General features: G+C 54.7%; 49 protein-coding genes, 1 tRNA gene and 3 rRNA genes (1 of these 53 running past the window's edge). 19 read left to right on the top strand and 34 right to left on the bottom strand.

The annotated features are described in order from the left end of the window. From GQR96_RS00265 to fdhD, 8 genes are all read right to left on the bottom strand, one after another. Nucleotides 1–236, bottom strand: the 5' portion of a protein-coding gene (locus tag GQR96_RS00265) for a PTS sugar transporter subunit IIA (RefSeq protein ID WP_004203645.1). The gene continues 202 nt to the left of window position 1, outside the view; the window shows 236 of its 438 coding nt (coding positions 1–236); the start codon lies at nucleotides 234–236; its stop codon lies off the left edge, out of view. 9 nt (nucleotides 237–245) lie between these two features. Continuing rightward, nucleotides 246–515: a hypothetical protein gene (locus GQR96_RS00260; RefSeq protein WP_064183871.1), complete on the bottom strand. Its 270-nt coding sequence runs from the start codon at nucleotides 513–515 to the stop codon at nucleotides 246–248. A gap of 59 nt (nucleotides 516–574) precedes the next feature. Continuing rightward, complete coding sequence (locus tag GQR96_RS00255) at nucleotides 575–1,417, bottom strand: class II fructose-bisphosphate aldolase (protein ID WP_049115286.1); 843 nt, start codon at nucleotides 1,415–1,417, stop codon at nucleotides 575–577. Further along, nucleotides 1,404–2,771, bottom strand: coding sequence for a PTS sugar transporter subunit IIC (locus GQR96_RS00250; RefSeq protein ID WP_004203642.1), 1,368 nt, complete (start codon nucleotides 2,769–2,771; stop codon nucleotides 1,404–1,406). Before GQR96_RS00250 ends, GQR96_RS00255 begins: the two co-directional genes overlap by 14 nt. After that, a complete protein-coding gene (locus GQR96_RS00245; RefSeq protein ID WP_004203640.1) occupies nucleotides 2,764–3,078 on the bottom strand; it encodes a PTS sugar transporter subunit IIB in 315 nt (104 codons plus the stop codon). Before GQR96_RS00245 ends, GQR96_RS00250 begins: the two co-directional genes overlap by 8 nt. 11 nt (nucleotides 3,079–3,089) lie before the next feature. Then, nucleotides 3,090–4,070: a 6-phosphofructokinase gene (locus GQR96_RS00240; protein ID WP_004203638.1), complete on the bottom strand. Its 981-nt coding sequence runs from the start codon at nucleotides 4,068–4,070 to the stop codon at nucleotides 3,090–3,092. A 389-nt stretch (nucleotides 4,071–4,459) separates the two neighbouring features. Beyond that, a complete protein-coding gene (locus GQR96_RS00235; RefSeq protein ID WP_004203637.1) occupies nucleotides 4,460–4,672 on the bottom strand; it encodes a YdgH/BhsA/McbA-like domain containing protein in 213 nt (70 codons plus the stop codon). A 128-nt stretch (nucleotides 4,673–4,800) separates the two neighbouring features. Further along, a complete protein-coding gene (gene fdhD / locus GQR96_RS00230; RefSeq protein WP_017899836.1) occupies nucleotides 4,801–5,637 on the bottom strand; it encodes a formate dehydrogenase accessory sulfurtransferase FdhD in 837 nt (278 codons plus the stop codon). Nucleotides 5,638–5,793: 156 nt separating this feature from the next. Here fdhD and fdnG point away from each other — a divergent pair, with 156 nt between their 5' ends. From fdnG to GQR96_RS00205, 5 genes are all read left to right on the top strand, one after another. Further along, on the top strand, nucleotides 5,794–8,844 hold the full coding sequence (gene fdnG / locus GQR96_RS00225) for a formate dehydrogenase-N subunit alpha (protein WP_085956538.1): 3,051 nt from the start codon (nucleotides 5,794–5,796) through the stop codon (nucleotides 8,842–8,844). 12 nt (nucleotides 8,845–8,856) lie between these two features. Further along, nucleotides 8,857–9,759: a formate dehydrogenase subunit beta gene (gene fdxH / locus GQR96_RS00220; RefSeq protein ID WP_002882822.1), complete on the top strand. Its 903-nt coding sequence runs from the start codon at nucleotides 8,857–8,859 to the stop codon at nucleotides 9,757–9,759. Next, nucleotides 9,756–10,391, top strand: coding sequence for a formate dehydrogenase cytochrome b556 subunit (gene fdoI / locus GQR96_RS00215; RefSeq protein WP_004203632.1), 636 nt, complete (start codon nucleotides 9,756–9,758; stop codon nucleotides 10,389–10,391). Before fdxH ends, fdoI begins: the two co-directional genes overlap by 4 nt. Beyond that, entirely contained in the window at nucleotides 10,388–11,317 is a 930-nt protein-coding gene (fdhE, locus tag GQR96_RS00210) for a formate dehydrogenase accessory protein FdhE (protein WP_004203631.1), read from the top strand. Before fdoI ends, fdhE begins: the two co-directional genes overlap by 4 nt. A gap of 324 nt (nucleotides 11,318–11,641) precedes the next feature. Next, nucleotides 11,642–12,559 carry an alpha/beta hydrolase gene (locus GQR96_RS00205; protein ID WP_004203629.1) on the top strand — a complete coding sequence of 306 codons (918 nt, stop codon included), beginning with the start codon at nucleotides 11,642–11,644 and terminating at the stop codon, nucleotides 12,557–12,559. An 11-nt stretch (nucleotides 12,560–12,570) separates the two neighbouring features. On the opposite strand, the gene fabY is transcribed toward GQR96_RS00205, so the two are convergent. From fabY to typA, 8 genes are all read right to left on the bottom strand, one after another. After that, on the bottom strand, nucleotides 12,571–13,512 hold the full coding sequence (fabY, locus tag GQR96_RS00200) for a fatty acid biosynthesis protein FabY (RefSeq protein WP_025999202.1): 942 nt from the start codon (nucleotides 13,510–13,512) through the stop codon (nucleotides 12,571–12,573). A 44-nt stretch (nucleotides 13,513–13,556) separates the two neighbouring features. Beyond that, the gene (gene dtd / locus GQR96_RS00195) at nucleotides 13,557–13,994 is read right to left on the bottom strand and encodes a D-aminoacyl-tRNA deacylase (protein WP_004203627.1); all 438 of its coding nucleotides are present in this window, start codon (nucleotides 13,992–13,994) and stop codon (nucleotides 13,557–13,559) included. Beyond that, nucleotides 13,991–14,851: a virulence factor BrkB family protein gene (locus GQR96_RS00190; RefSeq protein WP_004203625.1), complete on the bottom strand. Its 861-nt coding sequence runs from the start codon at nucleotides 14,849–14,851 to the stop codon at nucleotides 13,991–13,993. Before GQR96_RS00190 ends, dtd begins: the two co-directional genes overlap by 4 nt. Further along, entirely contained in the window at nucleotides 14,845–15,444 is a 600-nt protein-coding gene (gene yihX, locus GQR96_RS00185; protein WP_004203624.1) for a glucose-1-phosphatase, read from the bottom strand. Before yihX ends, GQR96_RS00190 begins: the two co-directional genes overlap by 7 nt. A gap of 138 nt (nucleotides 15,445–15,582) precedes the next feature. After that, nucleotides 15,583–16,845, bottom strand: coding sequence for an MFS transporter (locus GQR96_RS00180; protein WP_065904282.1), 1,263 nt, complete (start codon nucleotides 16,843–16,845; stop codon nucleotides 15,583–15,585). A 100-nt stretch (nucleotides 16,846–16,945) separates the two neighbouring features. Then, nucleotides 16,946–17,926, bottom strand: coding sequence for a sugar phosphate isomerase/epimerase family protein (locus GQR96_RS00175; RefSeq protein ID WP_049093857.1), 981 nt, complete (start codon nucleotides 17,924–17,926; stop codon nucleotides 16,946–16,948). A gap of 7 nt (nucleotides 17,927–17,933) precedes the next feature. Continuing rightward, nucleotides 17,934–18,644, bottom strand: coding sequence for a GntR family transcriptional regulator (locus GQR96_RS00170; RefSeq protein WP_017899841.1), 711 nt, complete (start codon nucleotides 18,642–18,644; stop codon nucleotides 17,934–17,936). A gap of 199 nt (nucleotides 18,645–18,843) precedes the next feature. Further along, nucleotides 18,844–20,667, bottom strand: a complete 1,824-nt coding sequence (gene typA, locus GQR96_RS00165; RefSeq protein ID WP_002882755.1) for a ribosome-dependent GTPase TypA — start codon at nucleotides 20,665–20,667, stop codon at nucleotides 18,844–18,846. A gap of 378 nt (nucleotides 20,668–21,045) precedes the next feature. Here typA and glnA point away from each other — a divergent pair, with 378 nt between their 5' ends. The 4 genes from glnA to GQR96_RS00145 all read left to right on the top strand — a co-directional run bounded on the left by glnA (nucleotide 21,046) and on the right by GQR96_RS00145 (nucleotide 25,332). After that, nucleotides 21,046–22,455: a glutamate--ammonia ligase gene (gene glnA, locus GQR96_RS00160; protein WP_004203622.1), complete on the top strand. Its 1,410-nt coding sequence runs from the start codon at nucleotides 21,046–21,048 to the stop codon at nucleotides 22,453–22,455. A 188-nt stretch (nucleotides 22,456–22,643) separates the two neighbouring features. Further along, a complete protein-coding gene (gene glnL / locus GQR96_RS00155; protein WP_004203621.1) occupies nucleotides 22,644–23,693 on the top strand; it encodes a nitrogen regulation protein NR(II) in 1,050 nt (349 codons plus the stop codon). An 8-nt stretch (nucleotides 23,694–23,701) separates the two neighbouring features. Then, on the top strand, nucleotides 23,702–25,111 hold the full coding sequence (gene glnG, locus GQR96_RS00150) for a nitrogen regulation protein NR(I) (RefSeq protein ID WP_002882749.1): 1,410 nt from the start codon (nucleotides 23,702–23,704) through the stop codon (nucleotides 25,109–25,111). 110 nt (nucleotides 25,112–25,221) lie between these two features. After that, nucleotides 25,222–25,332, top strand: a complete 111-nt coding sequence (locus tag GQR96_RS00145) for a YshB family small membrane protein (RefSeq protein WP_004152951.1) — start codon at nucleotides 25,222–25,224, stop codon at nucleotides 25,330–25,332. 35 nt (nucleotides 25,333–25,367) lie between these two features. On the opposite strand, the gene hemN is transcribed toward GQR96_RS00145, so the two are convergent. Beyond that, nucleotides 25,368–26,741 carry an oxygen-independent coproporphyrinogen III oxidase gene (gene hemN / locus GQR96_RS00140; protein WP_004203620.1) on the bottom strand — a complete coding sequence of 458 codons (1,374 nt, stop codon included), beginning with the start codon at nucleotides 26,739–26,741 and terminating at the stop codon, nucleotides 25,368–25,370. 188 nt (nucleotides 26,742–26,929) lie between these two features. Further along, nucleotides 26,930–27,436 (bottom strand): Der GTPase-activating protein YihI, encoded by a 507-nt coding sequence (yihI, locus tag GQR96_RS00135; RefSeq protein ID WP_002882743.1) that lies wholly within the window; start codon nucleotides 27,434–27,436, stop codon nucleotides 26,930–26,932. Between the two features lie 585 nt (nucleotides 27,437–28,021). On the opposite strand from yihI, the gene yihA reads away from it, so the two are divergent. Beyond that, on the top strand, nucleotides 28,022–28,657 hold the full coding sequence (gene yihA, locus GQR96_RS00130; protein WP_004203619.1) for a ribosome biogenesis GTP-binding protein YihA/YsxC: 636 nt from the start codon (nucleotides 28,022–28,024) through the stop codon (nucleotides 28,655–28,657). Nucleotides 28,658–29,016: 359 nt separating this feature from the next. On the opposite strand, the gene polA is transcribed toward yihA, so the two are convergent. Then, nucleotides 29,017–31,809 (bottom strand): DNA polymerase I, encoded by a 2,793-nt coding sequence (gene polA / locus GQR96_RS00125; protein ID WP_004203617.1) that lies wholly within the window; start codon nucleotides 31,807–31,809, stop codon nucleotides 29,017–29,019. A 396-nt stretch (nucleotides 31,810–32,205) separates the two neighbouring features. On the opposite strand from polA, the gene GQR96_RS00120 reads away from it, so the two are divergent. After that, nucleotides 32,206–33,123: an acyltransferase gene (locus tag GQR96_RS00120; RefSeq protein WP_032425949.1), complete on the top strand. Its 918-nt coding sequence runs from the start codon at nucleotides 32,206–32,208 to the stop codon at nucleotides 33,121–33,123. A gap of 30 nt (nucleotides 33,124–33,153) precedes the next feature. On the opposite strand, the gene dsbA is transcribed toward GQR96_RS00120, so the two are convergent. The 3 genes from dsbA to GQR96_RS00105 form a co-directional block, all read right to left on the bottom strand. Further along, entirely contained in the window at nucleotides 33,154–33,777 is a 624-nt protein-coding gene (dsbA, locus tag GQR96_RS00115) for a thiol:disulfide interchange protein DsbA (RefSeq protein WP_004203613.1), read from the bottom strand. Between the two features lie 27 nt (nucleotides 33,778–33,804). Further along, a complete protein-coding gene (locus GQR96_RS00110; RefSeq protein ID WP_032455447.1) occupies nucleotides 33,805–34,791 on the bottom strand; it encodes a serine/threonine protein kinase in 987 nt (328 codons plus the stop codon). Between the two features lie 75 nt (nucleotides 34,792–34,866). Then, nucleotides 34,867–35,136 (bottom strand): YihD family protein, encoded by a 270-nt coding sequence (locus tag GQR96_RS00105; RefSeq protein WP_002882612.1) that lies wholly within the window; start codon nucleotides 35,134–35,136, stop codon nucleotides 34,867–34,869. Nucleotides 35,137–35,207: 71 nt separating this feature from the next. Between GQR96_RS00105 and mobA the strand changes: the two genes are divergently transcribed. After that, nucleotides 35,208–35,789: a molybdenum cofactor guanylyltransferase MobA gene (mobA, locus tag GQR96_RS00100; protein WP_032455445.1), complete on the top strand. Its 582-nt coding sequence runs from the start codon at nucleotides 35,208–35,210 to the stop codon at nucleotides 35,787–35,789. Next, the gene (gene mobB, locus GQR96_RS00095; RefSeq protein WP_004203609.1) at nucleotides 35,786–36,292 is read left to right on the top strand and encodes a molybdopterin-guanine dinucleotide biosynthesis protein MobB; all 507 of its coding nucleotides are present in this window, start codon (nucleotides 35,786–35,788) and stop codon (nucleotides 36,290–36,292) included. The genes mobA and mobB overlap by 4 nt, the downstream gene beginning before the upstream one ends. Nucleotides 36,293–36,483: 191 nt before the next feature. On the opposite strand, the gene rrf is transcribed toward mobB, so the two are convergent. From rrf to GQR96_RS00075, 4 genes are all read right to left on the bottom strand, one after another. Beyond that, nucleotides 36,484–36,599, bottom strand: a 5S ribosomal RNA gene (rrf, locus tag GQR96_RS00090). A gap of 94 nt (nucleotides 36,600–36,693) precedes the next feature. Beyond that, nucleotides 36,694–39,596, bottom strand: a 23S ribosomal RNA gene (locus tag GQR96_RS00085). A 193-nt stretch (nucleotides 39,597–39,789) separates the two neighbouring features. After that, nucleotides 39,790–39,865, bottom strand: a tRNA-Glu gene (locus GQR96_RS00080). A gap of 85 nt (nucleotides 39,866–39,950) precedes the next feature. Then, a 16S ribosomal RNA gene (locus GQR96_RS00075) occupies nucleotides 39,951–41,490 on the bottom strand. The 16S, 23S and 5S rRNA genes sit together here with 1 tRNA gene alongside, the layout of an rRNA operon. A 477-nt stretch (nucleotides 41,491–41,967) precedes the next feature. Here GQR96_RS00075 and GQR96_RS00070 point away from each other — a divergent pair. Next, nucleotides 41,968–42,669: a FadR/GntR family transcriptional regulator gene (locus GQR96_RS00070; protein WP_004202329.1), complete on the top strand. Its 702-nt coding sequence runs from the start codon at nucleotides 41,968–41,970 to the stop codon at nucleotides 42,667–42,669. A 12-nt stretch (nucleotides 42,670–42,681) separates the two neighbouring features. Continuing rightward, nucleotides 42,682–44,079: a multidrug transporter subunit MdtD gene (gene mdtD, locus GQR96_RS00065; protein ID WP_004202328.1), complete on the top strand. Its 1,398-nt coding sequence runs from the start codon at nucleotides 42,682–42,684 to the stop codon at nucleotides 44,077–44,079. On the opposite strand, the gene rbsR is transcribed toward mdtD, so the two are convergent. The 7 genes from rbsR to kup form a co-directional block, all read right to left on the bottom strand. Continuing rightward, the gene (gene rbsR / locus GQR96_RS00060) at nucleotides 44,076–45,068 is read right to left on the bottom strand and encodes a ribose operon transcriptional repressor RbsR (RefSeq protein WP_004202326.1); all 993 of its coding nucleotides are present in this window, start codon (nucleotides 45,066–45,068) and stop codon (nucleotides 44,076–44,078) included. The genes mdtD and rbsR overlap by 4 nt on opposite strands. A 3-nt stretch (nucleotides 45,069–45,071) precedes the next feature. Then, nucleotides 45,072–46,001, bottom strand: a complete 930-nt coding sequence (gene rbsK, locus GQR96_RS00055; protein ID WP_032456777.1) for a ribokinase — start codon at nucleotides 45,999–46,001, stop codon at nucleotides 45,072–45,074. A 102-nt stretch (nucleotides 46,002–46,103) separates the two neighbouring features. Further along, nucleotides 46,104–46,994, bottom strand: coding sequence for a ribose ABC transporter substrate-binding protein RbsB (gene rbsB, locus GQR96_RS00050; RefSeq protein WP_004202323.1), 891 nt, complete (start codon nucleotides 46,992–46,994; stop codon nucleotides 46,104–46,106). 27 nt (nucleotides 46,995–47,021) lie between these two features. Next, complete coding sequence (gene rbsC, locus GQR96_RS00045; protein ID WP_004202322.1) at nucleotides 47,022–47,987, bottom strand: ribose ABC transporter permease; 966 nt, start codon at nucleotides 47,985–47,987, stop codon at nucleotides 47,022–47,024. A gap of 5 nt (nucleotides 47,988–47,992) precedes the next feature. Then, nucleotides 47,993–49,498, bottom strand: a complete 1,506-nt coding sequence (gene rbsA, locus GQR96_RS00040; RefSeq protein ID WP_004202321.1) for a ribose ABC transporter ATP-binding protein RbsA — start codon at nucleotides 49,496–49,498, stop codon at nucleotides 47,993–47,995. Nucleotides 49,499–49,508: 10 nt separating this feature from the next. Further along, a complete protein-coding gene (rbsD, locus tag GQR96_RS00035) occupies nucleotides 49,509–49,928 on the bottom strand; it encodes a D-ribose pyranase (RefSeq protein ID WP_004202320.1) in 420 nt (139 codons plus the stop codon). A 185-nt stretch (nucleotides 49,929–50,113) separates the two neighbouring features. After that, nucleotides 50,114–51,982, bottom strand: a complete 1,869-nt coding sequence (gene kup, locus GQR96_RS00030) for a low affinity potassium transporter Kup (RefSeq protein ID WP_004202319.1) — start codon at nucleotides 51,980–51,982, stop codon at nucleotides 50,114–50,116. Between the two features lie 217 nt (nucleotides 51,983–52,199). Between kup and ravA the strand changes: the two genes are divergently transcribed. Then, nucleotides 52,200–53,699 carry an ATPase RavA gene (ravA, locus tag GQR96_RS00025; protein WP_004202318.1) on the top strand — a complete coding sequence of 500 codons (1,500 nt, stop codon included), beginning with the start codon at nucleotides 52,200–52,202 and terminating at the stop codon, nucleotides 53,697–53,699. Then, complete coding sequence (gene viaA, locus GQR96_RS00020; protein WP_004202317.1) at nucleotides 53,696–55,144, top strand: ATPase RavA stimulator ViaA; 1,449 nt, start codon at nucleotides 53,696–53,698, stop codon at nucleotides 55,142–55,144. Before ravA ends, viaA begins: the two co-directional genes overlap by 4 nt. Before the next feature lie 3 nt (nucleotides 55,145–55,147). On the opposite strand, the gene asnA is transcribed toward viaA, so the two are convergent. Then, nucleotides 55,148–56,140 carry an aspartate--ammonia ligase gene (gene asnA, locus GQR96_RS00015; RefSeq protein WP_065904178.1) on the bottom strand — a complete coding sequence of 331 codons (993 nt, stop codon included), beginning with the start codon at nucleotides 56,138–56,140 and terminating at the stop codon, nucleotides 55,148–55,150. Between the two features lie 151 nt (nucleotides 56,141–56,291). Between asnA and asnC the strand changes: the two genes are divergently transcribed. Then, nucleotides 56,292–56,750 (top strand): transcriptional regulator AsnC, encoded by a 459-nt coding sequence (gene asnC / locus GQR96_RS00010; protein WP_002882510.1) that lies wholly within the window; start codon nucleotides 56,292–56,294, stop codon nucleotides 56,748–56,750. Between the two features lie 99 nt (nucleotides 56,751–56,849). Beyond that, complete coding sequence (gene mioC, locus GQR96_RS00005) at nucleotides 56,850–57,290, top strand: FMN-binding protein MioC (RefSeq protein WP_017899651.1); 441 nt, start codon at nucleotides 56,850–56,852, stop codon at nucleotides 57,288–57,290. Nucleotides 57,291–57,671: the final 381 nt, after the last annotated feature.

The following is a 57,671-nucleotide window of genomic DNA, read 5'->3' as shown; positions in this document are numbered from 1 at the left end:
CAGTTGCGTCTGACGCCGCACTCGGGTCGGGCATGGGGGATAGCAATACCTTCATCGAAGACGTAATAGGCGCCATGGTTCAGGGTATTGTCGATCACCGCCTGGCTATATTCCGTCGAAATAAAGCCTTTTGCCTCCAGCGGGCGGGCAGCCAGCTTTATTACCCGCTGCCAGTCGGACTCCACAACGCCAACCTGAATGGCATCGGCCTCAATAAGCAGTTCTTTTATGGTCATTCTGTATTCCTAAATATTGCGGCGAATAATATTGCGTAAATTATCAATCTGCAGAAACAGCGTATCAATATTCTGCCGGTGGGTGGTGCTTTTGGCATATATGGATAGCGCCCGGTTGTAAGTCAGCATCAATGTTTTTTGCACCTCGCTATTGCCAGGCTGGCGCTGTAGTTCGCCTTCCAGCCTGGCAATCTCCTCCGCCAACTGACGGGACTGTTGATCATAATCCTGCAGCGGGGTTTGCTCTTTTTTCCACAACGTTTTCAATGATTCAAACATAGCAAGTTCCCTCCCTGGCGGAAGACAGGGCAACGAAATAGAGAGTGACGGAGAAAACGTTATTTAAATAACGCCATTTTTTCCATTAAGACTTCAGTGACCGCCTGGTTGGCGGGAATTAAGAATTTCCGTACGCTGTCATTCACTTTCCCTTTCTCAAACGTCGTTTTACAGCGGTCAACCCACTGCACGTTCATTTCCGTCCCGACGTTCACTTTATTAATCCCTTCGGTGACGGCCAGCCGCATATCCTCATCGCTGACGCCGGTACCGCCGTGCAGCACCAGCGGCACGCCGGTCGCCGCGCTAATCTGTTTCAGCCGCTGGTGCTGTATCTGCGCTTTACCGGTGTAGAGGCCATGCACAGTGCCCACCGAGACGGCCAGCATATCGACCTGGGTCTCCTCCACAAAGCGTTTCGCATCTTCGACGGTGGTAAAACAGATATCTTCCGCCGCCACCGCTTTTCCATCCTCTGACCCACCGATCGCCCCCAGTTCGCCTTCTACCGTAATATTGCGCGGGCGGGCCATCTCCACCACTATTCGCGTATTACCGATATTTTCCTCAAGGCTTAAATGTGAGCCGTCGTACATCACCGACGAAAAGCCCGCGTTCATTGCCGTCTCGATGGCCTTAATATCTGAGCAGTGGTCAAGATGCAGACAGGCTGGAATATTTTCACTGTCCGCTAATGAACGCACGGCGTCGACCAGCAAACGATAGCCGAGGTACTCCGCGGTCCCGGTTGAAATTTGGATCATTAACGGGCTGTTGCTGTTTTGCGCGGCTTTGAAAAACGCCGGCAGCATCTCAATACAGTGCAAGTTAAACGAGCCAATCGCTTTAAAATTTCTCGCTTGGGCAATTTTTAAAATCTCATTGAAATTATACAGACTCATGAACATTTTCCCCTTTCGGCTTAGCGGATTTCCCGTTGACAAACCATGCCAGTGCGGCGACAAACACAATAAATAAGGCGACAAAGAGCCAGTTATTCTGGAAGGCGTGGCCTAATACCAGACCCGAGCTGATGACGTCAGAGTCGCTGAAGGTGACGCCCGTAAAGCCATAGCTCTCCAGCATGGGCACCAGAATGGCCGGCAGAAACGTGATAAACAGGCCGTGAATAACCCCGCCGATCATCGCCCCGCGGCGTCCGCCCAGCGCGTTGCCAAAAACCCCTGCCGTGCCGCCGGCGAAAAAGTTGGTTAACAGCCCGGGGAGGATCATCGCCAGACCGAACATCGGGAAAACCAGCATGCCGATAATCGAGCCGACGGTCGTCGCCAGAAATCCGACAATCACCGCATTCGGCGCATAAGGAAACAGTACCGGGCAATCAAGAGCCGGCTTCGCATCCGGGACAATACGCATCGCGATACCGCGAAAGGCCGGCACCAGCTCATTGAGCAATAAACGCACGCCGCTATAGAGGACAAAGACCCCGGCGACAAACTGAATGGACTGCATAAAGGCATACATCAGGTAGTTAATCCCGCCGGAGAACTGCGCGATGTACTGGGGGCCCGCCGCGATAGCCGGGATGAGATACATCGGCACCATCACCACCGCCATGGCCAGATAGGTATCCTGCAGAAACTTAAAGTTATCAGGCAGCTCGAGATCTTCCGTGGAGCGGGAGCCTTTGCCGACGACCTTTGCGACGGCGGCCTGCACCAGATAACCGATGGTACAGAAGTGCCCCAGGGCCACGTCGTCAGATCCGGTAATGCGCCTGACCACCGGCTGCGCCAGGGCCGGCATTAACACCGCCATCACGCCGCCGAAGATGCCCCCGGTTAAAATCAGCGGTACGCCGGTGAGCCCGGACTTATAGCCAATCACGGCGCCGATCGTCGCCATCCACAGCAGCGCCTGGCCGGTCAGGAAAATATATTTAAGCGGCGTCAGACGGGCGATAATAATATTGACGGCAAAGATCACCAGCAGCGTCAGCGCCACTTCCGAACCTAATTCCCGATTCGCTAACCCGGCGATGGCGGCCACATCGGTAATATAGCCTTTCATGCCAAATCCCTGGGTGAAGATATCGTTCAGAAAGGTTAGCGTGGCGACAATGATGTTGATCCCCGCCATCATAATTAAGAAGCCAAGCAGCGTTTTAAACGTCCCTTCCGCGGTTTTGCCCGGCGATTTCTTTTGCAGGATCAGGCCAAGCATGGCAATAAAAGCAATAAGAATGGATGCCTGGCCAAGTAAATCCTTAACGATAAACGCAACGAAGCTATTCATAATCAGCCACCTTCAGATGACGTTCTTTTAAGAATGCGACGATCTTGGTTTCAATTTCCTCTTTATCCGTAAGCTTATTGAGCACCACGACGCGTTTAATTTCCTCTTCAGTGGCATCGGCGGTTAAGATGTCGGCAAAGGTTTTTTGCGTCAAAATCATATCCGATTTAAAGGCTCCGGCTTCGGATACGGTGGTGTGTTCAATATGAGCGGGAATTTCCAGCTTTTTTAAAACTGCCTTCGCCGTCATTTCAATGGCAAAGCTTGAACCGAGGCCGCAGCCACATACGCATAAAATTTTCAGCATGGAGGGTCTCCTCAAATAATATTGAGTTGCTTGGCAAGTTTATAATGATGTCCTTCAGTATCGACCAGACGTTTTTTCATACTGACTAAATCAATCGGAATAGGTTTGTTACTGGAATTAATTATTATGGCTTTATTTTTCATACCTGACTGAATACAGCGAACCACTTCACTGGCCATAATGGTGCCCTGATAAATCTCTTCACAGGTCGGGTCACCGCTGCGTAGGCCATAACCGACAATCGTTTTACGGATTCGGACGCCGATTTGCGGTTCCAGCTGTTTGATCATGGTATCAATCGCTCCCTGAAAGCCGGGAGAGTATTCTTTGGTGTAGCCTTCTGAGCAGAGGATAACGACGCTGTTCTGCGTGCTCAGCTTCCGGGTAATCCGCTCCGCAAGCATGGCCAGCGGCATCTGCGCCTCCGGGATCAGGGCAATATCCGCATTGCATTTAATGGCGGACTGTAACGTTAATTCTCCACAATAACCTCCTAATATCTCAACCATAAAAACCCGCCCCGGCAGCGCTCTTCCGGTATTTCTTAAACGGGAGACTTCTTTAATAATCTGCTCGCAGGCCGTGGAAAAACCAATCGTATAATCACTGCCATACACGTCATTATCGATAGTCATTCCCACGCCAAAGCAATTAATATCAAATTCACTTAGGGTATTGAGAAACTGCAGGCTGCCGTCCCCCCCGGCCATAATAAGCACGTCAATACGCAGCGATTTCAGTTTTTTAGCAATCATTTCATATTCGCTGCGCTGTAGTTTGCGACTGGTTCGTCCGGAGGTAATGATCGGCACCGCGGTAATGGAGAAATCAACCAGATCGCGCCACGCGATATCCTGATGATTTTTCTCCAGCAGGCCAGGAATACCGCCATTAAACAGCGTGATGTCGGCATCAGCCTGCCTGGCAATCTGGAATATAAAATTATTCATTCCCGAAACATCCCCGCCGCTAATAACGATGCCAATTTTCATGACGCCTCCTCGCTCATTTGCCTGACGACATTTTTCCCTGACTGCAAGACTTGTATTTGCAATGGAGATCACATAATGCTTATTAAATTACGTACATGAATAGTTGACAGTCACAACGGCGGGCTTATTTTTGTGACAAAGATCGCACATACAGAGCGTGTTCTTCATCGCTTTTCCTTTTTAATATCTTTATATTTCATAGCGTTAAAATATCGAGATATTCAACAGTGAAGATGTTTCATTGGCGGTAATAATGGGGAGTTAAGAAAAGAACGGAAACGTGAGTACTGCCACATTTTTTTCGCGGCGGTGGGGAATAGTGGCTGTTTTTTGCCGAAACGGAAACAAAAAAAGCGCCCTGAGGCGCTCTTTCGACAGTAGCGTTACGCTTATTTGTTCAGTTCCGCAGTCATATGCACGCGGTTGCCGGTAAACGCTTCGGTAATTTTGTAAGACGACGCGCCTGCTGCCTGGGCCTGTGCGGCGATTTTCGCTTCCGCGCCGTCCATCGTTGCAGCGGTAGCGGTGACGGTTTCAGCGGCGAAGGAAGCAAAAGAGGCGGCCATAGCGATTACTGCGACAAAAGTTTTGATGCTTTTCATGATATAAACCCTTTCATTTAGTTGTTTAGATAAGGCGTTGTGCCTTGATGTGTTAAATAGTAGCCCGCACATCACCAAACAAAAAGCGGAAGGATTTGCTGTCATTATTCAAATTTACTGATTAACTTTTAACCCGCGATCAAACGCTGCGGGTGGGTGTAGATCGTCGCCCTGCCCGGCTTGCAAAAGCCCACCAGCGTCAGGTTGCAGCGCTCGGCGACCTCCACCGCTAAGGTGGTGGCTGCTGATACCGCGAACAGGATCTCGACCCCGCACATCGCGGCTTTCTGCACCATTTCATAGCTGGCGCGGCTGGAGACCAGCGCGGCGCCCTGCTGCCAGCCCTCACCGATTTCCGCCCGCCGGCCCAGCAGTTTATCCAGCGCCACATGCCGGCCGACGTCTTCAAAACCTCCCGCCAGTTCGCCCGTCGACCGGACCCAGGCGGCCGCGTGGGTACAGCCGGTGAGTCGGCCGACCGGTTGAAAGTCGTTAAGATGCGCCAGGGCCTGGTCGAGATTGGCGATATCGAACGTCTGAGTGAACGGCAGCGGTTGAACCGGCTTACCAATATCATTGAGCTGCTCGACGCCGCAGACCCCGCAGCCGGTGCGCCCGGCCAGCGCGCGACGCCGGGCTTTGAGCCCCATAAAACGCCGGCTGGAGAGTTCAATCTGCACCTCAAGGCCGTTGCATACCGACACCACGTCCATGCCGAAAATCTCCCGCCGATGCTCAATAATCCCTTCGGATAAGGAGAAGCCGACGGCGAACTGCTCCAGGTCTTTCGGCGTGGCCATCATCACCACGTGGGAGATACCGTTGTAGACCAGCGCGACCGGTACCTCTTCCGCTAACTCATCTGGCTGAGGATGTTGCAGATCCTCGCGCTTCCAGAGGGAGACCTGGCGATATCCTGTGACATTCGTCACATTTTCGATTTGTTCGAGAGGCTTCTTGTTCACTTTGCTTTAACCGTATTGGAACAGGCATACACACAATGTGGTATTCTGTTTTTATCCCTTCAGGAATGAGGGAAATATGCCCTAATTCTGAACCTTTGCGGCTCTCACCGCAAAGCAAATAACTACATGTGACAATGTCGAAACAAGGAGCGAACCATGCAGGTCAGCAGAAGGCAGTTCTTTAAGATCTGCGCTGGCGGTATGGCGGGAACCACGGCAGCAGCGCTGGGCTTTGCCCCGGCGACTGCGCTCGCGGAGACACGGCAGTACAAATTGCTGCGCACGCGCGAAACCCGTAACACCTGCACATACTGTTCTGTCGGCTGTGGGCTGTTGATGTATAGCCTCGGCGACGGCGCGAAAAACGCCAAAGCATCCATTTTCCATATCGAAGGCGATCCGGATCATCCGGTCAACCGTGGTGCGCTCTGTCCGAAAGGGGCTGGTCTGGTGGACTTTATCCATTCTGAAAGCCGCCTGAAATTCCCGGAATATCGCGCGCCAGGCTCCGATAAATGGCAGCAAATCAGCTGGGACGAAGCGTTCGATCGCATCGCCAAGCTGATGAAAGAGGACCGCGACGCCAACTTTATCGCGCAAAACGACGCTGGCACCACCGTCAACCGCTGGTTGACCACCGGGATGCTGTGCGCCTCCGCCTCCAGTAACGAAACCGGCTATTTAACGCAAAAATTCACCCGCGCCCTCGGGATGCTGGCGGTGGATAACCAGGCGCGTGTCTGACACGGACCAACGGTAGCAAGTCTTGCTCCAACATTTGGTCGCGGTGCGATGACCAACCACTGGGTGGATATTAAGAACGCCAACCTGATCGTGGTGATGGGCGGTAACGCCGCTGAAGCGCATCCGGTGGGATTCCGCTGGGCGATGGAAGCCAAAATCCATAACGGTGCCAAACTCATCGTTATCGATCCGCGCTTCACGCGTACAGCGTCGGTGGCTGATTTCTATACCCCGATTCGTTCCGGTACCGACATTACCTTCCTGTCGGGCGTGATCCTGTATCTGCTGAATAACGAAAAATTCAACCGCGAATACACCGAAGCCTACACCAACGCCAGCCTGATCGTGCGTGAGGACTACAGCTTCGACGACGGGCTATTCAGCGGCTATAACGCAGAAAAACGCCAGTACGACAAAACCAGCTGGAACTATGAGCTGGACGAAAACGGCTTCGCCAAACGCGATACTACGCTGCAGCATCCGCGCTGCGTCTGGAACCTGCTGAAGCAGCACGTTTCCCGTTATACCCCGGATGTGGTCGAAAACATCTGTGGTACGCCGAAGGCCGACTTCCTCAAAGTCTGTGAATACATTGCTGAAACCAGCGCGCCGGATAAGACCGCGTCGTTCCTGTACGCTCTCGGCTGGACCCAGCACTCCATCGGCGCGCAGAACATCCGCACCATGGCGATGATCCAGCTGCTGCTGGGCAACATGGGGATGGCGGGCGGCGGCGTCAACGCCCTGCGCGGCCACTCCAATATCCAGGGTCTGACCGACCTCGGCCTGCTCTCCACCAGCCTGCCGGGCTACATGTCGCTGCCTAACGAAAAACAGGCCGACCTGCAGACCTACCTGACGGCTAACACGCCGAAGCCGCTGCTGAAAGACCAGGTCAACTACTGGGGCAACTATCCGAAGTTCTTCGTCTCCATGATGAAAGCCTTCTTCGGCGATAAAGCGACAGCAGAAAACAGCTGGGGCTTTGACTGGCTGCCGAAGTGGGATAAGAGCTACGACGTTCTGCAGTACTTCGAGATGATGAATCAGGGCAAAGTGAATGGCTATATTTGCCAGGGCTTTAACCCGGTCGCCTCGTTCCCGAACAAAAACAAGGTCGTCGCTTCCCTGTCGAAGCTGAAGTTCCTCGTGACCATCGACCCGCTCAATACCGAAACGTCCACCTTCTGGCAAAACCACGGTGAGTCGAACGATGTTGACCCGTCGAAAATCCAGACCGAAGTGTTCCGTCTGCCGTCCACCTGCTTCGCCGAAGAGAACGGGTCTATCGTCAACTCCGGCCGCTGGCTGCAGTGGCACTGGAAAGGCGCGGACGCCCCGGGGATCGCTGTCACCGATGGCGAAATCCTCGCCGGTATCTTTACGCGCCTGCGTAAGATGTATGCCGAAGAGGGTGGCCCGGCGCCAGAGCCAGTGCTCAACATGACGTGGAATTACTCCACGCCACACGAGCCGGCGTCGGAAGAAGTGGCGATGGAAAGCAACGGTAAAGCGCTGGCGGATATTACCGACCCGGCGACCGGCGCGGTGATCGTCAAGAAAGGGCAGCAGCTGAGCTCCTTCGCACAGCTACGCGACGACGGCACGACCTCCAGCGGCTGCTGGATCTTCGCCGGAAGCTGGACACCGGAAGGCAACCAGATGGCGCGCCGCGATAACGCCGATCCGTCCGGTCTGGGCAATACGCTGGGCTGGGCCTGGGCATGGCCGCTCAACCGCCGCATCCTGTATAACCGCGCCTCCGCGGACCCACAGGGTAAACCGTGGGATCCTAAACGTCAGTTGCTGAAGTGGGACGGCGCGAAATGGGGCGGCGTGGATATTCCGGACTACAGCGCCGCCGCGCCTGGCAGCGACGTCGGTCCGTTTATCATGCAGCCGGAAGGGATGGGCCGTCTGTTCGCTATCGATAAGATGGCGGAAGGACCGTTCCCGGAACACTACGAGCCGTTTGAAACGCCGCTCGGGACTAACCCGCTGCACCCGAACGTGGTCTCTAACCCGGCCGCTCGCGTCTTCAAAGGCGATCTCGAGCAGATGGGCAAAGCGGAGAAATTCCCGTACGTCGGCACCACTTACCGCCTGACCGAACACTTCCACTACTGGACCAAGCACGCGCTGCTTAACGCCATCGCGCAGCCGGAGCAGTTTGTGGAGATCGGTGAAAAACTGGCGAATAAGCTTGGCATCAGCCATGGCGATACCGTCAAGGTCTCCTCCAACCGCGGCTACATCAAGGCCAAGGCGGTGGTGACCAAACGTATTCGCACGCTAAAAGTTGACGGTAAGGATATCGATACCATCGGCATTCCTATTCACTGGGGCTATGAGGGCGTGGCGAAAAAAGGCTTTATAGCCAATACCCTGACGCCGTTCGTCGGTGATGCGAACACGCAGACGCCGGAGTTCAAAGCTTTCCTCGTGAACGTGGAAAAGGTGTAACGGAGACGACTTATGGCTTATCAATCGCAAGATATTATTCGTCGTTCCGCGACTAACGGTTTCACCCCCGCGCCTCAGGCGCGGGACCACCAGCAGGAGGTGGCGAAGCTTATCGACGTCACCACCTGTATCGGCTGCAAAGCCTGTCAGGTGGCCTGCTCCGAATGGAACGATATTCGTGATGAAGTCGGTCACAACGTTGGGGTGTATGACAACCCGGCGGACCTGACCGCCAAGTCATGGACGGTGATGCGCTTCTCGGAAGTGGAGCAAAACGACAAGCTTGAATGGCTCATCCGCAAGGATGGCTGCATGCATTGCGCCGATCCGGGCTGCCTGAAGGCCTGCCCGTCAGAAGGCGCGATCATTCAGTACGCCAACGGCATCGTCGATTTCCAGTCCGAGCAGTGCATCGGCTGCGGTTACTGTATCGCCGGCTGTCCGTTCGATGTGCCGCGTCTGAACCCGGAAGACAACCGCGTCTACAAATGTACCCTGTGCGTAGACCGCGTCACCGTCGGCCAGGAACCGGCCTGCGTGAAAACCTGCCCGACCGGCGCCATCCACTTTGGCTCCAAAGAGGATATGAAAACGCTGGCCGGCGAGCGCGTAGCTGAACTGAAAACCCGCGGTTACGACAATGCGGGCCTGTACGATCCGGCCGGCGTCGGCGGTACCCACGTCATGTACGTGCTGCACCATGCCGATAAGCCGAATCTGTACCACGGCCTGCCGGAAAACCCGGAGATCAGCCAGACCGTCAAGTTCTGGAAAGGCATCTGGAAACCGCTGGCGGCCGTCGGCTTCGCCGCGACCTTCGCAGCCAGTATCTTCCACTACGTCGGCGTCGGTCCGAACCGCGCGGAAGAGGAAGAGGACAACCTGCATGAAGAGAAAGACGAGGTGCGCAAATGAAAAGACGTGACACCATCGTGCGCTACACGGCGCCGGAACGCATCAACCACTGGGTCACCGCCTTCTGCTTCATCCTGGCGGCGGTAAGCGGGTTAGGTTTTTTCTTCCCGTCCTTTAACTGGCTGATGCATATCCTCGGCACGCCGCAGCTGGCGCGAATTCTCCACCCGTTCGTCGGGGTGGTGATGTTCGCGTCGTTCATCATCATGTTTTTCCGTTACTGGCACCACAACCTAATCAATCGGGATGATATCTTTTGGGCGAAGAATATTCGTAAGATCGTCGTCAACGAGGAGGTGGGCGATACCGGACGCTATAACTTCGGCCAGAAATGCGTATTCTGGGCGGCGATTATCTTCCTGGTACTGCTGCTGGTGAGCGGTGTGATCATCTGGCGTCCGTATTTTGCGCCGGCTTTCTCAATCCCGGTGATCCGATTTGCGCTGATGCTGCATTCATTTGCCGCAGTGGCGTTAATTGTGGTTATCATGGTGCATATCTACGCCGCCCTCTGGGTGAAAGGCACCATTACCGCGATGGTGGAAGGCTGGGTCACCAGTACGTGGGCGAAGAAACATCACCCGCGCTGGTACCGAGAGGTCCGCCAGAAACAGGAAAAGTCATCTGAATGAGTATTCGCATAATCCCGCAAGACGAGCTGGGTTCGAGCGAGAAACGCACGGCGGAAGCAATTCCGCCGCTACTGTTCCCCAGGCTGAAAAATCTGTATAACCGCCGCGCTGAACGTTTGCGCGAGCTGGCCGCCAATAACCCGCTGGGCGATTACCTGCGCTTTGCCGCGCTGATCGCCCATGCCCAGGAAGTGGTGCTGTACGACCATCCGCTGCAGATGGATCTCACCGCCCGTATTAAAGCGGCCAGCGAACAGGGCAAGCCGCCGCTGGATATCCACGTCCTGCCGCGCGACAAACACTGGCACAAGCTGCTGCACTCGCTGATTGCCGAGCTGAAGCCGGAGATGAGCGGCCCAGCGCTGGCGGTCATTGAAAATCTGGAAAAAGCCTCTGAGCAGGAGCTGGAGCAGATGGCCAGCGCGCTGTTTGCTTCCGACTTCGCCTCGGTCAGCAGCGATAAAGCGCCGTTCATCTGGGCCGCGCTGTCGCTCTACTGGGCGCAGATGGCCAGCCTGATCCCGGGGAAAGCGCGCGCTGAATACGGCGAACAGCGCCAGTTCTGCCCGGTGTGCGGCTCGATGCCGGTCTCCAGCATCGTGCAGATCGGCACCACCCAGGGGCTACGCTATCTGCACTGCAATCTGTGCGAAACCGAGTGGCACGTGGTACGCGTCAAATGTAGCAACTGCGAACAGAGCCGCGATCTGCACTACTGGTCGCTGGACAACGAGCAGGCTGCGGTGAAAGCCGAAAGCTGTGGCGACTGCGGAACTTACCTGAAGATTATGTATCAGGAGAAGGATCCGAAAGTCGAAGCCGTCGCCGACGATTTGGCATCCCTGGTGCTCGACGCCCGCATGGAGCAGGAAGGCTTCGCCAGAAGCTCAATTAACCCGTTCATGTTCCCCGGCGAAGGGGAATAAGTTCTGCGCTCCTATAACGGGCGACTCAGGTCGCTCGTTATCATTCATACGGTGTGAACACGCCGGAAATGCTCTCCTTAGCCCGTTTCTGCTTCTCCAGATATTGTTCAACTTTTAGGGTGCTGTTCAGAAGGACAAGGTTTTACGGCGCACCTGATAACGAGCAAATTACACCTGATAAAAACGAAGAAAAAGCAGATCTTTGCTGAGAAATACGCTTCTGCGAGCCGCTTTCCACAATGCGATCGCGGCTTTATTCGGTATATCTTTTTCGCAATAACCAGGCTATAACACTGGATATTAACCCAGTAAAAGGGACTTGCCATGACGTTGGAAAAAGGGATTGCTTCGCTGGTTGAGGAGTTTATTGCTGCGGGGCGGCCATCATCGCGAGAACAGAGTATTGATGACCGGAGAAACGGCTATCTCGCCAGCGCCGTTCTCGCAGGGGAAACAGAAACGCGGGTGCAGGTTGAAGACATCGCGCTCGATGGCATGACCTTGCGCGTCGTCTCGCCGCCAAAAAGCAACGGCTTACTACCCACCATTGTGTATTATCACGGCGGCTGTTTTGTCAGCGGCGGCTTTGCCACCCACGACAATCAGCTCCGCCAGCTAGCCTGGTTCAGCGGTTGCCGGGTGATCGCCGTGCAGTACCGCCTGGCGCCGGAGCATACCTTTCCGGCGGCGCACGATGACGCAGAACAAGGTGTCATGATCATCCACCGGCACGCGGAGCAGCTTGGCGTTGACGCCTCACGCATCACACTGGCTGGCGACAGCGCCGGCGGGCACCTCGCTCTGGTAACGGCCCTGCGCCTGAAAGCGAATGCGGCGTGGCAACCCGCGCAACTGATTCTGATTTATCCCATGCTCGACCCCACCGCCAGCATGGCGAGCTACGTCAGCAACGGCGCTGACTATGTGATTACCCGGGACACGTTGTTGAGCGGCTATGAAATGTACCTCGCCTCGACGCCAGCGAACCATCCGGATGCCAGTCCACTCTGGCGCGACGATTTTCACGGTCTGCCGCCGGTGCATATTCTGACGGCGGAGTTCGATCCTTTACGCGACGAGGGCGAAGCGCTGCATCGAAGGCTGATGGCGCAAGGGGTGGAGAGTTCCTGTCAGCGCTATCTGGGGGTGATCCACGGCTTCTTTCAGCTGGGTGGGATCAGCCGCGCCGCGCGAGATGCCATGCGGGATATCGCCTGGCGCTTAGCATCGCCAGGACGATAACCGCCCGCGGCTTACTCTTCCTCGTTGCCGCCCTCTTCGTAAGAGCCAAAGGGCTTCGCCGGCAGCACGATGTAGATCCCCTCGAAAACGGCGCCCTGTTTATCGTCGCCAAAAAGCTCCACCTGCATTTGCACGCGGGCTTTACGCCCACGCGCCAGACGGTCGAGATCGCCGCTCAGCGAACCGAGGTCGGCGATGGCGCTGGGGCGGCCGCTAATGGGCTGACTGTAGCGGATATGCGCATCCGCCAGAATGATGGTGCCCCCCAGGTGCCGCTCGCGCAGCATCAGCCAGATAAGCCCCCATCCGGTTAAGGTAGCGAGCGAGAACAAACTGCCGGCAAACAGCGTGTGGTGCGGATTCTGATTTCCCGCTTCCGGCATGGTGGTAATAAATTTCTGCCCGGTGTACTGCTGGATGCGCACGCCCATTTTTTCACTCAGCGGGATATGCTGATACCACGCCTGCTGTAGTTGCGCGCACCAGTCGCCACGGTGGAGAATGTCGTCCAGCGATGCGACCGGCTTAATCATCAGGAAATGACGGATCGGCGTGGTGGTCGGGGTGGTGATCTCCCCCTGATTGATAAAGCCGAGCTTGGCGAAAAACTCCACCGCATCTTCGCGAGCGCTACAGGTGACCCGCTTAACCCCTTCCTGACGCGCGACGGACTCCAGGGTCATCGCCATCAGCGTACCCAGCCCTTTATCCTGCACCGAGGGATGAACGGCCATAAAGCGAATGGAGGCTTCATTCTCTGCATTGATATATAGCCGGCCGACAGCCACCAGGTTGCCCTCTTCATCCACCACCATCTGATGATGCGCCATCGCATCCCAGGCGTCACGTTCCGAACCCTTAGGCTGATGCAGCGGCTTACGCAGCATTTCCCAGCGGAACTGATAGTAGCTCTCTAACTCTTCTGCTGTTTGCGGTACACGAAGGTGATACATAGTCGTACTCTCTTTTGTTACCCGCAGCCTGCCCGGAAGCTGGGTCATACTTGCAACCAAAAGGTCACGGGACCATCATTGACCAAAGAAACCTGCATATCCGCAGCGAATCTTCCGGTCTGGGTGTTCATTTCCTGCTGGCGACAGCGGGCGACGAAATACTCATACAGCGCCTCAGCACGGTCAGGAGCGGCGCCTTTCGAGAAGCTTGGCCGCATTCCCCGCTCGGTATCCGCCGCCAGCGTAAATTGCGAAACCACCAGCACGCTGCCGCCCGCCTGCTGAACGTTCAGGTTCATTTTCCCCTCCGCATCGCTGAAGATGCGGTAGCCCAGCACGCGCTCGCAGAGGCGATTCGCTTTTTGTTCATCATCGTCTTTTTCGACCCCCAGCAGCACCAGAAGCCCCGGGCCAATTTCGCCCGTCACCTCGTCCGCCACGGTAACGCTTGCACGGGATACGCGTTGAATTAATGCAATCATGGTTGTTCTGTTTCTTCTGTTTTAAGTTTGCGGTATTCACCGAGAGTGACAGTAATTTCAGCGCCAAGCAAGACGATACACCAGGTCCAGTACACCCAGACGAACAAAATCGGCACCACCGAAATCACGCCATAAATGAGCTGATAGGACGGAAAGGTGGTGATATAGAGGGCAAACGCTTTTTTACCTGCCTCAAACAGCAGCGCCGCCACCAGCGCCCCGATCACCGCGTCGCGGTTACGTACCTGGGTGGTGGGTACAATACTGTAGAGCAGCCAGAATGCCGCCCAGGAGAGGATCAGCGGGAAAAGGCGGAGCAGATTATCAATTACGCCGTCCAGGTCGCTTGCCCAGCGCAGCGACAGCAGATAGGAACTGATCGCCAGGCTGGCGCCCGCCAGCAGCGGACCAAGGGTCAGGATCATCCAGTAAACGGCAAAGGAGTAAACTTTGGGGCGACTGCGCGTGCTGCGCCAGATGGTGTTTAGCGCGCTGTCGATCGAGTACATCAGCAGCAGCGAGGTGACGATCAGGCCAAAGGCGCCTACGGCGGTCATGCGGCTGGAATTGGCGACGAACTGCTCGATATATCCCTGGATCACATCCCCGGTCGCCGGAATGAAATTGGCGAAGATAAAATGGCGGATCTGCACGCTGACTTCGGAGAACATGGGGAAGGCCGCAAACAGCGCGAACACGACGGCAATCAGCGGCACCAGGGACAGTAATGACACATAGGCGAGGTTCCCCGCCAGGGTCGTCATATGGTCTTCATCAATACGCCGCCACAGCAGCTTTAGCCACGCCAGCAGCGGCCGGGTATGGTGGAGTAATTTTTGATGAACGGTTCTTAGCATAGCTGTTTCGCGAAATAGTCAGGGATGGTCTTCTTCCCGGTCACCAGAATGCTGGTGATCCCCAACCGGTTAGCCCCTGCTATATTATCGACGTTATCATCAAAAAAGACCGTATCTGCGGCGGAAAAGCCCTCTTCGTCCAGTACTCGCTGATAAATTTGCGCTTCAGGCTTACGCATTCCCATCTCCTGTGACAGATAGATGCGATCGGCGGCAGCGCGCACTTCCGGGTATTCATCCGGCCAGAACGTGGTGTGAAGACGATTGGTATTGGAGAGCACCACCACGCGATGGCCCTGGGCACGCAGTTTTTGCATGATCGCAATCACTTCCGGACGCAGCGCGACAAACACCGCCTGCCAGCCGTGAGCAAACTGCTCATAGCTGAGGGACATATTCATTTCATGACACATGGCGGCGGCAAAGTCTTCATCGCTGAGCTCGCCGCGCTCATGCTGATGGAAAGCCTCTCCCATGGTGAAATGCTGCTTCAGCGTCGCCAGCGGGATGCGGGTTAAATCGCTCCAGGCCCCTAATACCCGGTTGAAGTCAATGTCGACAATCACATTACCTAAATCAAAGATATAGAGCATTTTCGTCTCCTTCCGCGCCGTGGAAAATTAACTTTAGCGGGAAAGATGAGGTTTGACTATGCATAAACCTGAAACAACAAGCCACTCGCGAACAAAGCCGCATAATGCGGCTTTGAATAAGCAGAATCAGGCTGGCGGTTATTCTGTCGCAGCGCGCAGCGTTTTCCTGCCACCGCGAATGCGTTTAACCAGCATGACCGAAACGAACGCGCCACAGAGCGCAAAGCACGCCATGATGCCAAAGACTACCTTGTAGCCTGTCAGACCAGGGTTGAGATCGAGAATGTAGCCATACAGGCTGTAGCAGAACATGGCCGGTGCGTAGCCAATGAAACTCCCCAGCGCCATGGCGGCGCCGGTCCGGTTCTCCGCGATGTTGGCTTCACCGATCGGGGCAAAGAAGACCGCTCGCTGGGTAAACACAATTGCGCCAAATCCCAGGGTGCAGATCATGCCGAGGTAGACTGGCATGCTTTCGTGGGGCAGCAATATTAACGCCACCAGGGCTACGGTGCTGGCACAAAAGGTATAGAAGAGATATTTGCTTGGCGACTTGAGGATTTTATCGGCTATCAGGCCGCCAATCGGCCCACCCACCATTTTCAAACAATACTGGTTAATGATGCCGTAGGCGCCCACCAGCGCCACCGGCAACAGGTAGATATTTTTCAGGAAGGGAATAAAGAAAGTGAGCCCACAGTAAACCGCATAAACAAAGAAGACGTTGAACGCGATAAGCCAGATGGTTTTATCTTTTAAGACCGAAGAGATGCTACTTTTCTCTGTGGCGCTGTCGACGGTAGCTTTCTCAGGCGCATCCTCATCCTTTTCTTTCAGCATAAAAAACAGCATGATCCCGACAACAATCACGATCAGAGCGTAGAACCAGATCCCGGCTTTAAACCCCAGCAAACCGCTGCCAAACCAGGTGAAAATAGCCAGGGCAGAGAAAGCAATAATCGTGTCGACAATCCCCCGCCCGGTCTCAAAGAAACCAAACAAACGCCCCTGCTGTTCGCTGTTGCCCAACCGGCTTACCGACTTTAATAGCACCGGCCAGTTCATCATGTCGCAGGTAACGCCAAAGAGAGCCCAAACAAAGAGAATTCCCCAGTAGCCTGGCATAGTCGTCAGATAGATCCCCAACAAGCCTGTCGCAATCAGCGATAGCGACATGGTGTAGCGGCGAGGCAGTTTATCGGCAAAGTAAATTGACAGGAAAAAACCAATCGTGGTCACCACGGAGTTCACCGACATGGCATTGCCTATCTGGCCATTAGTCAGATGGAAATAGTCCTGCATCGGGATATAAAAAGCATCTTTCAGAGAAGGCAGTTTATAAATGGTGCCACCGCACAGGGTTAATAAACTGAATATAGCCCATTTCTTTTTTGTGAGCATAAGTTCCCCTAATGATTGAACATCATTTGGTTTAAGGAAAATAACAGACCATCATCATTTATTAAAAATGATGTCCCGGCATAACGAATTAATAGTAAATTTAGTGTGCCAGCGCCGTAAGCGCTTCGTCTTTTATTCTCTGCAACGTCTCTTTGACATAATGGAGCTGCGCTATCGCATCCTCTTTTTCTTTTAGCAGTCGCTCTTCAAGCTGATCGGCGTCTGGCAGTGGGGTTTCGCTCATTTGTCGCCAGGGGATCCACGGGTTGTCCCCCTCCGAGGCAAAACGGAACGGGGGGGCATAGTAATCCACTTCTTCTTCCAGACCGTATGCCATGACCTGCGGATGATCATCACCAAGACAAATTAATTCCGTCAGCAGCGCCTTAAACGGCATATCGCCCTGGCCTGAATTACAGGCCCGATGCCCAAGCCCACCGTTCTCAGTAATAATACAAGCATCTTTGATATGAACCTGCGTAATATAAGGTGACATCAACGCTAACGCCTCAAGCGGTCGCTCATTAGCGTTGATCATATTGGCGAAGTCAAAAAGGAGCGATAGCGATGGCATCTCGCTTTGTTTAATTAAATTCACCAGTTCAGCGCTTTTGAGATCTTCATGTTGCTCAAGGGTGAAGGTCAGGCCGGTATGGCTATAAGCCTTTTTAATGTATTGAATATCTGCTGAAATTTTTTCCATTACGTCATGTAAATGGCCTTCATAACGCGGATAAAAACGAACGGAAGTCGCTCCTGTTTTTAAAGCGATAGTCGCGGCCTGATCGATGGTCTGTTTATCGGAGGCGCTGGTTTCGATGTGAATATCCAGCTGCAACGCTTTCGCTTTGTCAGCAAACCCGGCTAACTGGGCATCATTCATATTGCTCAGCGAATAACGCTCACCATCAAGAACGTGTATTTTCACCCCCTTTAAATGCAGACTATCTGCAATGGTCAGTAAATCATTAGGTAAAATACGTTCAAGCCGCATATTCAAATGATAGGCATAAGCATGAAGGTAGAGTGGTATATTATCAATACGGGAAAGGATCTTCCCGGCGTTATCTTTAGTGACCATAAAATACCTACAAGTTAATAAACAGATCCACAGCCTCAAATCGCCAGTATTCGAGATCTATTTGCACAATATTACCGGCACTATCGGCACGGTGTTTTTCTATCAGAATAGCTGGCAGACCTGCAGAGCCACCGATGAATTTGCTCACATCGCCCGACATTCTGACGGGTCTAAAAGCCAGTTTTTTTATCACCACAGGCTTATGATATTCACGCTCCCAGACGGAGGAAAAAGACTGGTTCTTCAACCGGTCAATAAAATCTGGCGCGACGTTAGGGTTGATAAAAGTCTCGTGGTAGAAAACTTTATGCCCTTCCAACGCTCCCCAGCCGGTGACCAGATATAAATCATCAGACGGAGTGACATCCAGCAGGGGTTTAGCGGCGTCGGGATAGTCTCGGGTTCGCTGTTTTTCAATGAAGCCCCACGAGGGTTCTCTTCCCTGCTCAATGGCGGCCCGCTGAAAGCTCGCGGGGAGCTCAGGACTGTAGTTAAAACGTGGCTGCGCGACAAACCATCCTTTCCGGTCTTTACGAAAGATCCTCGATTCCGCTTCCAGGCTAAGCAGCGCCTGACGCAGCGTCATGCGTTTGATCCCCAGCAGTTCGCCAAGCTCTCTCTCTGAAGGCAGTTTTCCACCCGCAGCCGTCAGCCCTTGCTTAAGCCACAGATCCAGTTTCTCTTTTGCATTTTCAACAGTAGAAAGATTTTCAGTCATTGTTTAATCCATTTGGTTTAAACCAGATTACTCATCTTACTCTTCTGCAAAAAAAGAAAGCAATTCCTCGGACAAACTTTAGGTATAAATGTGACCAGGGTCTCCTGGAGGCCCCGGGTTAGCGCAGCGATTGTCAGATCTCACCCATAAAAAAACCCCGCCGGAGAGGCGGGGTTTAGCGAACAGCAAGAAGAATCAATTACTCTTCTTTTGCACCGCGCATTGCGCGTTTACGGTCGTTCTCGGTCAGGTGACGTTTACGGATACGGATAGAGGTCGGAGTGACTTCTACCAGTTCGTCGTCATCGATGAACTCCAGAGCCTGCTCCAGGGTCATCTTAACCGGCGGAACCAGAACCGTGGCTTCGTCAGTACCGGACGCACGCATGTTGGTCAGTTTTTTACCGGTCAGGCAGTTTACCGTCAGGTCGTTAGAACGGCTGTGAATACCGATGATCTGGCCTTCGTAAACTTCCGCACCGTGACCGAGGAACAACTTACCGCGATCCTGCAGGCCGAACAGCGCGAACGCTACCGCTTTACCCTGACCGTTGGAGATCAGCACGCCGTTGTTACGCTGGCCCACTTCGCCCGGACGAACGTCGTCGTAGTGGCTGAAGGTGGAGTACAGCAGACCGGTACCGGAGGTCATGGTCATGAACTCTGAACGGAAGCCGATCAGACCGCGGCTTGGGATCACGTAGTCGAGACGTACGCGGCCTTTTCCGTCCGGATTCATGTTTTTCAGGTCGCCTTTACGCTCGCCCAGCGCCTGCATAACAGAACCCTGGTGCTGCTCTTCGACGTCCAGCGTCACGTTCTCGAACGGCTCTTGTTTACGGCCGTCGATTTCACGGAAGATAACTTTCGGACGGGAAACCGCCATCTCGAAACCTTCACGACGCATGTTTTCAATCAGAACGGACAGGTGCAGTTCACCACGGCCGGAAACGCGGAACGCATCAGCGTCTTCGGTTTCTTCAACGCGCAGCGCCACGTTGTGCACCAGCTCTTTGTTCAGGCGGTCCAGAATCTGGCGAGAGGTAACGAACTTACCTTCTTTACCGCAGAACGGAGAGGTGTTGACGTTGAAGAACATGGAAACGGTCGGTTCATCGACGGACAGGGCCGGCAGCGCTTCGACATTCTGCGGGTCGCAGATGGTGTCGGAGATGTTCAGCTCGCCCAGACCGGTGATCGCGATGATGTCGCCAGCTTCAGCTACGTCGCTCTCGATACGCTCAAGACCCAGGTGGGTCAGTACTTTACCGACTTTACCGTTACGGGTTTTGCCTTCGCTATCGATGATAGTGACCTGCTGGTTCGGCTTCACTTTACCGCGTTTGATGCGGCCGATGCCGATGACGCCAACGTAGTTGTTGTAGTCCAGCTGGGAGATCTGCATCTGCAGCGGACCGTCAAGGTCAACGTCCGGCGCCGGCACGCGATCGACAATCGCCTGGTACAGCGGGGTCATGTCGTCAGCCATGTCTTCGTGGTCCAGACCCGCGATACCGTTCAGCGCGGACGCGTAAACGATCGGGAAGTCCAGCTGTTCGTCGGTCGCGTCGAGGTTAACGAACAGATCGAACACCTGATCGACAACCCAGTCCGGACGCGCGCCCGGGCGGTCAACTTTGTTGATGACCACGATCGGCTTCAGACCGTGGGCAAAAGCTTTTTTGGTCACGAAGCGCGTTTGCGGCATCGGGCCATCAAAGGCATCTACCACCAGCAGCACAGAGTCAACCATGGACATAACACGCTCAACTTCACCTCCGAAGTCGGCGTGCCCAGGGGTATCAACGATGTTGATACGGTAATCATTCCATTTGATTGCGGTGTTTTTCGCGAGGATGGTAATCCCACGCTCTTTCTCCAAATCGTTGGAGTCCATCACACGTTCTTGTGCTTCAGTACGTGCGTCGAACGTACCGGATTGCTGTAGCAGCTTGTCAACCAGGGTAGTTTTACCATGGTCAACGTGCGCGATGATGGCGATATTACGCAGATTTTCGATCACAACTTTGCCTCAGGCATTAGAAATAGCGCGTTATTGTACACGTATTAAGCGAAGGACTGAACAGGATCACAAACATCCTCCGCAAACAAGTATTGCAGAGTTTCTTTGTGACCGCTTTCACGGAGCGATAAAAGGGCACCGTAACAAAAATTGCACCAAAATGGTGCTCAATGTTCACACTGAGGCACTATTTTGGTGCATTATCTCCATCATGGTGCAGTCCTTTTGCACTATGGTGCGCATGATACAGCGTTTTATGGGGCATTTAAAAGTTGGCACAGATTTCGCTTTATATTTTTTAAGGCAACAACGCCACTTTTAAGCAGTATGAAGTTTTCGTTACCACGACGACAATGACCAATCCGGGAGAGTTTAAGTATGTCCGCTGAACACGTTTTGACGATGCTGAACGAGCACGAAGTGAAGTTTGTCGATCTGCGCTTCACCGATACCAAAGGTAAAGAACAGCACGTCACGATTCCGTCTCATCAGGTAAATGCCGAATTCTTCGAAGAAGGCAAAATGTTTGATGGCTCCTCGATTGGTGGCTGGAAAGGTATCAACGAATCTGACATGGTCCTGATGCCGGACGCTTCCACCGCGGTCATTGACCCGTTCTACGAAGAACCGACCCTGATCATCCGCTGCGATATCCTCGAGCCAGGCACCCTGCAGGGCTATGACCGTGACCCGCGCTCCATCGCGAAACGCGCTGAAGAGTACCTGCGCGCTACCGGCATCGCTGACACCGTCCTGTTCGGGCCAGAACCAGAATTCTTCCTGTTCGACGACATCCGTTTCGGCGCCTCTATCTCCGGCTCCCATGTCGCGATCGATGATATCGAAGGTGCGTGGAACTCCTCCACCAAATACGAAGGCGGTAACAAAGGTCACCGTCCGGGCGTGAAAGGGGGTTACTTCCCGGTTCCGCCAGTAGACTCTTCTCAGGATATCCGCTCCACCATGTGTATGATCATGGAAGAGATGGGCCTGGTTGTTGAAGCTCACCACCACGAAGTGGCTACCGCAGGTCAGAACGAAGTGGCAACCCGCTTCAACACCATGACCAAAAAAGCGGACGAAATTCAGATTTACAAATACGTTGTTCACAACGTCGCTCACCGCTTTGGTAAAACCGCGACCTTTATGCCGAAACCAATGTTCGGCGACAACGGCTCCGGCATGCACTGCCATATGTCTCTGGCGAAAAACGGGACTAACCTGTTCTCCGGCGACAAATACGCAGGTCTGTCTGAGCAGGCGCTGTTCTACATCGGCGGCGTAATCAAACACGCTAAAGCTATCAACGCCCTGGCGAACCCGACCACCAACTCCTACAAGCGTCTGGTCCCGGGTTACGAAGCGCCGGTTATGCTGGCTTACTCTGCCCGTAACCGCTCTGCCTCCATCCGTATTCCGGTGGTGACCTCTCCGAAAGCGCGTCGTATCGAAGTGCGCTTCCCGGACCCGGCTGCTAACCCGTACCTGTGCTTTGCGGCGCTGCTGATGGCTGGCCTCGATGGTATCAAGAACAAAATCCATCCGGGCGAAGCAATGGACAAAAACCTGTACGACCTGCCGCCGGAAGAAGCGAAAGAGATCCCGCAGGTTGCCGGTTCTCTGGAAGAAGCCCTGCAGGCCCTGGATGCTGACCGCGAGTTCCTGACGGCTGGCGGCGTATTCACCAATGACGCTATCGATGCTTACATCGCCCTGCGTCTGGAAGAGAACGACCGCGTACGCATGACTCCGCATCCGGTTGAGTTCGAACTGTACTACAGCGTCTAATTTTGCTGTAAATCCAGGGTATGTCGTGTTGTGGCGCGGGATGCCCGGGATATTTTGTTGCCGTGGAAACTTTCAGCCCATCTCAGGATGGGCTTTTTTCTCCACCAACACGCTGATCTCGCGAGCTTTTTACCGATAAAAAGCTATACTGCACTAAATTGGTGCACTCTTTTTCAGGAGACTGTCGAATGGCAACAGGCACACTGCCCGATGCTGGGCAGATCCTCAACTCTCTTATCAACAGTATCTTACTGGTCGATGATGACCTGGCGGTGCACTTTGCCAACCCTGCGGCGCAGCAGTTGCTGGCGCAGAGTTCGCGCAAGCTGTTTGGCACCCCGTTACCTGAGCTGTTGAGCTATTTCTCATTAAATATTGGGCTGATGCAGGAGAGTCTGCAGGCGGGCCAGGGTTTTACCGATAACGAAGTGACGCTGGTTATCGATGGCCGCTCGCATATCCTGTCGCTGACCGCCCAGCGGCTGCCGGAAGGCTTTATTCTGCTGGAAATGGCGCCGATGGATAACCAGCGCCGCCTGAGCCAGGAGCAACTGCAGCACGCGCAGCAGGTCGCCGCCCGCGATCTGGTCCGCGGCCTGGCGCACGAGATTAAAAACCCGTTAGGCGGCCTGCGCGGCGCGGCACAGCTGCTCAGCAAAGCCCTGCCCGACCCGGCGCTAACGGAATATACCAAAGTGATCATCGAGCAGGCCGACCGGCTGAGAAATCTGGTCGATCGCCTGCTCGGCCCACAGCATCCGGGCATGCACGTTACCGAAAGCATCCACAAGGTCGCCGAACGGGTAGTGAAACTGGTCTCGATGGAGTTGCCGGACAACGTGAAGTTGATCCGTGATTACGACCCCAGCCTGCCGGAGCTCCCCCACGACCCGGATCAAATTGAACAGGTGTTGCTGAACATCGTCCGTAATGCGCTGCAGGCGCTGGGGCCGGAAGGGGGCGAAATTGTTCTCCGCACCCGGACCGCTTTCCAGCTGACGCTGCACGGGGTGCGTTATCGCCTCGCCGCCCGTATTGACGTCGAAGATAATGGCCCGGGTATTCCGCCCCAGCTCCAGGATACGTTGTTTTATCCGATGGTCAGCGGCCGCGAAGGCGGTACTGGCCTGGGCTTATCTATCGCCCGCAGCCTTATCGATCAGCACTCCGGCAAAATTGAATTCACCAGCTGGCCGGGTCATACCGAATTTTCGGTATACCTGCCTATTCGGAAGTAGAGGTGTTTATGCAACGAGGGATAGCCTGGATCGTTGATGACGATAGCTCCATCCGCTGGGTGCTTGAACGCGCGCTCACCGGAGCCGGCTTGAGCTGCACAACGTTCGAAAGCGGCAATGAGGTGCTAGATGCCCTCACCACCAAAACCCCGGATGTACTGCTGTCAGATATCCGTATGCCGGGAATGGATGGTCTGGCGCTGCTCAAACAGATTAAGCAGCGTCATCCGATGCTTCCGGTCATCATAATGACCGCGCATTCCGATCTGGACGCCGCGGTCAGCGCTTATCAGCAGGGCGCGTTTGATTATCTGCCCAAACCTTTTGATATCGATGAAGCTGTCGCCCTCGTCGACCGGGCGATTAGCCACTATCAGGAGCAGCAGCAGCCGCGAAATGCGCCGATAAGCAGCCCCACCGCCGATATCATTGGCGAGGCGCCGGCCATGCAGGATGTCTTTCGCATTATTGGCCGTCTGTCGCGCTCATCCATCAGCGTGCTGATCAATGGCGAATCCGGTACCGGTAAAGAGCTTGTCGCTCATGCCCTGCATCGCCATAGCCCGCGCTCAAAAGCGCCGTTTATCGCGCTGAATATGGCGGCGATCCCCAAGGACCTGATTGAGTCCGAGCTGTTCGGCCATGAAAAAGGGGCCTTTACCGGCGCCAATACCGTCCGTCAGGGTCGCTTTGAACAGGCTGACGGCGGCACGCTGTTCCTGGATGAAATTGGCGATATGCCGCTGGATGTCCAGACTCGTCTGCTGCGCGTTCTGGCGGATGGCCAGTTTTATCGCGTGGGCGGCTACGCGCCGGTGAAGGTCGATGTGCGGATCATCGCCGCCACCCATCAGAATCTGGAGCAGCGGGTGCAGGAGGGGAAATTCCGTGAAGATTTATTCCACCGCCTGAACGTGATCCGGGTGCATTTGCCGCCGCTGCGCGAGCGTCGGGAAGATATTCCACGTCTGGCCCGCCATTTTCTGCAGATTGCCGCCCGCGAGCTAGGTGTTGAAGCCAAACAGCTGCATCCGGAAACGGAGACAGCGCTGACCCGCCTGGCGTGGCCGGGCAACGTTCGCCAGCTGGAAAACACCTGTCGCTGGCTCACCGTCATGGCCGCCGGCCAGGAGGTGCTGACGCAGGATCTGCCGAGCGAACTGTTTGAGACCACCATTCCTGATAGCCCGACGCAGATGCAGCCAGACAGCTGGGCGACGCTGTTGGGTCAGTGGGCCGATCGGGCGCTGCGTTCCGGTCATCAAAACTTGCTTTCAGAAGCGCAACCCGAAATGGAACGCACGCTGCTGACGACCGCCCTGCGTCATACTCAGGGACATAAACAGGAGGCTGCGCGCCTGCTGGGATGGGGTCGTAATACCCTGACGCGTAAGCTAAAAGAGTTGGGTATGGAGTAGGGTTAAACGGCGTGATGAAAAATAGCCGATCAGCGCAAAGTGCTGCTATTTTGTACTTTACTGTTCCGATGAGTTGAGTATGATCGTGCCCGGCATTAGGGGAGAGCATCATGTTTGAATCACTGGTGAGTATGATATCGAGCGGCGCCGCTGCGAGTCACACACCACAAACGGCAGTCGCTGCCGTTCTGTGCGCTGCGCTGGTCGGGCTGTTCAGCTAATTGTTCCCCCTCTCCTGCGGGAGAGGGGGAAAACATTAAATCACCCTTGAGAACTGCTGCATCCGAGCCTTTTGCCGCAGATAGGCATCAAAGCACATACAGATGTTGCGGATCAGCAGGCGGCCTTTCGCCGTTACCTGGATAGCCTTACTCTCCACCACCACCAGCCCGTCATGCGCCAGCGGCGCCAGCAGTTTCAGGTCCTCAGCAAAATAAGACTGAAAATCCACGGCCCACTGCGCTTCGACTGCATCAATATCCAGACGGAAGTTACAGATCAACGCCTTAATTACGTCGCGACGCAGACAGTCGTCCCGGGTTAACGCGATCCCGCGCCACAGGGCGTTCCCTTGCTCTGCCACCTGCTGGTAGTACTGCTTTAGCTCTTTTTGGTTCTGGGCGTAGCTGTCGCCAATCATGCTGATCGCGGACACGCCCATCCCCAGCAAATCGGTATCGCCCTGAGTGGTGTAGCCCTGGAAATTGCGATGCAGTACGCCGTGACGTTGCGCGACCGCTAATTCATCATCAGGACGCGCGAAGTGGTCCATGCCGATGAACTGATAGCCTGCCGCCGTCAGCGAGCCGATGGTCTCCTGGAGGATCTCCAGCTTCTGTTCAGCGGAGGGCAGATCGGCATCTTTAATTTTGCGCTGTGCGGCAAAGAGCGTGGGCAGATGCGCGTAGTTAAACACGCTCAGGCGGTCAGGATTGAGCTCGGCGACCTTTTGCAGGGTAAAGGCAAAGCTCTCCGGCGTTTGTTTCGGCAGGCCGTAGATGAGGTCGATATTGGTCGAGGTAAATCCAATCTCCCGCGCATGACGGAGCAAATCAAAGATGAACGCTTCGTCCTGTTCGCGGTTAACCAGACGCTGAACCTCTTTATTAAAGTCCTGCACGCCCATACTCAGGCGGTTGAATCCCTCAGCGCGTAAATGATCGAGGACATCCAGCTCGATTTCACGCGGATCGACCTCGATGGAGATCTCGGCTTCGGCGCTGAAATGAAAATGGGTACGCAACAGATCCATCAGGCGACTGATTTGCGCCTTGTTGAGATAGGTCGGCGTGCCGCCTCCCCAATGCAGTTGCTTAACCTGACGGTTGGCAAACAGCGGCGCACGGTGGATGATCTCCTGTTCAAGGAGATCGAGATACTGATCGGCCTTATGCTGCTGGCGGGTGACGATCTTATTGCAGCCGCAGAAATAACACAGCTTATGGCAAAACGGGATATGCACGTACAGCGACAGGGGACGCTGTGGGTAACGGGCCACAGCGGCATCGAATTCCGCCGCGCCGAATTGTGGTGAAAACTCCAGCGCGGTGGGATACGAGGTATAGCGCGGCCCGGAATAGTTATATTTCTGGATCAGGGCCAGATCCCAGTCGATTATCTGCTCAGACATGCTCACTCCTTCCGATGGTGCCGCCGACGGGTACGCCGTCCCGGCCCCACCGCACCGCGGGTCATGAGCCGGTTGCGCAGCCATTTCTGACGCCGCGACAACCGTCGTAGTTTAACGAATAACCACAGCAGATAACATATAACCAGAAGGGTTATAAGCAGTACCGGGAATCCGATGGGATGCAAATGTTAGTTTCCACCCTTCAGCAGACGCATCATATCTTCCTGACGCTCTTCCTCTTCTTCATCTTCGTCATCGTAAGAGAGGCCGAGCTGCTGCATCAGCTCATCAATGCGATCCAGTTTGGCATCCACCCAGCTCTGCTCTTCAGCATTCAGGGTACCGCCCTCTTCCAGACGTTCCAACAGCGCGTCCAGGCGCTCATCATTCTCCAGCAACTCCAGCTCAGCCTGCGGTGAAAGCATAGGTTTCTCGCTCTTTGGTTTATGCTGCTTGGGAGCTGGAGCGCTGCTTTCGCTCACGCCCAGCGGGATGGGTTTTTTGCTGCCCACGCGTGGATCTTGCGCCTGGCGCTGTTTTTTACCTGCTGAAGCCGCATCGCCGCCGTTCGCGCGACTTCCTGCCGCGTGGCCACGATGTTTCTTCTGCCGTTTGCGATCGCGAGCTTCCTGATTTAACTCTTCACGCGACTTGCGGCCGGATTTGCCACGGGTGGCGGATGTCGGTTTTTTCATGGTGTGTAATCTTCAGACAGTATTATTCAGTATAGAATTGAGGCGGAATCTAGCAGAAAGCAAGCAAAGAAAAAAGGCGACAGATTACTCTGTCGCCTTTTTCCTCACTGACCACCCTTAACGGGCTCTTCTTTCCCTGTTCGCTAACGACTTACCCTGTCTTTCCCTTAGCGTCCAACGGTCCCTGTCTCTTCCTTTTCCCTTTGAAACGTTTCCAAAACGCGCGTCATCCTGACAATCCTGTGGTCTTCGCCTCCTGGCGCTTCCTGACCCCTCGTCCTGAGTCCTCATCCTTTTCAGCATCCCCGCCGTTGTGTATTACTTTACCCTGTTGACAAAAATCGACAACCAGTCTGGCCGTTAAAATTCCACTTTTCAGATTTCTCTATTCTTGTAATCTATTTATTTTCAGTAGGTTATACTTTATTAGTCTTATTTTTCTCAGGCATGTCCTATACGAAGAATAGCCAATGTCTCACAAAGTGCATGGTTTTTACTTACAGAACCGGCGTGCGGTAAAAACAGCCTTTTTCTGCTGTTCAGGTATAATCCCTGCCATAGCCTGTTTTAACGGAGACGACCGTCTTGACCAACTGGAATTATCAACTGACGCACTTTGTCACTAGCGCGCCAGATATCCGCCATCTTCCTGCCGATACCGGTATTGAAGTGGCATTCGCCGGCCGCTCCAATGCGGGAAAATCCAGCGCGCTGAATACGCTGACCAACCAGAAAAGCCTGGCGCGGACCTCCAAAACTCCCGGACGTACACAGCTGATTAACCTGTTCGAAGTCGCCGAAGGCAAACGCCTGGTCGACCTTCCCGGCTACGGTTATGCGCAAGTCCCGGAAGAGATGAAGATCAAGTGGCAGCGCGCGCTGGGAGAATACCTGGAAAAACGCCTGTGCCTGAAGGGCCTGGTGGTCCTGATGGACATTCGCCACCCGCTTAAGGATCTCGATCAGCAGATGATCCAATGGGCGGTAGAAAGCGATATTCAGGTGCTGGTGCTGCTGACCAAAGCCGATAAGCTCGCCAGCGGCGCGCGTAAAGCGCAAGTGAATATGGTGCGTGAAGCAGTCCTGGCCTTCAATGGCGATGTTCAGGTTGAACCCTTCTCTTCGCTGAAAAAATCTGGCGTGGATAAGCTGCGACAGAAGCTGGATAGCTGGTTTAACGAAATCCCGCCGCAGGAAGCAGAGAGCGCCGTAGACGAGTAATCGACACCAACAGCCGGATAAGAGCGTGCCGCGCCTTGTCCGGGTTCCTCTCCAGCGTCAAGCACAAGCGCGTCCTTCTTTTTGCCACTTTTCTTTCGCGCAATAAAAAACGCCCCGGTCATAAATGACCGGGGCGGCTAAAATATTCAGCCAAATCCGATTACGTGAAGTAAAAGGTCTGAAAGATAGAACATCTTACCTCTGTACCCTACGCGAATAACTTTACTCTTCTTTCGCTCACGGATAAAGCATTTTTTGTAGTTTTTTTTCACTATTTACATAGCAAATTCAAATGATCCTCACAAAACTCTATAAGTTATGTTGCTTACTTACAGAAAATCGCGTTGTGCTTTGTATACTTAGTGCGCTTGATCCCAGTTTTCTCCGCTGCCCACTTCCACCAGCAACGGTACCGCCAGCGTAGTGCTGTTCTCCATCAGTTCGTGGATCTTTTTCGATACGGCATCGAGCTCGTCCTTATGCACTTCAAAGACCAGTTCATCGTGAACCTGCATGATCATTCGCACGCGAGGTTTCTCGCTCCGCAGCCATTCATCAACGGCAATCATCGCCCGCTTGATGATATCCGCAGCCGTCCCCTGCATCGGGGCGTTAATCGCCGCACGTTCCGCACCGGCACGACGAGCGCCATTGCTGGACTTGATATCCGGCAAATAGAGTCGACGGCCATCCAGCGTTTCAACATACCCTTGCTCCTTCGCCTGTGCGCGGGTGCGCTCCATATACTCCAGGACGCCCGGATAACGCTCGAAATAAAGATCCATGTACTTCTGCGCTTCTTTACGCGGGATGTTCAGCTGGCGGGCCAGGCCAAAGGCGCTCATGCCATAGATCAGACCGAAGTTGATAGCTTTCGCACTGCGCCGCTGTTCGCTGCTGACGCTGTCCAGCGGTAAGCCAAACACTTCAGCCGCCGTCGCCCGGTGAATATCCTTCCCTTCCGCGAAGGCGGTCAGCAGTCCTTTATCCCGCGACAGGTGCGCCATAATGCGCAGCTCGATTTGCGAGTAGTCCGCCGAGACAATAACGTAATCTTCTGGCGCGATAAACGCCTGGCGAATACGGCGCCCTTCTTCGTTACGCACCGGAATGTTTTGCAGGTTTGGATCGGTAGACGACAAACGGCCGGTGGCGGTAACCGCCTGATGATAGGAGGTATGTACGCGGCCCGTTTTGGGATTAATCATCAGCGGCAGCTTATCGGTATAGGTCGACTTCAGCTTCGCCAACCCACGGTACTCCAGAATCACTTTCGGCAACGGATAATCGAGCGCCAGCTCTTCCAGTACCTCTTCAGAGGTGGACGGCGCACCGCCCGGCGTCTTCTTCAGCGGCTTGATACCCTGTTTTTCAAACAGGATCGTTTGCAGCTGTTTGGTGGAGGAGAGATTAAACGCTTCCCCGGCGATCTCATGCGCCCGCTGCTCCAGCTCAACCAGGCGCTGGGCTATTTCCTGCGAGTGCGCATGCAGCACGGCGGGGTCGATTTTAACGCCGTTGCGCTCAACGCGTGACAGCACCGGCACCAGCGGCATTTCAATGTGCTGGAAGATATTCAGCGGACCTTCATGCTGCTGCAGCTTCGGCCACATTTTCAGATGCAACTGAAGCGTGACGTCGGCGTCTTCCGCCGCGTAGCGACCCGCCTCTTCCAGCGCAATCTGGTTAAAGGTGAGCTGATTCTTACCCTTACCAGCGATCTCTTCGAAGGTAATCGTTTTATGTTTCAGCCAGCGGTCGGAAAGACTGTCCATATCATGGCGGCCCGCCACGCTGTCGAGAATGTAAGATTCCAGCATGGTATCGAACGCAATCCCGCGCAGCTCAATGTCGTAATTAGCCAAAATGCCGCGATCGTATTTGAGATTTTGCCCAACCTTGAGCAGCTTCTCATCCTCCAGCAGCGGTTTAAGCAGCGCCAGCACGCGCTCGCGCGGGATCTGATCCGGCGCATCAAGGTAATCATGCGCTACCGGGACATAGGCGGCCACGCCCGGCTCAACAGCGAATGAAAGGCCGACCATGTTGGCGGAGATGTTATCCAGGCTGTCGGTTTCCGTATCAAAGGCAAAGAGCGGCGCTTGCTTCAGCTTATCGATCCAGGTGAGCAGCGTAGCCTCATCAAGGATGGTGACATAGTGCTCTGCTGAAAGTGCAGTAGCGGCCTCAACCTCTGCTTCCGCTTCTGCCGCTGCTGCAGGCACTGCAGGTTTCGCAGCCGGTTTGCCCCCCTTAGCCTGCAGCCATTTTCCGGCTTCAACGTCGGTGGTCCAGCGCTTAAACTCATACTGTCTGAACAGCGCCAGCAGATCGTCTGCCGCCGGCGGCTGCACCTCCAGCTCTTCGCAAGTGAGCTCCAGCTCGACGTCGGTTTTGATGGTCGCCAGCTGATAAGAGAGATAAGCCACCTCCTTGTTCTGCTCCAGCTTCGCCGCCATCGTTTTCGCGCCGCGGAAGCTCAGTTCAGCGATCTTCTCCGGTTCCGCATACAGCGTATCGAGGCCGCCGAGGCCTTGCAGCAGCGCCTGGGCAGTCTTTTCGCCCACGCCCGGCACGCCAGGAATGTTATCTGAGGAGTCGCCCATCAGCGCCAGGAAATCAATAATCAGCTCTGGCGGGACGCCGTACTTGGTAACCACCTCATCCGGCCCGAGGATAGTGTTGGTCATGGTATTGATCAGGGTGATCCCCGGCGTCACCAGCTGGGCCATGTCTTTATCGCCGGTACTGATCAGCACCGGACGTCCAGCCCTTTCCGCTTCCCGCGCCAGGGTGCCAATCACATCGTCAGCTTCGACGCCCGGGACCGCCATCAGCGGCAGCCCCATCGCTTTCACCATCTTATGCAACGGCTCAATCTGCGCGCGCAGATCGTCCGGCATCGGCGGGCGGTGAGATTTGTAATGTTCGAACAATTCATCACGGAATGTTTTCCCTTTCGCATCAAAGACCACGACGGCATGAGTCGGTTGATACTGCAGAATCAAACTGCGCAGCATATTCAGTACGCCGTACATAGCCCCGGTGGGCTCCCCTGCGCTGTTAGTCAGCGGCGGAAACGCATGATACGCCCGATAAAGATAGGAGGAGCCGTCAACGAGGATGAGAGGGTTTTCTGGGATCTGAACCATAATTTCGGTGCCTGTTTATCAGATTATGGATAAAGGATGCCACAGACGGGCATGAAATCCTGAATTTTTCCCGCATTTCGCGGAAAAGATTCAACGATCCTCGCGATCGCGCGACAACTTAGCTTGTGGATAACTTTGTGCATAGTTTTACAACGTCAGCTTATCCGCCCCTGAAAATAAATGAATAAATAGCATTAGTTATTATTTATCAATAACTTAAAATAATATCAACGATCCTGGCATGAATTTGATGACCTAATCTTCCATGTGGATAGAAGATCCTTGTTTTTTTCTGTTCTGGTAAGACCCGTCATTTGCCGCGTTTTCTGGTAAAATCAGCCTCTTGCGCAGCTTAAAGGCGCTCTTTGTCAGCCTAACTTTCTGAATAAACTAACTATGTCGAGATTACTCGCTGCGATAACACTTCCGCTGAGTATCGCCTTAACCATCTTAGTCACCGTTATCTGCTCTGTACCGATCATCGTCGCCGGGCTGATTAAACTGCTGGTCCCCATTCCAGCGGTATGGCGCTCTATATCCGTTTTTTGCAATTTTATGATGTACTGCTGGTGCGAGGGGCTGGCGCTGCTGTTGCATCTCAATCCCTGGCTAAAATGGGACGTCCAGGGTCTGGAAGGCCTGAACAAAAAGAACTGGTATCTGCTGATCAGCAACCACCACAGCTGGGCAGATATCGTGGTGCTATGCGTGCTGTTCCGCAAGCATATTCCGATGAATAAGTACTTCCTTAAACAACAGCTGGCGTGGGTACCGTTCATCGGCCTCGCCTGCTGGGCGCTGGATATGCCTTTTATGCGCCGCTATTCGCGCAGCTATCTTATTCGTCACCCGGAACGCCGCGGTAAAGATGTCGAAACCACCCGCCGTTCATGTGAGAAATTCCGCTCGCACCCAACGACAATCGTCAATTTCGTGGAAGGCTCGCGTTTTACCGACGTAAAAAAGCGCGAGACGCGCTCCCCTTACGACAATCTTTTACCACCGAAAGCGGCGGGTATTGCCATGGCGCTCAATGTTCTCGGCTCGCAGTTCGATAAACTGCTGAACGTTACGCTGTGCTACCCGGAAAATCATGCAAGGCCGTTTTACGACATGCTAAGTGGCCGACTGACGCGCATTGTGGTTCGTATCAATCTGGTACCGATTGGCGAAGAGCTACACGGCGATTACGTCAACGATAAGAACTTTAAGCGTGGTTTCCAGCGCTGGCTGAATGGGCTATGGGAAGAGAAAGACCGTCAGTTAACTGACATCATGCGGGACAAAGCAAGGAAGTCACGGCAAAGTAGATAAAAAAAAGCCGGTCAGTGACCGGCTTTTTTTTTATTTCTTCTCAACCAGCTGCTTCACGGTATCCGCATACTGAGCGACGAAGACATCCATATTGCTGGTGTCCATCCCCTGCGGGTTCAGCTGGTACTTACCATTGACGTACATAGCCGGTACCCCCTGCAGCTGCAGATCGGCTGCCGCTTTCTCCTGCTGAGCGACCAGAGATTTCACCACGAAGCTGTTCCATGCGGCATCGTAGTCTTCCCCTTTCACGCCAGCGTCGACGAACACTTTACGAATGTCAGCCAGGCTCTGTACGGTCTGGTTTTTCTGCACCGCTTCGAACATCGGCGCCGTAATTTTATCTTCAACGCCCAGCGCGATGGCCACAGCCCATGCCTGCGTCAGCTCCTTGCCCAGCGGCCCCAGGAACTCGACATGGTATTTGGTCATTTTGGTGCCTTCTGGCAGTTTCTGGCGCACGCTGTCAGAGACATGCAGCACTTCTTCAAACTGATAGCAGTGCGGGCAGTAGAATGAGAAGAATTCGAGCACCTGCGGCTCGCCAGCAACCGGCTTATCAAGGGTGATGTACTGCTTGCCGTCGGTGATCTGGGCAGCGGATGCACTAAAAGCCAGAATCATACCAGCCAGCGCCAGCCAAACTTTTTTCATGATTTACTCTCTCCTGGATATATCACATTAATACATTGGCGTTAACTGAAGCGGGGGTTCCTGTAGAACCTTCACCTGCTCGAGAAAAGTAGACGTCTGCCCTCGCCAGTAATCCTCCCCGGTTAACCAGGGAAAATTAACCGGAAATGCCGGATCGTCCCAGCGTCTGAGCAACCACGCCAGATAATAAACCAGTCGCATGGCGCGTAAAGGTTCAATAAGCGCGATTTCATCGCTGTTAAAGGGGCTGAATTCCTCATAGGCCTCGACGATGGTCTCCAGCTGCATACGCTGTTCATCCTTATCGCCGTTGAGCAGCATCCACAGATCCTGAATCGCCGGGCCGGTTCGCGCATCGTCTAAATCAACAAACAGCGGCCCATCGCGCCAGAGGATATTGCCTGCATGGCAGTCACCATGCAGGCGCAAAGTAGTCCCGCCACCGTGCCATTGCGTCATGACGGCAGCGATGAGTTTATCGGTCGCCTTCAGGAAATCGGCCTTCAGGCCTGAGGGGATAAGCGTCGACTGTTCAAATACCTGGCGTGGTTCCAGCAGATATTCCTGCACGCCAATCTCCGGACGCGCAGAAAAGCGCTGTTTGCGCCCGGTCTGGTGCAGGCGCCCCAGATAACGGCCAACCCACTCCATCTGATCAAGGTTATCCGCCTCGAACTGTCGGCCGCCAAGGCTTGGGAAAACGGCAAAATAAAACCCCTGGTGCTGATGAAGCGTACTGTCGTTAAATAACAGCGGCGCCGCAACGGGCACTTCATCTTCTACAAGCTGAAGCGCAAACTTGTGTTCTTCAAGGATTTGTGCTGCCGACCAGCGCTCAGGACGATAGAACTTCACCACATAACGATGACGCTCTTCGTCCTGGAACTGATAAACGCGGTTCTCATAGCTGTTCAGCGGGGTAAGACCGGAGTCCACCCGCATACCCAGATCGAATAACCCATCGATAATGGTATCCGGGCGAAGCGTCTGAAAAGTAAAAGCCTTATCGTGCATCCTGACATCCGATAATCGTACGAATAGTTCAGGATATCATCTCATTGCGCTTTACGCGGCAGCGCTTACAACCTTTTACTCTTTTATTACGCCGCGGGCGCGCAGCAGCGCGGTTTTAAAGTCTTCTTCATAATCCTTCTGAATACCCGGGATGACAGCATCTTTTGAAGAATCACGCATCTTCAGGTGATAGATCAGAATATCGTCGGAAAGATCGCTCAGTTCGCCATCATAGCCAGCCTCTTTCGCCAGTTTCTGCAAAAATTGCATCAGGTTCAGTTCTGGCTCTTTCTGCCAGGCGGGCTGGAGGAGTTCAATTACTTCATTCAGACGTTTACATTTCATGGTCATGCTCCTTACTCTTGATAGGGACAAGTTAACAGGGTCAATCCCACAATGAAAGAGGCGATATTCATATGCAAAGCGAGGCGATAACCGGCGTCGTGCTGGCGGGCGGCAGGGCCACGCGAATGGGCGGCATTGATAAAGGATTACAGTTGCTCAATGGACGTCCTCTCTGGCGACACGTCGCGGAGGCATTAGCTCCACAGGTCGATGAGTTAGTGATTAGCGCCAACCGTCACCTTACGCAGTGGCAAGCCAGTGGATATCCGGTGATTCGCGATACGCAGACGGGGTACCCGGGTCCTTTAGCCGGTATGCTTGCCGTGATGCAGCAGGTCGCGAGCCCATGGTTTGTTTTTTGCCCCTGCGACACGCCGTTCATTCCGTCCTTTTTGGTGGAGCGCTTTATCCAGCAGAGAGGGGACGCACCGGTCGTTTGGGCCCATGACGGCGAACGGGATCATCCCGCCGTTGCATTAGTTCATCGTCAAATCATTCCGGAACTGGAGGCTTATCTGGCACATGGAGAGCGCAGGGTGATGGTTTTTATGCGACAAATGGGTGGGCGCCCGGTGAATTTCAGCGATGTGAAAACTGCTTTCATTAATGTAAATACGCTCGAAGATTTGCAGCAGATGCAGGAGCCATCATGATCCCATTACTGGCGATCGCCGCATGGAGCGGTACCGGAAAAACAACATTATTAAAGCGTCTTATCCCTGAGCTTTGCGCTCTAGGATTACGCCCGGGACTGATAAAGCACACCCATCATGATATGGACGTGGATAAGCCGGGCAAAGATAGCTATGAACTGCGTAAGGCGGGCGCTGCGCAAACTATTGTCGCCAGCGAACAGCGGTGGGCATTGATGACCGAGACGCCAGAGAAGCCGGAATTAGATCTCACGTGGCTGGTCAGTCGAATGGATGCCAGCAAACTGGACCTGGTTTTAGTGGAGGGGTTCAAACATGAACCCGTGCCGAAGATCCTGCTTTTTCGGCAAAACAGCGGCCATCGTGTGGAAGAGTTAACGACTGATGAGCATACGATCGCCGTGGCCAGCGATGTATCGATCGCGACCTCACTTCCGCTGCTGGATTTAAATAATATTCCGCAGATTGCGTCATTTATTGTCGGCTGGTTAGCGAGGCAGTAGCAGGTATTCAGGCGATTTTTTTCCCAAAGGCGGTGCTGCGCCCCCTGGCCGGGCGACCGGGGCGTAGCCCCATGTCGGATCAGTAGCCCCGGTAAGCGCAGCGCCACCGGGGGGGCATGCCGGCACCCTTCCCGGATGGCACAAACGCAAAAAAGCCCAGTCTTTCGACTGGGCTTTCTGCTTTATTTGATGCCTGGCAGTTCCCTACTCTCACATGGGGAGACCCCACACTACCATCGGCGCTACGGCGTTTCACTTCTGAGTTCGGCATGGGGTCAGGTGGGACCACCGCGCTAGTGCCGCCAGGCAAATTCTGTTTTATCAACACGTCCTGCGGACGCATCGACTAATCTGTATCAGCTGAAAATCTTCTCAAACCGCCAAAACATCTTCGGCGTTGTAAGGTTAAGCCTCACGGTTCATTAGTACCGGTTAGCTCAACGCATCGCTGCGCTTACACACCCGGCCTATCAACGTCGTCGTCTTCAACGTTCCTTCAGGAGACTTAAAGTCTCAGGGAGAACTCATCTCGGGGCAAGTTTCGTGCTTAGATGCTTTCAGCACTTATCTCTTCCGCATTTAGCTACCGGGCAGTGCCATTGGCATGACAACCCGAACACCAGTGATGCGTCCACTCCGGTCCTCTCGTACTAGGAGCAGCCCCCCTCAATTCTCCAGCGCCCACGGCAGATAGGGACCGAACTGTCTCACGACGTTCTAAACCCAGCTCGCGTACCACTTTAAATGGCGAACAGCCATACCCTTGGGACCTACTTCAGCCCCAGGATGTGATGAGCCGACATCGAGGTGCCAAACACCGCCGTCGATATGAACTCTTGGGCGGTATCAGCCTGTTATCCCCGGAGTACCTTTTATCCGTTGAGCGATGGCCCTTCCATTCAGAACCACCGGATCACTAAGACCTGCTTTCGCACCTGCTCGAGCCGTCACTCTCGCAGTCAAGCTAGCTTATGCCTTTGCACTAACCTCCTGATGTCCGACCAGGATTAGCTAACCTTCGTGCTCCTCCGTTACTCTTTGGGAGGAGACCGCCCCAGTCAAACTACCCACCAGACACTGTCCGCAACCCGGATTACGGGCCCACGTTAGAACACCAGCCATTAAAGGGTGGTATTTCAAGGATGGCTCCATGCAGACTGGCGTCCACACTTCAAAGCCTCCCACCTATCCTACACATCAAGGACCAGTGTTCAGTGTCAAGCTATAGTAAAGGTTCACGGGGTCTTTCCGTCTTGCCGCGGGTACACTGCATCTTCACAGCGAGTTCAATTTCACTGAGTCTCGGGTGGAGACAGCCTGGCCATCATTACGCCATTCGTGCAGGTCGGAACTTACCCGACAAGGAATTTCGCTACCTTAGGACCGTTATAGTTACGGCCGCCGTTTACCGGGGCTTCGATCAAGAGCTTCTCCTTACGGATAACCCCATCAATTAACCTTCCGGCACCGGGCAGGCGTCACACCGTATACGTCCACTTTCGTGTTTGCACAGTGCTGTGTTTTTAATAAACAGTTGCAGCCAGCTGGTATCTTCGACTGGTCTCAGCTCCACCCGCAGGGGCTTCACCTACACACCAGCGTGCCTTCTCCCGAAGTTACGGCACCATTTTGCCTAGTTCCTTCACCCGAGTTCTCTCAAGCGCCTTGGTATTCTCTACCTGACCACCTGTGTCGGTTTGGGGTACGATTTCGTGTTACCTGATGCTTAGAGGCTTTTCCTGGAAGCAGGGCATTTGTTACTTCAGCACCGTAGTGCCTCGTCATCACACCTCAGCCTTGATTATCCGGATTTGCCTGGATAACCAGCCTACATGCTTAAACCGGGACAACCGTCGCCCGGCTAACATAGCCTTCTCCGTCCCCCCTTCGCAGTAACACCAAGTACAGGAATATTAACCTGTTTCCCATCGACTACGCCTTTCGGCCTCGCCTTAGGGGTCGACTCACCCTGCCCCGATTAACGTTGGACAGGAACCCTTGGTCTTCCGGCGAGCGGGCTTTTCACCCGCTTTATCGTTACTTATGTCAGCATTCGCACTTCTGATACCTCCAGCAACCCTCACAGGTCACCTTCGCAGGCTTACAGAACGCTCCCCTACCCAACAACACATAGTGTCGCTGCCGCAGCTTCGGTGCATGGTTTAGCCCCGTTACATCTTCCGCGCAGGCCGACTCGACCAGTGAGCTATTACGCTTTCTTTAAATGATGGCTGCTTCTAAGCCAACATCCTGGCTGTCTGTGCCTTCCCACATCGTTTCCCACTTAACCATGACTTTGGGACCTTAGCTGGCGGTCTGGGTTGTTTCCCTCTTCACGACGGACGTTAGCACCCGCCGTGTGTCTCCCGTGATAACATTCTTCGGTATTCGTAGTTTGCATCGGGTTGGTAAGTCGGGATGACCCCCTAGCCGAAACAGTGCTCTACCCCCGAAGATGAGTTCACGAGGCGCTACCTAAATAGCTTTCGGGGAGAACCAGCTATCTCCCGGTTTGATTGGCCTTTCACCCCCAGCCACAAGTCATCCGCTAATTTTTCAACATTAGTCGGTTCGGTCCTCCAGTTAGTGTTACCCAACCTTCAACCTGCCCATGGCTAGATAACCGGGTTTCGGGTCTATACCCTGCAACTTAACGCCCAGTTAAGACTCGGTTTCCCTTCGGCTCCCCTATTCGGTTAACCTTGCTACAGAATATAAGTCGCTGACCCATTATACAAAAGGTACGCAGTCACCCCATTAAGAGGCTCCCACTGCTTGTACGTACACGGTTTCAGGTTCTTTTTCACTCCCCTCGCCGGGGTTCTTTTCGCCTTTCCCTCACGGTACTGGTTCACTATCGGTCAGTCAGGAGTATTTAGCCTTGGAGGATGGTCCCCCCATATTCAGACAGGATACCACGTGTCCCGCCCTACTCATCGAGCTCACAGTATGTGCATTTTTGTGTACGGGGCTGTCACCCTGTATCGCGCGCCTTTCCAGACGCTTCCACTAACACACACACTGATTCAGGCTCTGGGCTCCTCCCCGTTCGCTCGCCGCTACTGGGGGAATCTCGGTTGATTTCTTTTCCTCGGGGTACTTAGATGTTTCAGTTCCCCCGGTTCGCCTCATTAACCTATGGATTCAGTTAATGATAGTGTGACGAATCACACTGGGTTTCCCCATTCGGACATCGCCGGTTATAACGGTTCATATCACCTCACCGACGCTTATCGCAGATTAGCACGTCCTTCATCGCCTCTGACTGCCAGGGCATCCACCGTGTACGCTTAGTCGCTTAACCTCACAACCCGAAGATGTTTCTTGCGATCCATCATCGTGTTGCGAAAATTTGAGAGACTCACGAACAACTCTCGTTGTTCAGTGTTTCAATTTTCAGCTTGATCCAGATTTTTAAAGAGCAAATATCTCAAACATCACCCGAAGATGAGTTTTGAGATATTAAGGCAGGTGACTTTCACTCACAAACCAGCAAGTGGCGTCCCCTAGGGGATTCGAACCCCTGTTACCGCCGTGAAAGGGCGGTGTCCTGGGCCTCTAGACGAAGGGGACGTATCAGTCTGCTTCGCAAGACGCCTTGCTTTTCACTTTCTATCAGACAATCTGTGTGAGCACTTCAAAGTACGCTTCTTTAAGGTAAGGAGGTGATCCAACCGCAGGTTCCCCTACGGTTACCTTGTTACGACTTCACCCCAGTCATGAATCACAAAGTGGTAAGCGCCCTCCCGAAGGTTAAGCTACCTACTTCTTTTGCAACCCACTCCCATGGTGTGACGGGCGGTGTGTACAAGGCCCGGGAACGTATTCACCGTAGCATTCTGATCTACGATTACTAGCGATTCCGACTTCATGGAGTCGAGTTGCAGACTCCAATCCGGACTACGACATACTTTATGAGGTCCGCTTGCTCTCGCGAGGTCGCTTCTCTTTGTATATGCCATTGTAGCACGTGTGTAGCCCTGGTCGTAAGGGCCATGATGACTTGACGTCATCCCCACCTTCCTCCAGTTTATCACTGGCAGTCTCCTTTGAGTTCCCGGCCGGACCGCTGGCAACAAAGGATAAGGGTTGCGCTCGTTGCGGGACTTAACCCAACATTTCACAACACGAGCTGACGACAGCCATGCAGCACCTGTCTCACAGTTCCCGAAGGCACCAAGCCATCTCTGGCAAGTTCTGTGGATGTCAAGACCAGGTAAGGTTCTTCGCGTTGCATCGAATTAAACCACATGCTCCACCGCTTGTGCGGGCCCCCGTCAATTCATTTGAGTTTTAACCTTGCGGCCGTACTCCCCAGGCGGTCGATTTAACGCGTTAGCTCCGGAAGCCACGCCTCAAGGGCACAACCTCCAAATCGACATCGTTTACGGCGTGGACTACCAGGGTATCTAATCCTGTTTGCTCCCCACGCTTTCGCACCTGAGCGTCAGTCTTTGTCCAGGGGGCCGCCTTCGCCACCGGTATTCCTCCAGATCTCTACGCATTTCACCGCTACACCTGGAATTCTACCCCCCTCTACAAGACTCTAGCCTGCCAGTTTCGAATGCAGTTCCCAGGTTGAGCCCGGGGATTTCACATCCGACTTGACAGACCGCCTGCGTGCGCTTTACGCCCAGTAATTCCGATTAACGCTTGCACCCTCCGTATTACCGCGGCTGCTGGCACGGAGTTAGCCGGTGCTTCTTCTGCGGGTAACGTCAATCGACAAGGTTATTAACCTTATCGCCTTCCTCCCCGCTGAAAGTACTTTACAACCCGAAGGCCTTCTTCATACACGCGGCATGGCTGCATCAGGCTTGCGCCCATTGTGCAATATTCCCCACTGCTGCCTCCCGTAGGAGTCTGGACCGTGTCTCAGTTCCAGTGTGGCTGGTCATCCTCTCAGACCAGCTAGGGATCGTCGCCTAGGTGAGCCGTTACCCCACCTACTAGCTAATCCCATCTGGGCACATCTGATGGCATGAGGCCCGAAGGTCCCCCACTTTGGTCTTGCGACGTTATGCGGTATTAGCTACCGTTTCCAGTAGTTATCCCCCTCCATCAGGCAGTTTCCCAGACATTACTCACCCGTCCGCCGCTCGTCACCCGAGAGCAAGCTCTCTGTGCTACCGCTCGACTTGCATGTGTTAGGCCTGCCGCCAGCGTTCAATCTGAGCCATGATCAAACTCTTCAATTTAAGTTTGATGCTCAAAGAATTAAACTTCGTAATGAATTACGTGTTCACTCTTGAGACTTGGTATTCATTTATTGTCCGAAGACATTAAGAATCCATGTCACTTTGAGTGCCCACACAGATTGTCTGATAAATTGTTAAAGAGCAGTGCCGCTTCGTTTTTCGCTGCGGCGCGGGGTGTGCATATTACGCTTTCCCGCTGCAGAGTCAAGCATTTATTTTTGCTTTTCTCTGCGAGGTTCTCACCGGAACCCCGCTGACCCGGCGGCTTGCTTGCCGTTGTTCCGTGTCAGTGGAGGCGCATTATAGGGAGTAATTCCGAGGTGACAAGGGGAAATGCAAAAAAACTTTTCAACCGTCTCTTTTTTCAACAATGCGGCGAGGAATGTCGCAAAAAACCGCCGTTTTGCTGTTTTAACCGACGAAACGGGGCGCCTGGTGGCATACTGTTAGAGTAGAGAAAAGAAAGGAACGGCATTTATGTCTTTAAGCGCACAGCAACTGGCGGCACAAAAGAACATCTCCTGGGTACTGGCCGAGAAGCTCGCCCAAAAAATACTGACTGGCGAATATCAGCCGGAAAGCATTCTTCCCGGCGAAATGGAGTTAGGGGAGCAGTTCGGCGTGAGTCGTACCGCCGTCCGCGAAGCGGTGAAGACACTCACTGCAAAAGGCATGCTGCTGCCCCGCCCTCGCATTGGCACCCGGGTCATGCCGCGCAGCAGCTGGAACTTCCTTGATAAAGAGCTCCTCTCCTGGTGGCTAACAGAAGATAACTTCGAAGAGGTGGTGAGCCACTTTCTCGTCATGCGCAGCAGCCTGGAGCCACAGGCCTGTTTTCTCGCCGCCGCCCACGGCACCGCAGAGCAGAAAGCGCAGCTCAATACCCTAATGGAAGAGATGATTGCCCTGAAACGCCATTTTCAGCGCGATCGCTGGATAGCAGTCGATATGGCCTGGCATGAACATATCTATGAAATGAGCGGTAATCCTTTCCTCAGCTCATTCGCTTCTTTATTTCATTCGGTCTACCACACTTACTTCACATCAATTACGCAAAATGAAGTGGTGAAGCTCGATCTCCACCAGGCGATTGTCGATGCCATTCTCAACAGTGATGCGCCGGGTGCCTTACTTGCCTGCCAGGCGCTGCTAAACGCCCCACACCACGTAAATCAATAACAAGGATTTGGCATGAGCGGAAAAAAAGGGCGCAGCATGGCCGGCCTGCCGTGGATTGCGGCGATGGCCTTCTTTATGCAGGCGCTGGATGCCACCATTCTTAACACTGCCCTCCCGGCTATCGCCCACAGCCTGAATCGTTCCCCGTTAGCAATGCAGTCGGCCATCATCAGCTATACGCTGACGGTGGCGATGCTGATCCCGGTCAGCGGCTGGCTGGCCGATCGCTTCGGCACGCGTCGGGTCTTTATCATCGCCGTTAGCCTGTTTACTCTCGGCTCCCTCGCCTGCGCGCTCTCCAGTTCATTAACGGAACTGGTCATTTTTCGCGTCATTCAGGGGATCGGCGGGGCGATGATGATGCCGGTGGCGAGGCTGGCCCTCCTGCGCGCCTATCCGCGCAGCGAACTGCTGCCGGTTCTGAACTTTGTCACCATGCCAGGACTGGTGGGACCGATTCTGGGTCCGGTGCTCGGCGGGGTATTTGTTACCTGGGCCAGCTGGCATTGGATTTTCCTGATAAACATACCCATCGGCGTGATCGGCATTCTGTACGCCCGTAAATACATGCCAAATTTCACAACGCCGCGCCGACGCTTCGATATAACCGGTTTTCTGTTATTTGGCTTAAGCCTGGTGTTATTTTCCAGCGGTATTGAACTGTTTGGCGAAAAAATTGTGGCGACATGGCTGGCGCTGGCGGTGATCGCCGTCAGTCTGATATTGCTCCTGGCCTATGTCCGTCACGCGCGCCGCCATCCTGCGCCGCTTATCTCGCTCTCTTTATTTAAGACCCATACGTTCTCGGTTGGCATTGCCGGCAACCTTGCCACGCGGTTGGGTACCGGTTGCGTGCCGTTTCTGATGCCGCTCATGCTACAGGTTGGCTTCGGCTATCCGGCTATTATCGCCGGCTGTATGATCGCCCCCACCGCTATCGGCTCGATTATTGCGAAATCTACCGTTACCCAGGTGCTGCGCTGGTTTGGCTATCGTAAGACCCTGGTGGGGATCACCGTGTTTATTGGCCTTATGATTGCCCAGTTCTCGCTGCAGTCGCCAGAAATGCCGCTGTGGATGCTTCTTCTGCCGCTGTTCGTGCTGGGGATGGCGATGTCCACGCAGTTTACCGCCATGAATACCATTACCCTGGCCGATCTGACGGATGACAATGCCAGCAGCGGCAACAGCCTGCTGGCCGTCACCCAGCAGCTTTCCATCAGTCTCGGGGTGGCCATCAGCGCTGCGGTGCTGCGCTTCTATGAAGGTTTTGACAGCGCCAGCACCGTAGAGCAGTTTCACTACACCTTTATTACCATGGGCGTGATAACCATCGTGTCGGCGCTGATGTTTATGCTGTTAAGAGCGAAGGATGGCCGCAACCTGATTAGCGAGCGGCACAAACGCTAAGCGGAACCGCGGACCACCAGCTCCGGGGTTAACTGTACGCGCTGCTGTTTTTGCTGCGGGTCGGCCATGCGATGGATCAGCACGTCGATGGCCAGTTCCCCCAGCTCATCTTTCGGTTGATGAATGGTGGTCAACGGCGGCGTCATATAGCGAGCCAGTTCAATATCATCGTAACCCACCAGCGCCATATCCTGCGGGATCTGCAGCCCGGCCTGGTATAACGCCTGATAAGCGCCAACCGCCATGGCATCGTTACCGACAAACACCGCCTGCGGCCGCTGCGGCAACGCCAGCAGCCGCTGCATCGCGCTAAACCCGCCGCCAAACTCAAAATCGCTGGTCACCACGTATCCCTCGGCTACGGGCAGACCGCAGCGCGCCATCGCGGCATGGTAACCTTCAAGGCGCAGACGCGCCGGGGTTTTATCCAGCGGGCCGGCAATGCAGGCGATGTGTGAATACCCTTGATCGATCAGGTACTGGGTCGCCATATCACCACCGAGCAGCGAGTTATCCTGAATCAGATCGCTATCGCCATCAAACGGCGCCCAGTCCATCATGACCGTCGGAACCGACGGATAGCGCTGCATAATTTCCGGAGAGGGTTGGTGGGTCTCAGTGCACAGCAGCAGTAATCCATCGACGCGTTTTTGCATTAACGTCTCCAGATTACGATTCATTCGCTGCTCATCACCTTCCGTATTACAGAGTACGAGACTATAACCCCGCTCAAAGCAGCTGCGCTCCACGCCCCGCACCAGCTCCGAATAAAACGGATTGGTACTGGCGGTGATCAGCATGCCGATGGTGCGGGTTTGATTAAGCTTGAGGCTACGCGCCAGCGCAGAGGGGGCGTAGTTAAGGCTTTTGATCGCGGCGTCGACTTTGGCGGTGATCGCCTCGCTGACAAAGCGGTCCTTATTGATGACGTGTGACACCGTCGATGTGGAAACGCCCGCTACGCGGGCCACATCTTTCATCGTAGCCAAGCATTACCCCTGTTGCGCTAAAAATTCATCGATCTCTGTGCGCCACGGCACGGAAGGCTGCGCGCCTTTGCGGGTTACGGCAATCGCCGCCGCGGCATGCGCAAAGCGGATCGCCTCCGGCAGGTCGGTCCCTTCCAGCAGCGCGGTTACCAGCGCGCCGTTGAAGGTGTCGCCGGCGGCGATAGTATCAATAGCCTGCACACGAAACCCTGGGATCCGGCGGCTTTCGCCTTCGGCACTGAGCCAGACGCCGCGGCTGCCGAGGGTGATCATCACGGTACCAATGCCTTTGGCATGCAGCACGTCGGCGGCTTTTGCCGCATCCTCGTCACTCTCAACGCGAATACCCGTCAGCTTTTCCGCTTCGGTTTCGTTGGGGGTAATGATATCCACCAGCGCCAGCAGTTCATCGGACAGTTCACGCGCTGGCGCGGGATTAAGCACCACGGTGGTCTGATGGTGATGGGCGATTTTCGCCGCCGCCAGCACGCTCTCCAGCGGTGACTCGAGCTGCATCAACAACGCCTGCGCGCTGGCGATCCGCGCTTTTTCCGCCTCTACCTGAGCGACGGATAATGCCGCATTGGCGCCGGCATGAATACCGATGACATTCTCACCTTCGGCGTTAACGAAGATTAACGCCACGCCGGTTGCTTCCCCGGCGACCGCGCGCACAGGCGCCACATCGATTTTATCGCTTGCCAGCTGGCGGCGGATGCGTTCACCGATGTCGTCATCGCCGGTGCAGGCGATAAACGCGATATCCGCCCCGCTGCGCCCGGCGGCCACCGCCTGGTTGGCCCCTTTCCCCCCGAACGCCAGCTGGTAGTGGTTGCCGGTGACGGTTTCACCCGGTGACGGGAAAGCGTCAAGGTTGAGAATGTGATCGGCATTGATGCTGCCAAGGACGACAAGTTTGCCTGCAGTTTTCATCGTTTCTGTTCCCGGGAAAGCGCGCCACCGGGATCCGGTGGCGCATGCCCTGCTTTTCTTTTTTATATTGTCCCTCGGACCGTTGCCAGTCCGAATCGCATATTACTGCTTAACGACCAGCTTCAGCTCAACCGGGTAGTTAGCCTCCACTTTTTCGCCCTTCAGTACCTTATCAGCAGTCTCAACGCCTTTCGCGCCGATCTGCTCCGGCAACTGTGCGACGGTCGCCGCCAGTTTGCCACTGTTTACTGCTTTTTCGCCATCCGGAGTGCCGTCAAATCCAACCACCATCACATCGGACTTGCCTGCGGTCTGCAGCGCGCGCAGGGCGCCGAGCGCCATTTCATCATTCTGCGCGAACACCGCCTGGACGTCAGGATGGGCGGTCAGCAGGTTCTGCATCACGTTCAGCCCTTTGGTACGGTCGAAATCGGCCGGCTGGCTGGCCAGAACATTGAACTTGTGCGCCGCCACAGCCTGTTTGAAGCCTTCGCCACGCTCGCGCGCCGCGGAAGTCCCGGCAATGCCCTGCAGCTCAATAACTTTCGCACTTTCACCCAGCTTTTTCGCGATGTAATCGCCCGCCATTTTTCCGCCCTGCACGTTGTCAGAGGCGATGTGGCTCACGACATCGCCTTTTGTCGCCTGACGGTCAAGGGTGATGACCGGGATTTTTGCCTGGTTCGCCATCTTCACAGCATTGCCGACGGCATCAGAGTCGGTGGGGTTGATCAGCAACAGCTTCGCGCCGCGCACCGTTAAATCCTGAACGTTAGCCAACTCTTTCGCCGGGTTGTTCTGGGAATCGAGCACCACCAGGTTGTAGCCCAGTTTGTCAGCTTCTTTTTGCGCGCCGTCTTTCAGAGACACGAAAAACGGGTTGTTGAGAGTAGAGATAACCAGAGCGATGGTGTCTTTGGCCATCGCGTTCGCGCTAACGGTCGCACTTAGCGCAACAGCAGAGACCAGGGTCGCCAGTTTTTTCATATTCATAGTTAAGATGTCCTGTAGAGTTCTCAGTTACTGCTTTTTGTTATCTACCAGTACCGCCAGCAAAATCACCACCGCTTTAACGATCATCTGGTAATAGGAAGAAACGCCTAAAAGGTTCAAACCATTATTCAGGAAGCCAAGGATCAGCGCGCCAATCAGCGTGCCGACAATGCGTCCTTTGCCGCCCGCCAGGCTGGTGCCACCGAGCACGACTGCCGCAATGGCGTCCAGCTCATAGCCTGTCCCGGCCGTTGGCTGTGCGGAGGAGAGGCGCGCCACTTCGATAATCCCGGCCAGCGACGCCAGCATCCCGCACAACGCGTAAACGATAATTTTGACTTTATTGACGCTAATCCCGGACAGACGCGTCGCTGCCTCATTACCGCCAAGGGCATAGATATAACGGCCCAGGCGAGTATGGTGCAGCATGTACCAGGCCGCCAGGAAGACAATCGCCATGATCCATACCGGCGTCGGGATCCCCAGCGGACGCCCGATACCAAACCAGCCGAACAGATCGGCATTATCGCTAAAGCCGGTATTGATCGGGCTGCCGTTGGTGTACACCATGGTCACGCCGCGCAGCAGCAGCATCATCACCAGGGTGGCGATGAAAGCCTGCACGCGGCCTTTCGCCACAATCACCCCGGTGACTGCGCCGATCGCCGCACCTAATGCGAGGGCAGCAGCGACCGCCACCAGCGCATTCACCTCAATGCCAACGATCGACGCCGCCACCGCGCCGGTGAGCGCCAGCAGGGAACCGACGGACAGGTCGATCCCCGAGGTCAGTATGACCAACGTCATCCCTACCGCCATAATGGCGTTAACGGAGGTCTGCTGCAGAATATTGAACAGGTTATTGACGGTAAAAAAGTTGGGGCTCATGGTCGATACCACCGCGATCAGCACCAGCAGGGCAATCAGCGATTTTTGCTCCATCAGCCACGCTTTCGTGAAATAACGGCGACCAGAAACAGCCTGGGTTGTCATCTTTCTTACTCCTGATTCACACGGTTAAGCTTGCCCACAGCGGCAGCCATCAATACTTCCTGGGTGGCCTGCTCGCGTGTGAATTCACCGCCGAGATGCCCTTCATGCATCACTATGATGCGATCGCTCATGCCCAACACTTCCGGCATCTCGGAGGAGACCAGAATGATGCTCAGGCCATCGGCTTTGAACTGATTGATGAGCTGGTAGATCTCTTTCTTCGCCCCGACGTCGACGCCACGGGTCGGCTCATCGAGGATCAGGACCTTCGGCCGGGTCATCAGCCCGCGGGCGATGGCGACCTTTTGCTGGTTGCCGCCGGAGAGCAGGCCGATCGCCTGCTCCATGGACGGCGTTTTCACGTTAAACAGCCGGATGAAATCACTGACCGCCTGCTGTTCATCTTTATGCTTGAGGCTCCCTCCCGTCCGGCTAAAGTAGCGCAAGGCGGTCAGGGACATATTTTCTTTTACCGACATCCCGAGCACTAAGCCGTCGCGCTTACGGTCTTCGGAGATATAGACAATGCCGTTCGCCAGACCATCCTGCGGCGAACGGGTCACCACTTCGTGACCGTCGAGCGTCACAGAGCCGCTGCTGCGCGGCAGTGCGCCATACAACACTTTCATCAGCTCGGTCCGCCCGGCGCCCATCAGCCCGGCGACGCCGAGGATTTCCCCCTGGCGCAGGGTAAAGGTCACGTTTTCCACGCCCGGGCCGCAGAGATTATCGACTTTCAGACGCACCGCGCCCGGCGCCTTAGCCAGATGCGGATACTGATCTTCCAGCTTCCGGCCAACCATCATTTCGATCAGACGGTCTTCATCCAGCGAAGAGACCTCACGTTCGGCGATAAACTGCCCGTCGCGGAACACGGTCACGTCGTCGCAAATCTCGAAGATCTCTTTCATGCGGTGGGAGATGTAGACGATGCCGCGCCCCTGCGATTTTAGTTCGCGGATCACGCGGAACAGCGATTCGGTTTCGGTATCGGTCAGCGCGTCGGTCGGTTCATCCATAATGATGACCTTCGACTCGAAGCTCAGCACTTTGGCGATCTCCACCATTTGCTGATCGCCAATCGACAGATCGCCCACCAGCTTCTGGCTGGTAAAACGGAGATTCAGCTTCGCCAGCAGCTTGTCGGCTTCGGCATACATCCGCTTCCAGTCGATTTTGCCAAAGCGGTTAACGAACTCGCGGCCAAGGAAGATGTTCTCGGCGATCGTCAACTGCGGGATCAGGTTCAGTTCCTGATGGATAATGCCGATCCCGGCTTCCTGGGAAGATTTTGGGCCGTTAAAGGTGGTCTCTTTACCGAGCCATAATAAAGCGCCGGCGTCACGGGTGTAGATCCCGGTCAGCACTTTCATCATGGTGGATTTACCGGCGCCGTTCTCACCCACCAGCGCCATCACCCGGCCAGGATAGACATTCAGCGAGGCGCCGGAGAGCGCCTTGACGCCAGGGAACGCTTTATCGATCCCTTTCAGTTGCAATAAGGCTTCCATGACGGCGACCTCAGAACGTAACGCCGGCACAGAGAATGATATTCGCGAACGGGGAACACTCCCCGCTGCGAATTACCGCCTGACTGTCTGCGGTTTGTTTTTTGAACTGCTCATGACTGGTGTAACGAATTTCAATGGTATTTCCCTGGTGCTGCTGCAGCTGCTCAAGATGGTTGAGCAACGTCGCGTGGAGCTGCGGATTATGCGTCTTAATTTCCTCCGCGATGACAGCCGCTTCAACCTGCATTTCCGTCGTCACCACTTCCAGAACCTGCATAAATGAAGGTACGCCCTGGGTTAACGCCATATCGATGCGCGCGCTGCTGCGGGGAACCGGCAATCCGGCATCGCAGACCACCAGCGTATCGGTGTGACCCAGGCGGGAGATGACCGCGGAAATATCAGCGTTAAGTACGGTGCCTTTTTTCATTTTTTCTCTTTTGCTCCACTAGCGAAACGTTTCGCTACAATAATTATTATCAATGTGTGAGCAGAAAACCATCACCAGAAGAGAGAAATGTGATCGCCATCGAAACGTTTCGCGAGACAGCGACAGGACATGACAAACGGAGTGAGAAACAAAAAGCCCTTCGCAACGGAAGGGCTTTTTTGACATCAGATTTCGACCTGAGTACCGAGCTCGATAACCCGGTTTGGCGGGATTTCAAACTGATCCGGCGCGCGCAGGGCGTTACGCTGCAACAGCAGATAAAGCTTGCCGCGCAGACGCAGATACCACGGCCGTTTGCCGATAATCAACGACTCATGGGACATAAAGAACGAGGTCTCCATCATCCGGCAGCTGAGTCCTTCCAGGCCACAGCGATGGAACACCTCTTCGACATTTGGCGTTTCCCGCCAGCCGTAGCTGGCCACCACCCGCCAGAACGAGGGCGACAGCTGCTCAATCTGCACCCGGCGAACGTTATGCACGTAAGGCGCGTCCTCGGTGCGCAGGGTCAGGAGGATCACTCGCTCATGCAGCACCTTGTTGTGCTTCAGGTTATGCAGCAGGGCAAACGGGATCACGTTCAGGGCGCGGGACATATACACCGCGGTACCCGGGACGCGTACCGGCGGCGATTTCTCCAGTGAAGAGATCATCGCTTCCAGCGAGTTGCCGTGCTCGTGCATCCGACGCAGCAGGCGGAAGCGCTCGCTCTTCCAGGTGGTCATCACCGTAAACATCACCAGACCCAGGGATAACGGCAGCCAGCCGCCGGAGACAATCTTATCGAGGTTCGCCGAGAACAGCGGAACATCAATGCACAGGAAGGCCACCAGCATCAGCCCAACGAACAGCTTATTCCAGTGCCAGTTTTTGCGCGCCACCGTTGCCGAAAGGATGGAGGTCAGCACCATGGTGCCCGTTACCGCGATACCGTACGCCGCCGCCAGGTTAGAGGAGTGCTCGAAGCTGACGATGACGATCACTACCGAGACATACAGCAGCCAGTTAATAAACGGGATATAGATCTGCCCGGACTCCATTTCCGAGGTGTGGATGATGCGCATCGGCGACAGATAGCCCAGACGCACCGCCTGACGGGTTAAGGAGAAGACCCCGGAGATCACCGCCTGCGAGGCGATAACCGTCGCCAGCGTGGCGATAATCAGCATCGGGATCAGCGCCCACTCCGGCGCCAGCAGGAAGAACGGGTTTTTAATCGCTTCCGGATGCTTAAGCAGCAATGCCCCCTGGCCAAAATAGTTCAGCACCAGCGAAGGCAGTACGACGGAGAACCAGGCGACGCGGATCGGCAGTTTGCCGAAGTGCCCCATATCGGCGTACAGCGCTTCCACCCCGGTAATCGACAGCACCACCGCGCCAAGCGCAATAAAGGAAACGGTCTTGTACTGCAGGAAGAAGTGCACCGCCCAGTAGGGGTTCAGCGCCTGCAGAACTTCCGGGTTAGCGTAAATGCTTCGCGCGCCAAGCACCGCCAGCAACAGGAACCAGATCAGCATAATCGGCGCAAACAGCTTGCCGACCATCCCGGTCCCGTGCTTCTGGATCATAAACAGCAGGGTAAGCACGATAATGGAGATCGGCACAATCCAGCTATCGAGCTGCGGGGCGATAATTTCTAACCCCTCTATCGCCGACATGACCGAAATCGCCGGGGTTATCACCACTTCGCCATAGAAGAAACTGCCGCCGATCAGGCCGAGGATCACCAGCACAGAGGTCATCCGCGCCGAGGTATTGCGTCCGGCCAGTGACATCAGCGTTAAGATCCCGCCTTCCCCGGCGTTATCCGCCCGCATCACGAAGGTGATGTATTTAATCGATACGGTAAAGATTAACAGCCAGAAAATCAGCGACAAAAAGCCAAAAACGGCATCGCGCTCAACGCCAAAGCCAAACTGACCTGACAGGCATTCACGCAGGGTATACAGTGGACTGGTACCGATATCACCGTACACCACGCCGATGGCCGCCAGCGTTAACGCCGGCAACGATTGTTTATTATCAGTGCTCATAGACTAGTCTTTTCGTTTATAAAACAAATGTGTGCCTAGTCCCTTGGCCCACAAAAAGCGCACAGTATGCACGATTATTTGTGAAATCGTACCCCTAACAGACACCATATTAACCTGGCTCAAAAAAAATAAATCGATTCTTCAGGCTATTACCGCCCCTGCTCTAACATCTATACTCGTCCCAATAACGATACATGACAAAGCACGCAACTCAATTATGGCTCAAACACATTTACTGGCTGAAAGAATTTCCCGACTCAGCGCGGCACTCGAAAAAGGACTCTTTGAACGCAGCCACGCGATACGCCTGTGCCTGCTGGCGGCGCTCAGCGGCGAGAGCGTATTTTTGCTCGGTCCGCCGGGGATCGCCAAAAGCCTGATTGCCCGCCGCCTCAAGTTCGCCTTCCAGCAGGCGCGCGCTTTTGAATACCTGATGACCCGCTTTTCCACCCCGGAAGAGGTTTTTGGCCCACTGTCCATTCAGGCGCTGAAAGATGAAGGGCGCTACGAGCGTTTAACCGCCGGCTACCTGCCGGAAGCAGAAATCGTGTTCCTCGATGAAATATGGAAAGCGGGTCCGGCTATCCTCAACACCCTGCTGACGGCGATTAATGAACGTCACTTCCGCAATGGCGCTCACGAAGAGAAAATCCCGATGCGCCTGCTGGTGGCCGCCTCGAACGAACTCCCCGAAGCCGACAGCAGCCTGGAAGCGCTGTATGACCGAATGCTGATCCGTCTGTGGCTTGATAAAGTGCAGGATAAAGGAAATTTCCGTTCCATGCTGGTCAGCCAGCAGGATGAAAACAGCAATCCGGTGCCCAGCGCGCTGCAGGTAAGCGACGAGGAGTTTACGCAATGGCAGCAGCAGATCGGCAATATCAAACTACCGGACGCGGTGTTTGAGCTGATATTCCAGCTGCGCCAGCAGCTGGATGCCCTGCCAAACGCGCCGTACGTTTCAGATCGTCGCTGGAAAAAGGCCATTCGCCTGCTGCAGGCCAGCGCCTTCTTCAGCGGCCGCGACAGCATCGCGCCGATAGATCTTATCCTGCTGAAAGATTGTCTGTGGCACAACGTCGAGAGCATGCACCTGATGTCGCAGCAGCTGGAAACGCTGATGACCTGCCACGCCTGGCAGCAGCAGGCAATGCTGACGCGGCTCGGGGCGATTGTGCAGCGACGCATTCAGATCCAACAGCAGCAAAGTGACAAAACGGCGCTAAAGGTCACCCGCCTTGGCGGCATGTTTAGCCGCAAGCCGCACTATGAGCTGCCGGCGGAGATCCAGGGATCCACCCTGACCCTGCTGCTGCAGCAGCCGCTCAAACTTCACGATATGGAAGTGATCCACATTACTTTTGAGCGCGAGGCGTTAGCCAGCTGGCTGGAAAAAGGCGGCGAGATCCGCGGCAAGCTCAACGGGATCGGCTTTGCCCAACTGCTCAATATGGATGTCGACACCAGCCAGCATCTGGTCGTTCGCGACGTCAGCCTGCAGGGCTCACGCCTCGCGCTGCCCGGCAGCGCGTCGCAGGAGAACATGCCGGCGGAAATTCGCCAGCAGCTGGAGGCGCTGGACGATGAGTGGCACCAGCAACATAACCGCTTCAGCGAGCAGCAGAAGTGCCTGTTTATCCCGGTCGAGTGGCTGGGAAGAATCGAAGCCAGCCTGCAGGACGTCGGCGCGCAGATTAAACAGGCGAAACAGCCATGACGCTCGATATGCTGAATGTCATGCTGGCAGTCAGCGAAGAGGGAATGATCGAGGAGATGCTGCTGGCGCTGCTGGCCTCTCCGCAGCTGGCGGTTTTCTTTGAGAAATTTCCCCGCCTGAAAAACATCATCGCGGCGGATATTCCGCGCTGGCGGGAAGCCGTTCGCGCCCGCTTAAAAGAGGTTAACATCCCGCCGGATCTGGACGCCGAAGTACAAACCTATCAGCAGGCTCAACTGCTCTCTACCTCACAGTTTATCGTCCAGCTACCGCAGATCCTCGGCAAGCTGCACCAGCTCCAGTCCCCTTTTGCCGCCCAGGCGCAGAAGCTGGTGGACGACAATGCTACCTTTACCCCGGCGCTGCATACGCTGTTTTTACAGCGCTGGCGCCTGAGCCTGGTGGTGCAAGCCACCAGCCTTAACCAGCAGTTGCTGGATGAGGAGCGCGATCAGTTGCTTAGTGAGGTCCAGGAACGAATGACACTCAGCGGTCAGCTCGATCCGGTGCTGGCGGAGAATGACACCGCCGCCGGACGCCTGTGGGATATGAGTGCCGGCGAACTGAAACGTGGCGACTATCAGCTGATCGTGCGCTATGGCGATTTTCTTAACCAGCAGCCGGAGCTGCTGCAGCTGGCGGAACAGTTGGGGCGTTCACGGGAAGCGAAATCCGTGCCGAAGAAAGACGCGCCGATGGAGACCTTCCGTAGCCTGGTGCGCGAGCCAGCGACGGTGCCGGAACAGGTCGACGGCCTCCAGCAGAGCGATGACATTCTGCGCCTGCTGCCGCCGGAGCTGGCGACGCTCGGCATCACGGAGCTGGAGTTTGAATTTTATCGCAAGCTGGTGGAGAAACAGCTCCTGACTTACCGGCTGCACGGTGACGCCTGGCGCGAAAAAATCACCGAACGCCCGGTGACGCGGCAGGATTTTGATGAACAGCCTCGCGGGCCCTTTATTGTCTGCGTCGATACGTCAGGATCGATGGGCGGTTTTAACGAGCAGTGCGCCAAAGCCTTTTGTCTGGCCCTGATGCGCGTCGCGCTGGCGGATAACCGCCGCTGCTTTATTATGCTGTTCTCCAGCGAAGTGGTGCACTACGAACTGACCTGCGAGGGCGGCCTGGAGCAGGCGATCCGCTTTCTGAGCCAGCGCTTTCGCGGCGGCACCGATCTGGCCAGCTGTTTTCGCGCCATTATTGAACGTCTGCAAAACCCGCAGTGGGTGGATGCGGATGCCGTGGTGATCTCAGACTTTATTGCCCAGCGGTTGCCGGATGAGGTGATTGCGCAGGTGGGGGAGCTACAGCGAAAGCATCAGCACCGTTTTCACGCGGTGGCGATGTCGGTACACGGCAAACCCGGCATCATGCGCATCTTCGATCATATCTGGCGCTTTGATACCGGGTTGCGTAGCCGCCTGCTGCGACGCTGGCGGCGCTAATCGTTACAGCAGCGCGGGAACGCTTTCGCGAACCTGTGCCGGCCATACGCCGCACTGCACCTGGCCGATATGGTCGAGCTGCAGCAGCAGCATCGTCAGGCGAGACTGGCCAATGCCGCCGCCGATAGTCTGCGGCATCTCGCCGCGCAGCAGCGCCTGGTGCCACTCCAGTTGCAGGCGATCTTCGTCGCCAGTCAGCGCCAGCTGGCGTTTTAGCGCCGCGGCGTCAACGCGGATCCCCATTGATGAGATCTCGAACGCATCTTCCAGCACCGGGTTCCACACCAGGATATCGCCGTTCAGTCCGGCAAAGCCTTCAGAAAGCTCAGTGCTCCAGTCATCATAATCCGGGGCACGTACATCATGGCGCTTGCCATCAGAGAGTTTGCCGCCGATGCCGATTAAGAAGACGGCGCCCAGCTCTTTGGCAATCGCTCGCTCGCGGCCTTTGGCATCAAGATCCGGATAGCGACTCAGCAGCGCCTGGCTGTGAACAAAGTGGATCTGTTCCGGCAGGAACGGTGTCAGGCCAAATTCCTGGCTGACCGCCAGCTCGGTGGCTTTGATCCCGGCGTAGATCGCTTCGACGGTCGCCTTCAGCGTGCCGACGTGGCGCTCTTCATCCCCCATCACCCGCTCCCAGTCCCACTGGTCGACATAGACGGAGTGGATCGGCGTAAGACGGTCTTCATCGGGGCGAAGGGCCTTCATGTGCGTGTACAGCCCTTCGCCCGCGCTGAAGTCGTGTTGTCCCAGGGTTTGACGCTTCCATTTCGCCAGCGAATGAACCACTTCGAACTGGGCGTCGGGCAGTGTTTTCACTTTCACCTGAACCGCTTTCTCGCAGCCGGACAAGTTATCCTGCGTCCCATCGCCCACGCGGCTTAAGATTGGCGCCTGGACTTCAATCAGGCCAAGCTTCTCTTCCAGCTGACGGGAAAAATGGGATTTAACGAAACTGATCTGGCGTTGTTTTGCGATATAAGCGGTTTTCATTTTTATGACTCCTGCGTCCTGTTGCCATTGATTAAGCAACAAAACAGGCCGCCAATACAATAATCAATCAATAAAAAGGCTCGTCAACTTTTAATTCAACAAAATATAGAGCTAAAATAGTAAGAACCGTCAAACTTCATAAGAAAAAGATATGGAAAATTATCAGATCGACAATCTGGACCGCGGCATTCTCGATGCGCTCATGGCCAACGCCCGTACCGCCTATGCCGAACTGGCCAAACAATTCAGCGTCAGCCCGGGTACTATTCATGTGCGCGTCGAAAAGATGAAACAGGCGGGCATCATTACTGGCGCGCGCATTGACGTCAGCCCCAAACAGCTGGGCTATGACGTCGGCTGCTTCATCGGCATTATTCTCAAGAGCGCCAAAGACTATCCCTCCGCCCTCGCCCGCCTGGAAAGCCTGGAGGAGGTGACCGAGGCTTACTACACCACCGGTCACTACAGCATCTTTATTAAGGTGATGTGTAAATCCATCGATGCCCTGCAGCAGGTACTTATCAACAAGATCCAAACAATTGATGAAATTCAGTCCACTGAAACCCTGATCGTGCTGCAGAACCCGATCATGCGCACCATTAAGCCCTGATCGTTTTTTTTAATCCCACATTTTTCCACAGGTAGATCCCAGCTCGCTCACAGCGTACAATACGCCACTCTGAACAGTTGAGCGGGCGATCGGCGATCTATGGCAGACATTACACTTATCAGCGGCAGCACCCTGGGCAGTGCGGAATACGTAGCGGAGCATCTGGCAGAAAAGCTGGAAGAAGCAGGCTACAGCACTGAAATCCAGCACGGCCCGCTGGTGGACGATCTGCAGGCGCAAGGGATCTGGTTAGTTATCTCTTCCACCCATGGCGCCGGCGACATTCCCGACAACCTGGTTCCCTTCTATGACGCACTGCTGGCGCAGCAGGCCGATCTTTCCGCCGTGCGCTTTGGCGCCATCGGGATCGGCAGCCGTGAATACGACACTTTTTGCGGCGCGATCGATAAATTAGAAGCGGCGCTGAAGGCCTGCGGGGCAAAACAGATCGGCGAGACCCTGAAGATCAACGTGCTGGAACATGAAATTCCGGAGGATCCGGCGGAAATCTGGCTGGGATCCTGGAAAAATTTGCTCTGAGAATTGTAAAGATCGTCCGTTCTTCTGTGGATAACCATGCTTAAAAGCTTGGATCAACCGGTAGTTATCCAAAGAATAACCGGAGTATGGTTTTTGAGCTGTGCATAACCCTTCATTCTGATCCCAGCTTATACGGACCAGGATCACCGATCATTCACAGATAGTGATCCTTCCTAAGCTTTTGATCTTACTTCGTGGATCCGACTTATCCACAAAGAGAGTCGATCCTAATAAGAGATCACAATAGAACAGATCTCTATATAAAGATCTTCTTTTTAATACTCAGGATCCCGGAGTCTTTCTCAAAAGACCAAAGCCGAGTAGAATCCACGGCCCGGGCTTCAATCCATTTTCAAACCGCGTTATGCGAGGCAGACCACC

Source organism: Klebsiella sp. PCX, assembly GCF_021869705.1.
GTDB classification, from domain to species: domain Bacteria; phylum Pseudomonadota; class Gammaproteobacteria; order Enterobacterales; family Enterobacteriaceae; genus Klebsiella; species Klebsiella quasipneumoniae.
Note: the sequence above shows the minus strand (reverse complement) of the source record. Positions and strands in the feature narration are given on the sequence as shown.

Excerpts from the sequence above, each read along its gene's own strand:
- asnC (WP_002882510.1), top strand. The coding sequence starts at position 56,292 with ATGGAAAATTATCAGATCGACAATCTGGACCGCGGCATTCTCGATGCG.
- rbsB (WP_004202323.1), bottom strand. The coding sequence starts at position 46,994 with ATGAATATGAAAAAACTGGCGACCCTGGTCTCTGCTGTTGCGCTAAGT.
- fabY (WP_025999202.1), bottom strand. The coding sequence starts at position 13,512 with ATGTATCACCTTCGTGTACCGCAAACAGCAGAAGAGTTAGAGAGCTAC.
- fdhE (WP_004203631.1), top strand. The coding sequence starts at position 10,388 with ATGAGTATTCGCATAATCCCGCAAGACGAGCTGGGTTCGAGCGAGAAA.
- glnG (WP_002882749.1), top strand. The coding sequence starts at position 23,702 with ATGCAACGAGGGATAGCCTGGATCGTTGATGACGATAGCTCCATCCGC.
- GQR96_RS00190 (WP_004203625.1), bottom strand. The coding sequence starts at position 14,851 with ATGCTAAGAACCGTTCATCAAAAATTACTCCACCATACCCGGCCGCTG.
- GQR96_RS00205 (WP_004203629.1), top strand. The coding sequence starts at position 11,642 with ATGACGTTGGAAAAAGGGATTGCTTCGCTGGTTGAGGAGTTTATTGCT.
- glnA (WP_004203622.1), top strand. The coding sequence starts at position 21,046 with ATGTCCGCTGAACACGTTTTGACGATGCTGAACGAGCACGAAGTGAAG.
- ravA (WP_004202318.1), top strand. The coding sequence starts at position 52,200 with ATGGCTCAAACACATTTACTGGCTGAAAGAATTTCCCGACTCAGCGCG.
- GQR96_RS00260 (WP_064183871.1), bottom strand. The coding sequence starts at position 515 with ATGTTTGAATCATTGAAAACGTTGTGGAAAAAAGAGCAAACCCCGCTG.
- rbsD (WP_004202320.1), bottom strand. The coding sequence starts at position 49,928 with ATGAAAAAAGGCACCGTACTTAACGCTGATATTTCCGCGGTCATCTCC.
- rbsK (WP_032456777.1), bottom strand. The coding sequence starts at position 46,001 with ATGAAAACTGCAGGCAAACTTGTCGTCCTTGGCAGCATCAATGCCGAT.
- polA (WP_004203617.1), bottom strand. The coding sequence starts at position 31,809 with ATGGTTCAGATCCCAGAAAACCCTCTCATCCTCGTTGACGGCTCCTCC.
- mdtD (WP_004202328.1), top strand. The coding sequence starts at position 42,682 with ATGAGCGGAAAAAAAGGGCGCAGCATGGCCGGCCTGCCGTGGATTGCG.
- mobB (WP_004203609.1), top strand. The coding sequence starts at position 35,786 with ATGATCCCATTACTGGCGATCGCCGCATGGAGCGGTACCGGAAAAACA.
- rbsC (WP_004202322.1), bottom strand. The coding sequence starts at position 47,987 with ATGACAACCCAGGCTGTTTCTGGTCGCCGTTATTTCACGAAAGCGTGG.
- GQR96_RS00180 (WP_065904282.1), bottom strand. The coding sequence starts at position 16,845 with ATGCTCACAAAAAAGAAATGGGCTATATTCAGTTTATTAACCCTGTGC.
- glnL (WP_004203621.1), top strand. The coding sequence starts at position 22,644 with ATGGCAACAGGCACACTGCCCGATGCTGGGCAGATCCTCAACTCTCTT.
- GQR96_RS00105 (WP_002882612.1), bottom strand. The coding sequence starts at position 35,136 with ATGAAATGTAAACGTCTGAATGAAGTAATTGAACTCCTCCAGCCCGCC.
- kup (WP_004202319.1), bottom strand. The coding sequence starts at position 51,982 with ATGAGCACTGATAATAAACAATCGTTGCCGGCGTTAACGCTGGCGGCC.
- GQR96_RS00145 (WP_004152951.1), top strand. The coding sequence starts at position 25,222 with ATGTTTGAATCACTGGTGAGTATGATATCGAGCGGCGCCGCTGCGAGT.
- fdxH (WP_002882822.1), top strand. The coding sequence starts at position 8,857 with ATGGCTTATCAATCGCAAGATATTATTCGTCGTTCCGCGACTAACGGT.
- yihX (WP_004203624.1), bottom strand. The coding sequence starts at position 15,444 with ATGCTCTATATCTTTGATTTAGGTAATGTGATTGTCGACATTGACTTC.
- mobA (WP_032455445.1), top strand. The coding sequence starts at position 35,208 with ATGCAAAGCGAGGCGATAACCGGCGTCGTGCTGGCGGGCGGCAGGGCC.
- GQR96_RS00255 (WP_049115286.1), bottom strand. The coding sequence starts at position 1,417 with ATGAGTCTGTATAATTTCAATGAGATTTTAAAAATTGCCCAAGCGAGA.
- dtd (WP_004203627.1), bottom strand. The coding sequence starts at position 13,994 with ATGATTGCATTAATTCAACGCGTATCCCGTGCAAGCGTTACCGTGGCG.
- asnA (WP_065904178.1), bottom strand. The coding sequence starts at position 56,140 with ATGAAAACCGCTTATATCGCAAAACAACGCCAGATCAGTTTCGTTAAA.
- dsbA (WP_004203613.1), bottom strand. The coding sequence starts at position 33,777 with ATGAAAAAAGTTTGGCTGGCGCTGGCTGGTATGATTCTGGCTTTTAGT.
- yihI (WP_002882743.1), bottom strand. The coding sequence starts at position 27,436 with ATGAAAAAACCGACATCCGCCACCCGTGGCAAATCCGGCCGCAAGTCG.
- GQR96_RS00170 (WP_017899841.1), bottom strand. The coding sequence starts at position 18,644 with ATGACTGAAAATCTTTCTACTGTTGAAAATGCAAAAGAGAAACTGGAT.
- GQR96_RS00110 (WP_032455447.1), bottom strand. The coding sequence starts at position 34,791 with ATGCACGATAAGGCTTTTACTTTTCAGACGCTTCGCCCGGATACCATT.
- viaA (WP_004202317.1), top strand. The coding sequence starts at position 53,696 with ATGACGCTCGATATGCTGAATGTCATGCTGGCAGTCAGCGAAGAGGGA.
- GQR96_RS00175 (WP_049093857.1), bottom strand. The coding sequence starts at position 17,926 with ATGGTCACTAAAGATAACGCCGGGAAGATCCTTTCCCGTATTGATAAT.
- fdoI (WP_004203632.1), top strand. The coding sequence starts at position 9,756 with ATGAAAAGACGTGACACCATCGTGCGCTACACGGCGCCGGAACGCATC.
- GQR96_RS00245 (WP_004203640.1), bottom strand. The coding sequence starts at position 3,078 with ATGCTGAAAATTTTATGCGTATGTGGCTGCGGCCTCGGTTCAAGCTTT.
- GQR96_RS00235 (WP_004203637.1), bottom strand. The coding sequence starts at position 4,672 with ATGAAAAGCATCAAAACTTTTGTCGCAGTAATCGCTATGGCCGCCTCT.
- GQR96_RS00250 (WP_004203642.1), bottom strand. The coding sequence starts at position 2,771 with ATGAATAGCTTCGTTGCGTTTATCGTTAAGGATTTACTTGGCCAGGCA.
- mioC (WP_017899651.1), top strand. The coding sequence starts at position 56,850 with ATGGCAGACATTACACTTATCAGCGGCAGCACCCTGGGCAGTGCGGAA.
- hemN (WP_004203620.1), bottom strand. The coding sequence starts at position 26,741 with ATGTCTGAGCAGATAATCGACTGGGATCTGGCCCTGATCCAGAAATAT.
- GQR96_RS00120 (WP_032425949.1), top strand. The coding sequence starts at position 32,206 with ATGTCGAGATTACTCGCTGCGATAACACTTCCGCTGAGTATCGCCTTA.
- GQR96_RS00070 (WP_004202329.1), top strand. The coding sequence starts at position 41,968 with ATGTCTTTAAGCGCACAGCAACTGGCGGCACAAAAGAACATCTCCTGG.
- rbsA (WP_004202321.1), bottom strand. The coding sequence starts at position 49,498 with ATGGAAGCCTTATTGCAACTGAAAGGGATCGATAAAGCGTTCCCTGGC.
- GQR96_RS00240 (WP_004203638.1), bottom strand. The coding sequence starts at position 4,070 with ATGAAAATTGGCATCGTTATTAGCGGCGGGGATGTTTCGGGAATGAAT.